Genomic DNA, 57,671 nt, shown 5'->3' on the forward strand with positions numbered 1-57,671 from the left:
GCCGGAACGTCTGCGCTGGAAACAGGCGCCCCCATGTCGCTCTCCGTGGCCGAAGGGATGCCCTGTACCGGAGCCACCGGTCATGCCGCATGCTTCCACGCCGCAAGTCAGTGAGACATTCCCTGTGAGCCGTTTCAGAGCAGAGTTTTGTCCGGCTGCCGACCCGAACGGCGCAAACGACGGACGGTAAAGATCGTCCACAGCCCCATTGCCGCCCAGATCACATTCAGTCCTGCCGATGGCATGGCACCGTTATAGCCGGAGTTGAGCACGAAGCCTGCTGCTCCGACCACATTCATCCATTGATACACCGGACCACGTGGTTCTAGTCTGCCGAGCGAGAGCAGCACATAGCTGGCGAGTATCAAGGCAGCAGCCAACCAGCCGACAATTTCGATCAACAAGGGAATATGTGCCATGGGTGCCCGATCCCAGCCGAGCGGGCGAAACAAGGCTCCGCCGACATTGGTGGGGGCCGCGCACCGCGCGAACCCCCGTTAATGCTTAAGCCGCGAGCTTGCGCAGCACGTAATGCAGGATGCCGCCGTTGAGGAAATATTCCAGTTCATTGGCGGTATCGATGCGGCACAGGGCCTCAAAGCTGCTGACTGAACCATCGGCCTTTGTCACGACGACCGTGACCGTCTGGCGCGGCTGAATGCCGGCAACGCCTGTGATGGTGAAGCTGTCATCTCCACTCAGGCCCAGCGTTTCGCGGGTCTGGCCTTCGAGGAACTGCAACGGCAGCACGCCCATGCCGACCAGGTTTGAACGGTGGATACGCTCGAAACTTTCAACGATGACGGCGCGGACGCCGAGCAGGTTGGTGCCCTTGGCCGCCCAGTCGCGCGACGATCCGGTGCCATATTCCTTGCCGGCGATGACCACCATTGGCGTGCCGTCAGCCTTGTGGCGCATGGCGACGTCATAGATCGGCATGACCTCGCTGCCATAGCGCGACATGCCGCCTTCGATGCCCGGAACCATCTCGTTCTTGATGCGGATGTTGGCGAAGGTGCCGCGCATCATGACTTCGTGGTGACCACGGCGAGCGCCATAGCTGTTGAAGTCCGACTTGCTGACCTGATGCTCCATCAGCCACTTACCCGCCGGGCTGTCGGCCTTGATCGAGCCGGCCGGCGAAATGTGGTCGGTGGTGATCGAATCGCCGAGGATGGCGAGCGGCTTGGCGCCAACGATATCGCCTACCGGCGACGGCGTCATGGTCATGCCTTCGAAATAGGGCGGGTTGGCGACATAGGTCGAACCGGCGCGCCAGCTGTAGGTTTCCGAACCTTCCACATTGATCGCCTGCCAATGGGCATCGCCCTTGTAGACATTGGCATAGCGCGCCTGGAACATGGCGCGGTCCATGCAGCCGGCCATGGTCGTGGCGACTTCCATGTTGGTGGGCCAGATGTCCTTGAGGAACACATCCTGGCCGTCCTTGCCGGTGCCGATCGGGGTGGTGGTGAAATCCTCGACCACCGTGCCCTTGAGCGCATAGGCGACAACCAGCGGCGGCGAGGCCAGGAAGTTGGCGCGCACGTCAGGGCTGACGCGGCCTTCGAAGTTGCGGTTGCCCGAGATGACGGCGGCGGCAACGAGGCCGTTTTCGTTGATCGCCTTGCTGAACGGTTCAGCTAGCGGGCCCGAGTTGCCGATGCAGGTTGTGCAGCCATAGCCGACCAGGTTGAAACCGATATTGTCGAGGTGCGACTGGAGGCCGGCCTTTTCGAGATAGTCGGTGACCACCTGCGAGCCGGGAGCGAGGCTGGTCTTGACCCAGGGCTTGGGCTTGAGGCCGAACTCGTCAGCCTTTTTGGCGACGAGGCCGGCCGCGACGAGCACGCCAGGGTTCGACGTGTTGGTGCAGCTGGTGATCGCGGCGATCATCACGTCGCCGTCGCCGATTGTGAAATCGGAACCATCAACCGCTACACGGGCATTGGTCTTCTTATAGGTCTCGGCCATGTCCTTGGCGAAGACGTCATCAACCTGGGTCAGGTCAACGCGGTCCTGCGGACGCTTGGGGCCGGCGAGCGACGGCACGACGGTCGACATGTCGAGTTCGAGCGTCGAGGTGAACACCGGCTCAACCGCGCCGGGCTCGATCCAGAAACCCTGTTCCTTGGCATAGGCTTCGACCAGGGCGATCTGGTCTTCCTCACGGCCGGTGAGGCGCAGATAGTCGAGCGTCTTGTCATCAATGCCAAAGAAGCCGCAGGTCGCGCCATATTCGGGTGCCATGTTGGCGAGCGTCGCACGGTCAGCCAGGCTGAGCGAGGCGAGACCCGGACCGAAATATTCGACAAAGCGGCCAACCACGCCATGCTTGCGCAGCATGTTGGTGCAGGTCAGCACGAGGTCAGTAGCGGTCACGCCTTCCCTGAGCTCTCCGGTCAGGCGGAAACCGACAACTTCTGGAATGAGCATCGAGACGGGCTGGCCGAGCATTGCGGCTTCGGCTTCGATGCCGCCGACGCCCCAACCGAGGACGCCGAGCCCGTTGATCATCGTCGTGTGGCTGTCGGTGCCGACGCAAGTGTCGGGATAGGCGATGGTTTCGCCATCCGGCCCTGTCGAAGTCCAGACCGCCTGTGCGATATGTTCCAGATTGACCTGGTGGCAGATGCCGGTGCCCGGAGGAACCGCCTTGAAGTTGTCGAGGCTCTTCGACCCCCACTTCAGGAAGTCATAGCGCTCGCCGTTGCGGTAATATTCGATTTCGACATTCTGTTCGAACGCCTTGGGGTGGCCGAATTCGTCGACCATGACCGAATGGTCGATGACAAGATGGACAGGGACCAGCGGGTTGATCTTGCTGGTGTCGCCACCAAGCTTGGCGATGGCGTCGCGCATCGCGGCAAGGTCAACCACGCAGGGAACACCGGTGAAGTCCTGGAGAAGGACGCGGGCCGGGCGGTACTGGATTTCGCGCGTCGAGCTGGGGTCCTTTTGCCAGTCAACCAGTGCCTGGATGTCGCCAGTCGAGACAGTGAAGCCATCATCTTCGAATCGCAGGAGATTTTCGAGCAGCACCTTCATCGAGAAGGGCAGGCGCGACACGTCGCCGAGCTTGGCGGCGGCCTTTTTCAGGCTGAAATAGGTGTAGCTCTTGCCGCCGACGTCGAGCGTCGAGCGCACGCCAAGCTTGTCCTGTCCGATGGCTGTCATGGGCGCATTCCCCCTTTGGGTTGGTCCGTTCGGCAACCGGTCGGGGGAACCGCAAAAACCCGCGAGGGAATCAGCGTATCAGCCGGATCGGAACGGTGGTGGCTGTGAATGGGGGCGCCTTAGCGCAGCGATGTGTCGAGGGAAAGGGGCGAAACGGCTGGCAGTGCAGCCGTAATGGACCAGCGGAACTGACGGCCGCCGACCGCGCCCGCCATGACGACGAGCGATAATTGGACGCATGGGAAACTCAGCCGTTAGCCATACCCTGCCAGAAAGCCATGGCCAGCCCGAAGCCACGCACATCGCCCGTCGTCGTGCCGACCATACGGTTCATGACGTAGGAAATGCTCGTCCGTGCCTTCATGTCGATGAGGATCACGGACCCGCCATAGCCGCCCCAATAGCAGCATTCATCATTGGGCAGCGGCACCATTCCGCCGGAAAGGCCAAAACCAAGACCAAAGCGGACCGGGATGCCGAGGATCTTGTCGGTTCCTTCGACCTGTACCTCCAGCGCCTTGCGGCAACCGGCTTCGGAGAGGATGCGCTTGCCATGCGCTTCGCCACCATTGGCCAGAAGCTTGTGGATTTCGGCTACCGAACGGGCGTTGCCCGTGCCGCCCGCGGCTGGGATTTCGGCGCCGCGCCAAGCGCGGGTGCGGGTCGCCAACACGTCAATGCCGGGATTGGTCGCCATGTTGCGGACGAGATCATCCATTTCCCCCGCATTGATGCCGGCATCACCCTCGATCGGAATGAGATCGGCGACGCGGTGATCCTCGGACGCCGGCAGGCCGATGTGGAAATCGGCGCCGAGCGGTTCGGCGATTTCGGTGCGGAAAACGGTGCCGAGCGACTGGCCGGTGACACGGCGGACGACTTCGCCGACGAGATAGCCCTGGGTCAGCGCGTGATAGCCGGGCGCGCTGCCCGGTTGCCAAAAGGGAGCCTGTGCGGCCAGCAGTCCGGTCGCCTTGTCCCAGTCATAAAGGTCTTCGGTGGTGATCGGCTCGGCCCAGCCCGAGAGGCCGGCGCTGTGGCTCATCAAATGGGCAACGGTGACATCCGCCTTGCCGTTGGTGGCGAACTCAGGCCAATAATGCGCCACCGGCCTGTCGAAATCCAACTCACCCCGGTCGGCGACCAGCAGTGCGGTCAGCGCGGTCATCGTCTTGGTCGTCGAATAGACGTTGATGATCGTGTCGCGCTCCCAAGCGCGCGTTTTCGCGCCATCGGCATGGCCAGCCCAGAGATCGACGACGGTCTCGCCTTCGACGGTGGCGCAGACCGAAGCGCCGACATCGGCACCGCTCGCCACATTGGCGTCGAGCAGGTCGGCGACGGCGGCGAAGCGCGGCTGCGCGGTGCCCTGTGCCATGATCAGGCGTCTATCGACGTGCCGAGTGCGGCATGAACGAGCCCGCCATCAACGGTCAGCGTCTCACCGATGACATAGTCACCAGCGCGGCTGCACAGATAGATGGCGGCCGCCGCCATGTCCTCGGGCGTACCGATCCGGCGGGCCGGTATGCCCTTGGCAACTTCGTCACCGTGGTCACGTGCAGCCCGGTTCATGTCACTTTCGAAGGCTCCGGGAGCGATGGCGGTGACGATGATATTGTCCTTGATCAGTCGGGCGGCCATCCGCTTCGTCAGATAGAGGATCGAGGATTTGGAGGCGTGGTAGCTCCAGGTATCCCACGGATTGAGTCGCAGCCCGTCGATCGAACCGACATTGACCACCTTGGCCGGACGGTCCGCCGTACCCGCCGCCTTGAGCAAGGGGTAAAGCGCCTGCGTCAGGAAGAAGGGGCCCTTGACGTTGACGTCCATCACCTTGTCCCAGCCGCTTTCGGGGAACTCCTCAAACGGCGCACCCCAAGCCGCACCGGCATTGTTGATCAAGATATCCAGCTTGTCCTCACGCTTGGCGATTTCGGCGGCCAGCGCCTTGCAGCCTTCGACCGTCGATACGTCACCGGGAATGCCGATCACCCGATCACCAAATTTGTCGACCGCCGCCGCGATCTGTGGCCCCTTGCGCGCGCTGATGTAAATGCGCTCGCAACCGGCAGCGAGGAAGCCTTCGACAAACATCGCGCCAATGCCGCGCGACCCGCCAGTGATCAGGGCGACCTTGCCCTGAAGGCCGAAAAGTTGGGTGATATCCATTCTGGTACTCCCTGCACCCTCCCCGCCGGGAAGGGGTGGACAAAGATCAGTAGCCGTTGAGACGGGCCACGCGGTCGGTGTGATAGCTGACATCGCCCATGAACTCGGCCAGCGCACGGTCGCGCTTCGTGTAGAGGCCGATGTCATATTCGTCAGTCATGCCGATGCCGCCATGCATCTGCACGCCTTCACGCACCGCAAGGTTGGTGGCGGCGCCCGCCTTGGCCTTGGCGACCGACACCATCAGTTCGGCTCCCTCATTGCCCTCGTCGAGCAGTTGCTGGGCCTTCATCACCGTGGCGCGGGCGATTTCCATTTCGGAATAGAGGTGAGCGGCGCGATGCTGCAGCGCCTGGAACTCGCCGATCAGCTGCCCGAATTGCTTGCGCTGCTTGAGGTAGGTCATGGTCATATCCATCGCGCCCTGCCCGACGCCGAGCAGTTCGGCCGAGGCACCAGCGCGGGCAGCGGCCAGCAGCGGTGCCATCGCCGACCAGCCGCCATCGACTTCACCGATAACGGCATCAGCAGTGACTTCAACACCGTCCAGCGTCAGTTTCGAAGCGAGCGAGCTGTCGACAAGACGGCGCGGATCGGCGGTGAGGCCAGCAGCATCGCGCGGCACGGCGAACAGGGTCAGGCCGTCAGTCTCGCCCGGAGCGCCGGCAGTGCGGGCGGCAACGAGCAGCATGTCGGCGACATGACCGCTGATGACAAAAGTCTTGGTGCCCGAAAGCTTGAAGCCATTGCCCGAACGCTCAGCCTTGAGCGCCGTGCGCTCGGGGCGGTGACGGGCGCTTTCGTCGATGGCCGGCGCGATGATCGCGTCACCAGCCGCGATACGCGGCAGCCATTCGTCAGCCACCGCACCGCCCGCTGCCTTGAGCGCCGATGCCGCCGCAACGGATGTCGCGAGAAAGGGCGAAGGCGTCAGGTTGCGGCCAATCTCTTCAAGGATGATGCCAGCTTCGGCATGGCCGAGGCCAAGGCCGCCTTTGTCCTCCGGCACCAAAACGCCGCTGAAACCCATTTCAGCAAACTGCTTCCAGAGGTCGCGGGAGAATCCGGTTTCATCCTTGCTGTCGCGCAGCTTGCGCAAATGGCTGACCGGGGCGGCGTCGGCAATGAACGGCGCAACGCTGTCCTTGAGCATCGCCTGGTCTTCGCTGTGGTACAGGGGCATTGTCTAACTCCCAAAATCGTCCGTCATTCTGACGAAGGCGGGAATCCGTCTCCCGCGCTGGCTGATGAGGTTGTGTCAGGTGAGGCATCCCCGCTTTCGCGGGGATGCCGTGTCTCGGTCAACCGCCCGGCAGCTCGAGGATGCGCTTCGAAATCACGTTGAGCATGACTTCGCTGGTGCCGCCCTCGATCGAGTTGGCTTTGGTCCTGAGCCAAGTGCGGGCCGATGCGCCGTTGCGCGATTCGTCGCTTTCCCATTCGAGCCCTTCGGAGCCGGAACCCGACATGACCAGTTCATAGCGCCGCTTGTTGAGCTCGGTGCCCGAATATTTCATCATGTTCGAGCTGGCGGGATGCGCGCGGCCGGTCTTCCACATGTCCATGAAGCGTTCGCCCATGGCGCGGAAAGCAAAGACGTCGACGTCGAACTCGGCCATCTTGGCGCGCAGGATCGGGTCATCCAGTTCGCCATTGGCATTCTTGCCCAACGACTTCGCATAGAGCGCGCCCGCTGACACCATGTCGGCACCGGCGCCACCCGCCGAGATCATCTCGCGTTCGTGGCCGAGCAGATATTTTGCGACATCCCAGCCCCGATTGACCGTGCCGACAAACTGGTCCTTGGGCACCTTCACATTGTCGAAGAAGGTTTCGCAGAAGGGACTGTTGCCCGAAATCAGAAGGATCGGTTTGGTCGAGACACCTGGGCTCTCCATGTCGAACAGCATGAAGGTAATGCCCTGATACTTGTTCGTCTTGTCGGTACGGACGAGGCAGAAAATCCAGTCGGCCTTGTCGGCGTAGCTGGTCCAGATCTTTTGCCCGTTGACCACCCAATGGTCACCCTTGTCCTCGCCAAAGGTCTGCAAGCTGACTAGGTCGGAGCCCGAACCCGGCTCGGAATAGCCCTGGCACCAGCGGATTTCGCCGCGGGCAATCTGGTTCAGATAATGCACTTTCTGGTCTTCGGTACCGAACTGGAGCAGCGCCGGTCCGAGCATCCAGATGCCAAAGGAGGAGAGCGGCGAGCGGGCGTTGATCCGGGCCATCTCCTCCCGCAAAACCTTGGTTTCCGCTGCGGACAGGCCGGCACCGCCATAGGCCTTGGGCCAGTCGGGCACAGTATAGCCCTTGTCGCGGCAGGCCTCGAACCAGGCCTTTTGCGCCTCGCTCTTGAACACGGCCTTGCGGCCGCCCCAATAGGTGTCATCCTCGCTTTTCATCGGCTCGCGCATTTCGGCCGGGCAATTGGCTTCGAGCCATGCCCGGATCTCGCTGCGGAACGCTTCCAGATTCTCGCTCATGCGCGACACTCCCTCAATGCAATTGACGTTTACGTAAAGCGAATCGCCCGCTTGGTGCAAGGGCCCATTTATCTTTGTCGAATGCCGTAGCGGCGGCGCATGCGCCTTGACGGCGGGCCATGTTCAAAAGCATGGTATGGACAGACGGCAGCAAAGCCGCGCAGGAGAGAGAAGATTCGCCCACCCCCCGAAGCCGTGGCGGAGCCAGAAGGCCCTGTGCCGCAATCAGTGCGCTTCGCCTATGCCACAGGCGCCATTGCCTATGGCATCAAGGACAATGGTTTTTCGGTCTTCCTGTTGCTGTTCTACAACCAGATCATCGGCCTTGATGCCGGCATGGTCGGGCTTATGCTGTTCTTCGCGCTGGTTGCTGATGCCATCATTGACCCCAGCGTCGGCCATCTGACCGACCGCACACGCAGCCGCTGGGGGCGGCGCCATCCTTGGCTCTATGCCTCCGCCTTGCCAATCGCCGGCTTCTGGATCCTGTTGTGGATGCCGCCCGAAGCCAGCGACACGGTCCAATATGCCTGGCTGTTTTTCTTTGCCATGCTGGTTCGGATGAGCCTGTCGCTGAATGAAGTGCCATCGGTTGCGCTGGCTCCCGAAATGACACCCGATTATCATGAGCGAACCGCGCTGCTCGGGTTGCGGTCACTGCTCGGATGGACCGGCGGGTTGATCATTCTCGCCGCGGCATTCGGCCTGTTCCGCCTGGCGGACCCGGAACATGCCAGTCGCGACGACTTTTTCGCCTATGCGGTGACAGGCGCGGCCATCATGTTCATCACGGTCATGACTTCCGCGCTGGGCACCCACCGGCGGTTCGCACGTCCGGTTTCCGGCGAAGTGCACCACCCCGGCCTGCGCGACATGCTTGAGGTGGCGCGCTTCCGCCCTTACCAAATCCTGCTGCTCGCCTTTTTCTTTGCCTTCGCCAATCAGGGCGTCACCTTCGCGCTTTCGAGCTATTTGCTGGCGTTTGTCTGGAAACTGGGCCCGACCGAACAGGTCATCTATTCGCTGGTGCTGTTCCTGGGCGTCGGCACCGCACTGGTGCTGGCGCGCAAGGCCGGTCTGGTCTGGGGCAAGCGGATCACCGCGATGCGGCTGGTGGTGGCGGGCAACCTGATCGGAGTCCTGCCCTATGCACTGGTGGTGCTGGGGTGGTTTCCGACCACCGGCACGACCACGGCAATCGCACTCTATTTCGGGCTGGTCGTCCTTTCGACCGGGGCAGGGATCGCCGTCATGATCACCGCCCTGTCGATGATGGCCGATGTCACCACCGCCTATCAGCAGGAATCGGGCAAGGCACAGGAAGGGACCTTTTTTGCCGGCTATTTCTTCACCCAGAAATGCGTGACCGGCGTCGGCATCCTGCTTTCGGGGCAGGTACTCCGCCTGATCGACTTTCCCGCCAATGCCCGGCCCGACACGGTCGCGCCGACAGTGATCGATTCGTTGGCCCTGCTCTATGTCATCCTGACGCTGAGCTTTGGATTGGCAACGGCCTGGGCGCTGTCGCGTTTCCCCATCGACCGCAAACCCGATGCCGCCCATGTGGAGATTGTCCGTTGAACATGCAGCCATTGACGCCGATCAACGACAACAGCCTGTCGCACCTGACAGTCGGACGGGTGCGAGCAATTTCCGGGCTGGCAATCGTCGGCAAATGATTCCACAGTTGACGCAAACGTAAAGTGCGGGGCCCGGCCCCGGCAGATGACAGGAGAGGCACAATGGATTTTCAGTTGAGCGATCGGCAGCAATATTGGCAGGGCCGGGTGCGCGAGTTCATCGATGCCCACTGCCGTCCGGCCATTGCCACCTATCATGAGCAGGACAAGTCGGGTGACCGGTGGAAGGTGATCCCGGTGGTCGAGGAGCTGAAGGCCAAGGCCAAGGCGGCCGGCATCTGGAACCTGTTCATGCCTCCGCGCCAGGCGCATCACCACCATGTTGACGAGACCTTCGAATTTGAAGGGCCGGGCCTGACCAATGTCGAATATGCGCTGTGCGCCGAGGAAATGGGCCGTGTCGGCTTTTCATCCGAAGTGTTCAACTGTGCCGCGCCGGACACCGGGAACATGGAAGTGTTCCACCGCTACGGCAACCGGGCGCAAAAGGAAAAGTGGCTCAAGCCGCTGATGAACGGCGAAATCCGTTCGGCCTTCCTGATGACCGAGCCGGCCGTCGCCTCCTCTGACGCGACCAACATTGAATGCCGCATCGACCGCGACGGCGATGATTATGTCATCAACGGCGTGAAATGGTGGTCTTCAGGCGCGGGTGATCCGCGGTGCAAGGTCGCCATCGTCATGGGCAAGACCAGCTTCGAAGGTTCGCGCCACAGCCAGCAGTCGATGCTCGCAGTGCCGATGGATACGCCCGGCATCAACATCAAGCGCCATCTGCCGGTCTTTGGCTATGATGACGCACCGCATGGCCATATGGAAATCGAACTCAAGGACGTGCGCGTCAATGCCGAAGAAGCCATGCTGCTCGGTGAGGGCCGCGGTTTCGAGATCGCCCAGGGTCGCCTCGGGCCGGGCCGCATCCACCACTGCATGCGCACCATCGGCGTCGCCGAAGAAGCGCTGGAGCGGATGTGCAAGCGCCTGCTCAGCCGCGTCGCCTTTGGCAAGGCAGTGGCCGAGTATAGCGTGTGGGAAGAGCGCGTCGCCCGCGCCCGTATCGACATTGAGATGACCCGCCTGCTCTGCCTCAAAGCCGCCGACATGATGGATCGTGCCGGCAACAAGACGGCGCAGAACGAGATCGCCATGATCAAGGTGCAGGCACCCAACATGGCGCTCAAGATCATCGACGACGCCATCCAGGCGCACGGCGGCGGCGGCGTTTCGGAGGACTTTGGCCTTGCCAAAATGTATGCCGGTCAACGTACACTGCGCATCGCCGACGGTCCCGATGAGGTCCATGCCCGTTCGATCGCCCGCAACGAGTTCGGCAAATATGGCGGCCGTGACGCGATGAAGGCCGCCAAGGACAGCTTCAGCTCGGGCGATCTGGGAGTGACACGATGAAGGCCGCCGTCCTTTATCAGGCGAAGACGCCGCTGGTTGTCGAAGAGGTCAACATCGACAAGCCGGGCCCGCATGAAGTGCTGATCCGCACGGCTGCCTGTGGTCTGTGCCATTCGGACCTGCACTTCATTGATGGCGCCTATCCTCATGCCATGCCGTGTATCGGCGGGCATGAGGCGGCCGGCATCGTCGAGGCCGTGGGCAGCGAAGTCCGTACGGTCAAGGTGGGCGACGCGGTCGTCACCTGCCTGTCAGCCTTCTGCGGGCATTGCGAGTTCTGCGTTACCGGTCGCATGTCGCTTTGCCTGGGCGGCGACACCCGCCGGGCACCGGGATCGTCCCCGCGTCTGAGCAAACCCGATGGCACGCCGGTCAACCAGATGCTCAATCTCTCGGCCTTTGCAGAAATGATGCTGATCCACGAGCATGCCTGTGTCGCAATTGACCCCGAGATGCCGCTCGATCGCGCAGCCGTGATCGGCTGTGCCGTGACAACAGGTGCGGGCACCATCTTCAACGCCTGCAAGGTGACACCGGGTGAAACCGTCGCCGTCGTCGGCTGCGGCGGCGTGGGTCTCGCCACCATCAATGCCGCGAAGATCGCGGGTGCGGGGCGGATCATTGCCGCCGACCCGATGCCGGAGAAGCGCGAACTCGCCATGAAGCTGGGCGCCACCGACACCGTCGATGCGCTGGCTGATGGTGCGGCAGCGCAGATTGTCGAGATGACCAAGGGCGGCGTCGATCATGCCATTGAGGCTGTCGGGCGTCCGGCATCTGCACAGCTGGCGGTCAACGTGCTGCGGCGCGGCGGCACAGCGACCATCCTCGGCATGATGCCGCTCGCCGAAAAGGTCGGCCTTGGCGCCATGGACCTTTTGTCAGGCAAAAAACTGCAAGGCGCGATCATGGGCGGCAACCGCTTCCCGGTCGATATTCCGCGTCTGGTCGATTTCTACATGCGCGGCCTGCTCGACCTTGACACCATCATTGCCGAACGCATCCCGCTGGAGGCGATCAACGAAGGCTTTGACAAGATGAAGCGTGGTGACAGCGCGCGCAGCGTGATCGTGTTCGACCAATGAGCGAGACGACCACCCCGATCGACGCCGAAGCCCTGTTCAACCGGACAATCGCGCCGGAGGGCAGCGACAGGCTGGACGAGGCGAAGCTGACGGCTTGGATGGAAACCCATGTCGAAGGTTTTGTTGGCCCGCTGACCCAGAGCAAGTTTGCCGGCGGCCAGTCGAACCCAACCTACCGGATCGACGCGCCGTCGGGCAGCTATGTGTTGCGACGCAAGCCGTTCGGCCCGCTGCTCCCTTCGGCCCATGCGGTTGACCGTGAGTATAAGGCGATCGCCGGCCTCTACCCGACCGGCTTTCCCGTCGCCCGCCCCTTTGGCTTGTGCACCGATGACAGCGTGCTGGGTGCATGGTTCTATGTCATGGGCATGGTCAATGGCCGGACGATCTGGGATGGGTCGCTGCCTGGTTCAACGCCGGACCAGCGCCGCGCCATCTATAATGAGATGATCGACACGCTGGCGGCGCTGCACAATGTCGATGTCGAAAAGGCCGGCCTGTCGGAATTCGGCAAACCCGGCAACTATTTCGGACGGCAGGTCGATCGCTGGACCAAGCAATATCGCCTTTCGGAAACCGAAACCATGGATTCGATGGAAAAGCTGATCAATTGGCTGCCGGCCACACTGCCCGAGCAGACCCGGACCAGCGTTGTCCATGGCGATTACCGCATCGACAACATGATCTTTGCCAAGGATGATGCCAAGGTGCTGGCGGTTCTTGACTGGGAATTGTCGACGCTGGGCGATCCGCTCGCGGACTTCACCTATGTCGCCATGGCGTGGGTGACCGACAATGGCGGCCGTTCGGGTGTCGCCGACCTTGACCGCAAGGCGCTGGGCATTCCCGAACTGGATGAAATGGTTGAACGCTATTGCGCCGCGACCAACCGCGACAGCCTGCCCGATATGAACTGGTATTTTGCTTACAACTTCTTCCGGCTCGCCGGGATCATGCAGGGAATCAAGAAGCGGGTCATCGACGGCACCGCCAATTCGGCGCAGGCCAAGGACATGTCGGACCGGGTCCAACCGCTGGCCGACCGGGCCTGGGCCTTTGCCGTTGCCGCCGGAGCCGAATGATGGGGCATGATCTGGACGGCCGCATTGCCATCGTCACCGGTGCCGGCAGCGGGATCGGTCAGGCGACCAGCCTGTTGTTCGCTGACCATGGCGCGCATGTCATCGCCGTCGATGTCACCGACGGTGTCGATCATACCGCCCGCCTTGGCGGCGGCCGTATCGAAGTCGCCCGCTGTGACGCTGGTGACGAGCAGTCAGTCGCGCAACTGGTCGAGGATGTTGTCGCCCGTCATGGACGGATCGACGCCTTTTACGCCAACGCCGGGATTTCGGGCGGATGGAAGGGCCTGTTCGATCAGGACGCCAGCGACTGGGCAGAGATTTTGCGCGTCAATCTGATCGGGCCGTTCCTGGCAATCAAATATGCCGGCCGGGTGATGGCGGAGGCCAAGCGCGGCAGTATCATCTGCACCGCCAGCGTCGCCGGCCTTCGTTCCGGTGCAGGTGGCCCTGCCTATTCGGCGTCCAAGGCCGGTGTGATCAATCTCGTCCAAACTTCGGCGCAGATGCTTTCGACCAGCGGCGTACGGGTCAATGCCATTTGTCCCGGCCTGATTGAAACCGGCATGACCAAGCCGATTTATGACATGGTTCGTGAGCGCGGGCGCGAAGACCGGATAGGCCAGCTCAATCCCCTGCGGCGGGGTGGCCAACCTAACGAAATTGCCGAGGCCGCGTTATTCCTGGCTTCGGACCGGTCCTCTTATGTCAACGGCCATGCGCTGGTGGTGGATGGCGGCCTGTCCAGTTCGCATCCGGTAAGCAAACAGGAATTTGGCCGCCCGGCCAGTTGAACCGGATCGCGGCAAACGCACCCGATTGAGGAGATTTCGCCCATGACGCTTTCCATTGGCGATCCGGCCGAATTGGGATTTTTGCCCGACCGGCTGGAACGCATACCCGCCTTTCTCAAGAGCAAATATCTCGACAGCGGACGTTTTCCGCATGCGGCCCTGCTGATCGGCCGGGGAGACGAGATTGCCCATCTGTCGCTGCAGGGTGAAGCCCGGCAGGGACAGCCACTGGCCGAGGATACCATCTATCGCATCGCCAGCATGACCAAGCCGATCACATCGGTGACCTTCATGCAGCTGGTGGAGGAGGGCAAGGTCGCCCTGTCGCACAGCGTGGCCAGCTTCCTGCCCGAATTTGCCGAAACCGGCGTGTTCCAGGCCGGTGGCGGCAATGTCCCCTTTGTCACACGCCGTCCCGCGAGCGAGATGAAGATGATCGACCTGCTGCGCCACACCAGCGGCCTGACCTATGGCTTTCAGGAACGCAGTCCGGTCGACGCCGCCTATCGCAAGCACAAGATCGACGATTTCCAGAGCCCCCGCAGCCTGGATGAATTTATCGCCGAACTGGCGAAGATCCCGCTTGAATTCGATCCGGGCACGTCATGGAACTATGGTGTATCGACCGATGTGCTCGGCGCGGTGATCCAGCGGATTGAGGGCAAGCCGCTCGGCGATGTGTTCAAGGAGCGCATTTTTGACCCGCTGGGCATGACCGACACATTTTTTCAGGTGCCGCAGGACAAGCTGCACCGCATGGCCGACGCCTATGCCTTTCACCCGGTGCACAAGATGCAGCCGTTCGACAGTGGCGCCGAAAGCCGCTGGGCCAAGGATGGCAAGATGCAGTCGGGCGGTGGCGGACTCGCCTCCACCATAGGGGATTACCACCGGTTCTGCCGAATGCTGGTCAATGGTGGCGCGCTGGACGGCATCCAGATCCTCAGCCCCAAGACGCTCGAACTGATGACTGCCAACCATCTGCCCGGCAATGCCGACCTGACGCAAATGTCGAAATCCCTGTTCAGCGAGGCGGAGAATGCCGGTGTCGGCTTCGGGCTCGGCTTTGCCTGCAACATGGCCCCGCACCTGACCATGATTCCCGGCAGTGCGGGCGAATTTTACTGGGGCGGCATGTTCTCGACCGCCTTTTTCGTCGATCCGGTCGAGGACATCACCATGGTGTTCATGACCCAGCTGATGCCCTCCTCAACCTATCCCGTCCGTCGCGAGATCAAGACGATGATCTACGCAGCGCTGGCCGCCTGATCCCCTTTGCGCCCGCGTCAGCGGGCCTTTTCCTTCAAGGAGTCCACCATGTCCGATATGCCGCAAAGCGTCACCTCTGCCCGCGATGGCGAAGTCTATGTCGTCATCGTCAACAATCCGCCGGTCAATGCCCTGTCCTGGCATGTCCGTCAGGGTCTGTCAGACAAGTTCGCCGAAGCACTGGCCGACGATAGCGTAAAGGCGATCGTGCTGCGCTGCGACGGGGCGACCTTCATCGCCGGCGCAGACATCACCGAATTTGGCAAGGCACCGCAAGGCCCCGATTTCAACGCGGTGCTCAACAGCATCGAACAGGCGACCAAGCCGGTGGTCGCCGCTATCCACGGCACGGCGCTGGGCGGCGGTCTCGAAACCGCGCTGGTCTGTCATTATCGCGTTGCCGTGCCCTCGGCCAAGCTCGGCGTGCCCGAAGTCAAGCTGGGCCTGCTGCCCGGAGCCGGTGGCACCCAGCGCCTGCCGCGCATCGTCGGCGTCGAAATGGCGGCCGAGATGGTGTCAGGTGGTGAACCGCTGTCGGCCAAGAAGGCCGCCGAAGTGGGCTTGGTTGATCGTCTGGCAGGCGAGGACAGCCTGGCTGCCGATGCCATTGCCTTTGCCCGTGAAGCCATCGCCATGGGTCCGCGGCCGACTCGCGACCGGCCGGTTACCGGCGACGTGGCCGTTATCGAGAAACTGAAATCCGCCAATGCCCGCAAGTGGAAGGGCTTTGACGCGCCCTATGCCAACCTCGCCTGCGTCGAGGCGGCGACCCGCCTGCCGTTTGACGAAGGCCTCAAGTTTGAGCGCACCGAGTTCACCAAGCTGATGAGCGGAAGCCAGTCAGCGGCGCAGCGCTACATGTTCTTTGCCGAGCGTCAGGCTGCCAAGATCGACGGCCTGCCCAAGGATGTGCAACTGCGCGGCATCAGCAAGGTCGGCGTGATCGGTGCGGGCACGATGGGCGGCGGCATCACCATGAATTTCCTCCAAAAGGGCATTCCGGTGACCATCATCGAAATGGTCCAGGAAAATCTCGACCGTGGCGTCGGCGTCATCCGCAAGAATTACGAGGCGAGCGCCGCCAAGGGCCGGTTCAAACCCGAACAGGTGGAGGCGATGATGGGCCTGCTCACCCCGTCGCTCAGCCTCGAAGACCTTGCTGACTGCGACCTGATCATCGAAGCCGTCTATGAGAATATGGACGTCAAGAAGGAACTGTTCGGCAAGCTGGACGCCATTGCAAAGCCCGGTGCGATCCTGGCCAGCAACACCAGCTATCTCGACGTCAACGAGATTGCATCGGCCACCAAACGGCCGGCCGATGTGCTCGGCATGCACTTTTTCTCGCCCGCCAACGTCATGAAATTGCTCGAAGTTGTCCGTGGCGATGCCACCGCGCCCGACGTGCTCGCGACCGCGATGGCGATCGGCAAGAAGATCGGCAAGGTCGCCGTGGTCGCGGGTGTCTGCCATGGATTCATCGGCAACCGCATGCTCAGCCAGCGGCAGATACCGGCCAATGCCCTCCTCATGGAAGGTGCCCTGCCCGACCAGATTGACCAGGTCCATCTCGATTTCGGCATGCCGATGGGTCCGTTCCAGATGTCCGACCTCGCCGGGCTCGACATTGGCTGGCACCGTGACCCGAGCAGGATCGAAACGCTGCGTGATGCCTTTTGCGCCGCTGGCCGCTTTGGCCAGAAGAATGGCAAAGGGTTTTACGACTATGACGAAAGACGCAACCGCACCGTCAGCGCCGAAGCCAATGCCATCATCGAGGACTTCCGCTCCAAATCAAACCTCGCCAAGCGCGAGGTGACGACGCAGGAAATCATTGAGCGCACCATCTATCCGATGGTCAATGAAGGCGCGAAAATCCTCGAGGAAGGCAAGGCACAGCGGGCCAGCGACATCGATGTCGTGTGGATCTATGGCTATGGCTGGCCGGTCTATCGCGGCGGCCCGATGTTCTGGGCGGGGCTCGAAGGGCTTGGCAAGATCGTCGCTTCGCTTGACGCGCAAGGCATCGAGGTTTCGCCCCTGCTTCGTGCCAAGGCAGAAAAAGGCGAAAGCTTCTGATCCAAGGCATCGATCAGGAAAACGGAGGCGGCGGTGATTTGAATTCCGCCGCCTCGGTCCTTTGACAGATTGACGGATCAAAGTGGCTGCGCACTCGCGCCGCCACCCTGCCTGTGATCAACGCGCAGGCGTTGCAAGCTTGGCGCTTTCGACCCAGCCCCACCGGCACGGTCCCTGATATTCGCGCGGACTGTTCACAGTGCGGCCCACGGCACACTCGTCCATGTCCTGTCCCGCTGCGGGAAAGACAATACCTGTCCAGTCACCGTCGGTTTCACAGGCGGCCACGTCACCGCTGACCCTCGTCTTGACAGGACCCTCGGCGCTGTTGCTCCAACGCACTTCGAGCGCACCATTCATAGTTGTGAGGGGAGCACACGCCGGCTGGTTCCTGCCTTCGAGGCCGATACGCACCGCACGTGCGGCGATGGGAACCATCCCTTCTTCGCTCTCCACACCTTTAAGCGCTACATCGCTCGCTTCCAGCACCGCTGGATCCTCCCCTCCTGAACAAGCGGCGAGCATGAGCCCAAAGGCAAGAGGGGCGAAGGCAAGGCGAACTGGATAAGTCAAAGTCATATCGCCGAGGGTAGTGCCTTGCCGCGCGTCCCGCAAGGCCACAGCGCGGACGGCCTCATGATGGACCTCTGGCTTTTCGCTTGGGTTTTCGGCACCGATTCCCTATAGGCTGGAGCATGAACGACACCCCTGAAAACAGCAATGACACCTCCGGGAACGGCGCCACTGGCAATGCCAGCTATGGCGCGGATTCGATCAAGGTTCTCAAAGGCCTGGATGCCGTCCGCAAGCGTCCAGGGATGTATATCGGCGACACGGACGATGGTTCGGGCCTGCACCATATGGTGTTCGAGGTATCGGACAATTCGATTGACGAGGCCCTGGCCGGCCATGCAGACCGCGTCCTGATCCAGCTGAACCCCGACGGATCGGTCTCGGTCGAAGACAATGGTCGCGGCATTCCGGTCGACATGCATGCCGAAGAAGGCGTGTCGGCGGCAGAAGTGATCATGACCCAGCTGCACGCAGGCGGGAAGTTCGAGAACACCACCGAAGGCAATGCCTACAAGGTCTCCGGCGGCTTGCACGGCGTTGGCGTATCGGTGGTCAACGCCTTGTCGGAATGGCTCGAGCTGACCGTCTGGCGCAACGGCCGGGAATATTGGATGCGTTTCCGGCATGGTGATGCCGAAGCCCCGCTGATCGAACGCGGCGAAGCACCAGTCGTAGATGGCGCACCCAAGCGCGGAACCCGCGTGACCTTCCTTGCATCGACCGAGACGTTCAAGAACGTCACCGAATTTGATTTTGACAAGCTCGAGCATCGCTATCGCGAACTCGCCTTCCTCAATTCGGGCGTCCGCGTGATCCTTGCCGACGCCCGGCACGAGGAGCGCAAGGAAGTAGACATGTATTACGAAGGCGGGATCGCCGCCTTCGTCAAATGGCTCGACCGCAACAAGACCCCGCTGTTGCAGGACCCCATCGCCATTTCGGCGATGCGCGATGGCGTCGGCATCGACGTCGCGCTCGAATGGAATGACAGCTATTACGAGAATGTCCTCGCGTTCACCAACAACATCCCCCAGCGCGACGGGGGCACCCACCTCGCCGCCTTCCGGGCCGCCCTGACGCGGACGCTCAACAATTATGCCGAACGGTCGGGCCTGCTCAAGAAGGAGAAGGTCAGCCTGTCGGGCGAGGACATGCGCGAGGGCCTGACCGCAATCGTGTCGGTCAAGCTCGCGGACCCCAAGTTCAGCAGCCAGACCAAGGACAAGCTGGTCAGCAGCGAAGTGCGCCAGCCGCTCGAAAGCCTGATGAGCGACAAGCTTGACCAGTGGCTTGAGGAAAACCCCCAGTTGGCCCGGCAGGTGGTCGGCAAGGTGATAGACGCCGCCGCGGCCCGCGAGGCGGCGCGCAAGGCCCGTGAACTGACCCGGCGCAAGGGGGCGATGGACATCGCCAGCCTGCCCGGCAAGCTGCACGACTGTGCCGAGAAGGACCCGGCCAAGTCAGAACTCTTCCTTGTCGAAGGTGATTCCGCTGGCGGTTCAGCCAAGCAGGGTCGCGACAGCCATTATCAGGCTATCTTGCCGCTCAAAGGCAAGATCCTCAACGTCGAGCGCGCACGCTTTGACCGTATCATCGGATCCAAGGAAGTGGGCACGCTCATTCAGGCGCTGGGGACCGGCATTCGCGACGAGTTCAGCATCGACAAGCTGCGCTATCACAAGATTGTCATCATGACCGATGCTGATGTCGATGGCGCGCATATCCGCACGCTTTTGCTCACTTTCTTCTACCGGCAAATGCCGCAGATCATCGAAGGCGGCTATCTCTACATTGCCCAGCCGCCACTCTACAAGGTGAGCAAGGGCCGCTCCGAAGTCTATCTCAAGGATGATGCCGCGCTTGACCAATATCTGGTCGATGCCGGCATTGATGCGCTGCGCTTTGACAGCGGTGAGGGACCGCGCAGCGGCAACGACCTGCGCAATCTTGTCGACCATGCCCGGCGGATGCGGACGCTGATGCGCTATGTGCCGCGCCGTTATGATCCGGCGCTGGTCGAAGCACTGGCGCTCAATGGCGCATTGGCTGCCGACCTTACGCCCGATGCACGCGCACAGGCAGCTGCCCGCGCCGCGCAATGGCTCGAAGCGGGCGAAGCCTCAGCCGGCGATGATGGCCGCTGGACGGTCGACGTGACCGAAGAAGGCGGTTTCCACATTCAGCGGCGCTGGCGCGGCGTGACCGACCATCATGTCATCGAACCCGGTTTTGCCGCCTCTGCCGAGGCGCGCAAGCTGGCGGCGCTGATGGCGGAAGTGGGTGACACCTATGCCCGTCCGGGACGGCTGGTGGCATTGAATGCCGTCGCCGCCGTCGAAGAGCCGGTCAGCGACGAAGGTGACGAGGATGCAAACGCCGCTGCGCCCGCGCCCGCCTCAACCAAGGATGGCAGCAGCATCACCCGGCCGATCGAACTGCTCGACGCCATTCTCGCCTTTGGTCGCAAGGGGTTGTCGATCAGCCGCTACAAGGGGCTGGGCGAAATGAACGCCGAACAATTGTGGGAAACGACGCTCGACCCGGCCAATCGCTCGCTCTTGCAGGTTGAATCCGAAACAGCCGATCTCACAGATGAGGTGTTCAGTCGCCTGATGGGCGATGATGTCGAGCCACGGCGCGACTTCATCCAGGAAAATGCGCTGAACGTCGCCAATCTCGACGTCTGAAGCGGTGATTGTGCGTCCGGCACAATCGGCAGATATGGCCCGGGTCACAGCCATCTATCGGCACCATGTGCTGCATGGTACGGCTACCTTTGACATAGAACCGCCCGACGAAGCCTATCTATCAGGGAAATTTGCCGCGCTGCAGCGCCAGGGTTTTCCGGTAATGGTTGCCGAACGGGATGCCTTGATCATCGGCTATGCCTATGCCGCTCCGTTTCGTGAGCGTGCCGCTTACGCGGGCACGTGCGAAGACAGCATATATGTCGATCCGGCCCATCATCGGCGCGGGGCCGGCCGGGCTTTGTTGGGTGCAGTCATCGACCAGAGCCGCAGCCAGGGGCTCCACGAAATGATCGCCGTTATCGGGGGCGCTGAGCCCGCTTCCATTGCGCTTCACGCCTCCCTTGGTTTTCGCCATGCCGGACGACTGCACCGCGTCGGTCATAAATTCGGTCGCTGGCTTGACATTGTCATGATGCAGCGCGCCTTGGCCACTCCGTGAATCTGCGCACCGCCGCCTACACCCTTGCCCATAGTCTGCGCCTGCTGTGGTGGCGCGTGCGGCGACCCAATGTGTATGGGACAAAGGCCATTATCCTTAATGACCGGCGCGAAGTCCTCCTTGTGCGGCACACCTATGCCATGCGTGACCTCTATATGCTGCCAGGGGGCGGCTATCAGCTCCATGAGGACCCTGCCTTGGCAGCGGCACGGGAGGTGGTCGAAGAAACCGGAGTTGAGCTGGCCGGCCCGCTTTGCCTTCATGGCGCCTTTGTCGATGCGGCCCATGGCGCGCGCAATCATATTCACGTCTATGTGGGCAGGGCAGCAGCTGGTGCCCGCCCTGTGGCTGACGGGCGGGAAATTGCCGAAGCAGCATGGTTTCCCTTGGACGATCTGCCGGCCAATCTGTCTGGCCCTTCTGCCCGGCGCATCATCGAAGTGCGTGATGGGCAACAGACATCTGGCGTCGATTGGAGGACATAAGGTCTGCTGGCCTGACGTGTCAGCCCAGCATACGGGCCATGATGCCATCCTTCAGGATGAAATGATGGCGCAGGGCAGCCGCGATATGCAGCACCAAGAGGGCGATCATCATGAACGCCAATATTTCATGCCCCTCATGGCTGATCCCGGCAATCAGGTCTTCCTTGGTCACGGCAAATTTGGGTACGTCAAACAGGCCGAAGAAGCTGATTGGCCGATCGCTGGCAGACGACATGATCCAGCCCGACAGGGGAATCAGCACCATCAAACCATAGAGCATGGCATGGGTTAAAGACGACAGACGTCGCGCGCCAGCTGACAGGCTGTCCGGCCAGTCGGGACCCTTGTGCGTCAGCCGCCAGCCAATGCGGACAATGGCAAGGGCCAACAGCAGGATACCATTAGCCTTGTGCAGCGGCATGATCTGTTGCGGGGCAATATCGTGCAACAATCCGCCAGCCAGATTGCCGATAATCAAAAGGGCCATGCCCCAGTGCAGCCAGCGGGCAACCCGCGAATATTGTCCACTTTCCACGTTTCCCGACCCCTTTGCAGCGAATTCTACGAGAGTTTACGCCCTGATTGTCGCAAGACTGTGTCGTAACAAACGCAATCAGTCGAGGGCCCAGCGCAATGCGAGCCACAGGGTGCGAGGGGTACCAAGATCAATCGAACCCGCAGCGTTGCGGGTAACCACCTTCTCGTCAAACAGGTTTTCGCCTCGCAAACTGAGCGTCAGGCCTTGGCGGATCGGCACCCGGACAAGCGCGTCAACAGTGGTCGCGGCTGGCAAAATGTCGCTGTTGCGATCATCCTCAAACTGGGCTCCGACATGTCGAATCCCGATCTGGGCACGCCAGCCGCCGGTGGACCAGGCGATACTGAGCGATCCTGAATGAGCAGGGCTTTGTGCGGGCCTCAGGCCGTCGAGCGGCAGTGCCGACACATCTCCCTGGGCGATCCGCACCCGGCTATGGCTCCAGGCCCAACCGCCGTCTATCGAAACCGGTCCATGCTCCACATGCAGCGTCGCTTCAACTCCACGCGCCCGGATCGCTTGGACATTGCGTCGCTGCCGCAGATTGTTGCCAATGGTGACATTGGCGATGGCATCGCCCAGCCGGTTGTCAAAAGCGGTTACTCCGAAGCGCAGTGCATCAGACGGTGACCACTCGAATCCGCTTTCCCAACCACGCAACCGTTCAGGGGACAAGGCGGCATTGGCCCGGGTTGTTACCGGAAAGACGGTAAAGCCGCGATAGAGTTCATTGAGTGTCGGGAGACGAAAGCCGGTATAGCCAGACGCCCGCACGCGGAGTCCAGACGCGAGCGTCCACGCGATGGCGCCGCGGCCGCTGGCGATGGTCCCGCGGCGCCCGGCAAAGCGGCTGTCCGCCTGGAAAGTGCCGTCCGGCCGCACTTCTTGGGCATAACCACTATCCAACCGCCAATGGTCGATCCGGCCACCCCCCGTCACCGCAAGCGCGCCAAGGACAAGATCGCCCTCGACAAAAGCCCCTGCCAGCAGGGACTGCCCACCCGCACGCCGACTCAGCGTGCGCACGCCGCTTGCCGCCAGAACATCTTCGGCAGCATAGCCATCGGCACCGCGGACATCCGCACCAAAGCGCACCAGGCGGCCAGGGCCCACCGGCGGTCGCAACTCTATCTTGCCACCCCACCCTGTCGTTGGCGTTGCCCGCTGGTTGAGCGTCGGCCTGAAGCTGGTCGCACTCACCACGATACTCGAGAAATCCCGTGCCTGCAGCCAGGTCAGCGCCTCGAGCTGCCAGCGCCCGCGAGCAAGGAGGCGCAGCGAAGCATCGACCCCTTCAGCACCATTGTCCGCGCCGGCAAAACGCAAGGTACGGTCATCACGGAACATCGCAACCCGCGGCAGCAGGTCGACTCCATCACTCACCGGAACGTGCGCCGACAAGGTCAGACTGTCGCCCCGGTAACGGGCTGGCACAGTCGCGGCGACACGCTGGGACACCGGCGTCGTCATAAATCCGTCGCCGGCTTCATGGTTGAGGTCGACGGCAACATGGCCTTGGCCCAAAGGAAAGGCCGCAGACAGCGCCAGCATTCGGGCGTCCTGGCTGCCCCCCGTAGCTGAGAGGCTGAAGGCCGGCCGCTCGGCTGGCGCAACTGCGGACAGTTCAATCACCCCGGCAACGGCTCCAGCACCAAAGGGACCGATACCGCTGCCTTTCGTCACCCGGGCCGATGCGATACTGTCCGCCGGCAGCAAACTGAACGGGATGAAACCGAAAAAGGCATCGGCCTGGGGTACGCCATCAAGCAACAGCAAGGTACGACTCGCTGCGTTGCCGCCTATGGCGCGCAAGCTGATCCCTTGTGCCGAGACATTGGCCGACCTGCTGTCCGACCGACGGAATTGCTGAAATCCAGGCACGCGGGCCAAAGCTTCCTCCAGGCGCCCCGAAGCCGTGTCGCTGATTGCGCTGCGGTCGACAATTGTGCCGCCATAGGCGCCCGCCGCTGGCGGAGGCGGCAGGGCGGTGACGATGATCACCTCATCATCGTCGCTTGCATCCGCATCCTGCCCTTGGGCAAGGACCGGTACGGAAACTGAAAAGGCGCTTACGGCCAACACAAGCGAAAGGGGGGATTTGGTCAGCATGGCGTCCCCATAGCAGGCTGTACCCAGCTTGCGAGAGGGCAAAGCTTGGCTGGTTGCGGGTTTCCCGGCACTATCAGCTGTGGCATGGCCACTTCCATGCCTCCCCAGACCTCTGCTTCATCCGAGCAAACCACCAGCCCGACCCAGCCATCACGCGAATTTGTCGCCATGATGGCGGCCATCATGGCGCTCAACGCGCTGGCAATCGACACGATGCTGCCTGCCTTGCCGGAGATGGCACGGGAACTGGGCGCACAGGGAGCCAACGCCCAGCAATATGTCATCTCGCTGTACTTCGCAGGACTGGCTCTCGGTTCGCTGGTGCATGGACCGCTGGCTGACCGCTATGGTCGCAAACGGGTCATCATGGTCTGCCTGCTCGGATATATCATCGCTGGGCTGGCATCTGGCCTGGCGACGAGCTGGGCCATGCTGCTGACCACCCGTTTCATCCATGGCCTGTTCGGGGCCGCCATGGGTGTGGTCAGCCAGGCGATCATCCGTGACCGGACATCGGGCGATGCCATGGCCAAGCTGATGTCGATGATCTTCCTGATCTTCATGATAGTGCCGATTATCGCCCCGACCATTGGTCAAGGCATCCTGCTTGTCGTCGATTGGCGGTGGATATTCCTGATGCTTGCGGGCGGTGGCGTGGCCATGGCCGTGTGGGTCGGGCTGCGGCTGGAGGAAACCCTCGACCCGGCCGATGTCGCACCAATTGCTCCGGCCTCACTCGCACGGACATGGGTGGCTGTCGCCACGCACCGTAGCGCCATGGCCTATATGCTGGGCAGTTCCATCGCCGCCGGCGCCAATTTCGGCTTTCTCAACAGCAGCCAGCAGATTTTCAGTGAGACATTCGGGCGTGCTGACATTTTTCCGCTCGCCTTTGCCAGTGTGGCGGGAACGATGGCGATCGCCAATTTCTCGAACAGCCGGATCGTTCTCAAATTCGGCGCCCGCCGCGTGTCGCAGACCGCGCTGGTCGCCTTCATCCTCCTGTCCTTCCTGCAATGGCTGGCGGCGGGCGCGGGTGAACCGATGATGCTGTTCATCCTGCTCATCGCGCTCAACATGAGTATGATCGGTTTCATCGGGGCCAATTTCAGCAGCATCGCCATGGAACCCTTCGGCCATGTCGCAGGCAGCGCTTCAAGTTTTCAGAACAGCGCCCGCACCTTCGTTGCGGCTGGCATCGGGGCATGGATAGGGCAAATGTATGATGGAACCACCGAGCCATTGGCTATCGGCTTTGCCATTTGCGGCCTTGCCGCGCTGATGCTGGTCCTCTGGGGTGAACAGGGCCGCCTGTTCACCCGGCCCAATCCGCCCCGCCTGCCGACACCGCGAGTCTGAGTCTCCCAACCCCAAATGAATAGGGCGAGGCATCCCTGCCTCGCCCTATTCATTCACCTCATCGCGCCACCTGGATCAGGATGCTCCGGGGAAGGTCCGCCCCGTCCCCTCATCATCGCTGGCATCTGTCAGGCCAAGGCCGACATGGCTGCGCTTGCGGCTGTACAGGAAATAGACAACCAGACCAATCACCGCCCAGCCGAGGAACATCAGTTCAGTATAGCCGGAAAGTTGGAAGAACAGGAACACGCATCCAACCGCCGCCAGCGGGCAGATCAGCCAGTACAGCGGAGTACGGAACGGACGATGACGATCCGGCGCGGTGCGGCGCAGGATCATGACGCCGACAGCCACTGTGAAGAAGGCGAACAAAGTCCCCGAATTGGAGATGTCAGCAAGGCTGGCGACCGGAAACAGCGCCGCAAAGAGCGCGACAAAGATACCGGTGCACATTGTCACCACATGCGGCGTGCCATATTTGGGGTGCAATTTCGAGAATATGTCGGGAAGCAGGCCATCGCGAGCCATCACGAAAAAGATGCGCGTCTGGCCAAACATCATCATCAGGATGACTGACGGCAGGGCAATACCCGCAGCAATGGCGACCAGATCGCCAGCCCAACCATGACCGATTTCACGCAGCACAAAGGCCAGCGCATCATCAGATTGCGACAACGGTCCCCCGGGCTGCGCGCCCAACGAACCGATCGCGCCAGCGGCAACCAGCAGATAGATGATGGTGCAAATGGCAAGCGAACCGATCAGTCCGATGGGAATGTTGCGCTGCGGATTGATTGTCTCTTCTGCCGCCGTCGAGACAGCGTCAAAACCGACATAGGCAAAGAAGATCGATGCAGCCGCCGCCGCGACGCCGACTGTCACCATATTATTGGTGATCGGGTCCATGACTTCCTTGGCAAAGAATCCATTGGGGCTGAACGGCTCGAAATTGGCGGCATCGATGGCCGGCAGCGCCAGTGCCATGAACAGGACCAGCGCACTGACCTTGATCGCCACCAGCACCGCATTGAAGCGGGCGCTTTCCTTGGTCCCGACAATCAAAAGGGCCATGCAGACCAGACCGATGAGCATTGCGGGAATGTTGATGAGGCCCGGCGTTTCCCCAGGAGCGACCGCGTCGAACGGTCCTTTCACAAAGGTGTTGGGGATATCTATCCTGAATATCTCCTCGACCAGCGCGACCATATAGCCGGACCAGCCCACCGAAACGGCCGAGGCGGCGATGGCATATTCCAGCACCAACGCCCAGCCGACGATCCAGGCGGTAATCTCGCCGAATGTCGCGTAGCTATAGGTATAGGCGGAACCCGAAACCGGGACCATCGACGCAAGTTCGGAGTAGCAAAGAGCGGCAAGGCCGCAGACCACCGCCGCAATGACAAAGCTGATCATCATGGCGGGGCCGGCCTTGTCGGCCGCAGCGGCGGTCAGCACGAAAATGCCCGTGCCAATAATCGCGCCGATACCCAGCATGGTCAGTTGGGTCGCACCCAATGTGCGTGTGAGAGACTTCTTTTCCGCAGTCGCCAAAATGGCGTCGAGCGGTTTGACACGACCGAAAATCATCAAAAACCTCCCTGGCCGGCGTCTCCCCCCAGACGGGCGTGCGCCTGCTATGAAGCGGCTGAACCTAGCGCCGCAGCAGAGGAGCGCAACATTATAATGCGAACCAACTGCGCCTAATTAACGATGGTGTAACGAACAGCACGGTAACACGCACACCCATGGCCTATCGCGGCAGCATGGCGCCCAACTGACGACCGCCAAATATGTGCACATGCAAATGTGGCACTTCCTGATGGCCGTGCTGGCCAATGTTCGCCAGCAGGCGGTAACCTGGTTCAACCAACCCTTGTTGGCGCGCGACATCGCCAACCGCACGAACGAACCCGGCTATTTCCTCGGCACTGGCATTGGCAGAAAAATCAGCCCAGCTGACATAGGGACCGGTCGGGATCACCAATATGTGCAGCGGCGCCTGCGGGTTGATGTCATGAAAGGCCAGCGCCCAATCATCGCGATAGACTTCGCGGCAGGGAATTTCCCCACGCAGAATCTTGGCAAAGATATTGCCGGGATCATAGGGCTGGGTGGCATCAATCGGCATGGTTCAATCCCCTTCCTGTCACTCGGCGGGCCGCGCGGCCTTTTCCTCAAGCCCTGAGGTGCCTTCCCGGCGGGCCAGTTCGGCGCTGACATCATCGAGAGACAGGCCCCGCAGTCTCAACAGCAAGGTCAGATGGAACAACAAATCGGCAGCTTCGCCTACCAGCTTGTCATCGGCCTCCTGCAGTGCGGCAATGACCGTTTCCACGGCTTCCTCACCCACTTTTTGCGCGACCTTGGGCAAACCCTTGGCAGCCAGTTTGGCAACATAGCTGGAGCCGGCATCAGCGGCGGCAAGGCGATCGGCAATCACCTGTTCGAGTGGAGCGAAACGATCAGTCATAGGGCCACTCTCAGACCGCGACCGGCGCACTGTCAACCGGGGTCCGAACCGGCAGACCGGCCGCCGCCAGCGCCCTGTGCGCATCGGCGATACTGTGCTGGCCGAAATGGAAAATCGACGCCGCCAGAACGGCGCTGGCATGGCCCTGTGTCACGCCTTCGACCAGATGGCCAAGGTCACCCACGCCGCCAGAGGCGATCACCGGCACGGTGACGGCATCCGCAATGCGGCGGATCAGCGACAGATCATAACCATCGCGCGTCCCATCACGGTCCATCGAGGTGACGAGCAATTCGCCCGCTCCCAGTTGGGCGAGCTTCATTGCGTGTTCCAGCGCATCAATGCCGGTTGCCTTGCGTCCGCCATGGGTGAAGATTTCCCATCGGCCCGGGCCTACGGAGCGGGCATCAATGCTGGCGACGGCGCATTGGCTGCCAAAGCGGTCGGCAATGTCGGCGACAATCTCCGGATGCGCGACAGCTGCACTGTTGATCGCCACCTTGTCCGCTCCGGCAAGGAGCAGCGCCCGGGCGTCTTCAACCGTTCGCACACCGCCGCCGACAGTCAGCGGCATGAAGCAAACGTCCGCGGTTCGGGCGACGATGTCGAGCAAGGTGCCGCGCCCCTCATGACTGGCGGTTATGTCGAGAAAGCACAATTCATCGGCGCCGGCAGCATCATAAGCCCGCGCCGCCTCAACCGGATCGCCCGCATCGCGAAGGTCGACAAAGTTGACGCCCTTGACCACCCGGCCATCGGCGACATCGAGACAGGGGATAACGCGGACCCGGACGGTCATGCGCGTGCCACCCGCATGGCCTCGGCGAGATCAAGGCGTCCATCGTAAAGCGCCCGACCGGTAATCACCCCTTCGATACCATCTGCGACATGAGGCCGCAGCGCATGGACATCGTGAATATCCGCGACCCCGCCCGAGGCAATGACCGGGATCGAGACGGCGCGGGCCAGTTCTGCCGTTGCTTCGACATTGCAACCTTTCAGCAAGCCGTCCCTGCCCACATCGGTAAACAGCAACGCGGCAACACCGGCATCCTCGAACCGTTTGGCGAGGTCAACAACGCTGACGTCCGAAACATCAGCCCAGCCTTCGGTGGCGACCATGCCGTCGCGCGCATCGACGCCGACAATGATGTGTCCGGGCAGGTCACGCGCCGCGCGCCTGACAAACTCGGGATCCTTGAGTGCTGCCGTGCCAATAATCACCCTGTCCACACCCAAGTCCAGCCAGCGGTCGACCGTCGCCCGATTGCGTATGCCACCGCCCACCTGCACCTTGCCCGGAAATGCCGCAATGATGCCTTCGACCGCCGCGCCATTGACGCTCCCGCCGGCAAAGGCACCGTCGAGGTCGACGACGTGCAAATGGGTCGCGCCGGCTTCGGCGAACAGCCGCGCCTGTGCCGCCGGGTCATTACCATAGACGGTGGCCCGGTCCATATCCCCTTCGGCCAGCCGGACAACCTGACCACCCTTCAGGTCGATCGCCGGATATATGGTGAGCGCGGGCATCACGGTCGCCATGCGAGGAACCTTTCAATCGTGGCTATGCCATAGGCTTGGCTCTTTTCGGGGTGATATTGCACTCCGGCGACATTGTTCCGCGCAACCGCCGCAACAATGGGTCCACCATGGTCGCTGATGGCGATCACGTCGGCTGGATCGGCAGCCTCCATGTGGAAACTGTGCAGGAAATAGGCTTCGCCCGGGACGATCAACGGATGCGGATTGACAGGGCGCACATCATTCCATCCCATATGCGGTACCTTGGCCTCCGGATCGGCCGGCCGCATCATCCGAACCGTGCCGGGAATCCACCCAAGCCCTTGATGTTGGCCATGTTCTTCGCCAACATCCGCGAGCAGCTGCATGCCCACACAAATACCCAGAAACGGCACCCCATCCCGGCGGACCCGCTGATTTAGTGCCTCTACCAGACCTTCCACTTGTGCCAGCGCATCACGACAGTGTGCGAATGCACCCACGCCCGGCAGAACAATCCGGTCGGCCGCCGCAACGATTGCCGGATTGGAAGTCACAATCACTCCGGCGGCTCCTGCCGCCCGCAACGCATTGGCCACTGACCGCAGGTTACCGGCACCATAGTCGATCAGCGCAATGCGTTCGCCCACTTCAATCGCTTTCGCTATCGCCCTCAGCCAGCGAACCGCCAGCGAGAATGCCCTTGGTCGAAGGCACTGCATTGGCCACCCGCGGATCGATAGCAATCGCAGACCGCAGAGCGCGCGCTAGCGCCTTGAACAGGCTCTCAGCTATATGATGGTTGTTCTCTCCATAGAGAGTCTCGAGATGCAGGGTGATTCCCGCCGCCTGAGCAAAGCTGCCGAACCAGTGGCTAAACAATTCGGTGTCCATTTCACCAAGGCGCGGCTGGCTGAATCCGGACTTCCAAACGAAATGCGGCCGGCCAGAAATGTCGAGCGCACAGCGGCTCAAGGTTTCATCCATCGGCGCATAGGCATGACCGTAGCGGACGATGCCACGGCGCTCTCCCATCGCTTTTGACACGGCCTCGCCAAAGGCGATGGCCGAATCCTCGACTGTGTGGTGCTGGTCGACATGCAAGTCGCCCTTCACATCCAGAGTGAGGTCAATCAGCGAATGGCGGCTCACCTGCTCGATCATATGATCAAGAAAGCCTATACCCGTCGACACTGTATAGGCACCCGTTCCGTCAAGATTGACGGTTACGCGGATGCGGGTTTCCCGCGTGTCCCGGGCTATTGTGGCGGTACGCATGGCGCGCCTGTTAGACGTCCCGCGCCGGGCAGGCAATGATGCAAAAGCTGTCGGCCTGACAATAGACACTTGACCCCATACCACCGCCCGGTCCACCTACGCGGCATGACCGACGCCCTGCCCCCAGATAGCCTGATCCCCTATGACGAAATCGTGCAGGAAGCGCTTAGGGCGGTTGTCGGGCGGGTCCTTGGTGAGATTGAAGCCGCAGGCGGACAATTGCCGGGCGGCCATCATTTCTACATCACGTTCAAGACGCAGGCGCCCGGTGTCGACATCCCGGCACACCTGATCGCCCGTTTTCCTGATGAAATGACCATTGTCTTGGAAAACCGTTTCTGGGACCTGTCCGTGCGGCCAGACGGCTTTTCTGTTGGCCTGTCATTCAATCAGGTCGGGTCGATGCTGCATATCCCCTTTGCAGCTATCACCGCTTTTGTTGATCCGTCGGTCGATTTCGGGCTGCAATTTCAGGTCGACGATGTCGAACAAGCTCCGGCGCCCCACGAAGAGGCGGAAAATGACCCGCCGCTGACTCGCGACCCCGATGATGGATCGAATGTCGTCACTGTGGATTTCGGCCGCAAGAAATGACCGGAGCGGCGACCCGGACCGAGAGCGATTCGCTTGGCCCGGTCGAGGTTCCTGCTGATAGCTATTGGGGTGCGCAGACCCAGCGCAGCATTACCAATTTCCCGTTTGGCGACCGCGAATGCATGCCGGTTGAGATCATTCGCGCGTTGGCGATGGTCAAGCTCGCAGCGGCTCGGGTCAATCGGCGGCACGGGCTTGATGCACGGCTGGCCGACGCGATCGAGATGGCAGCGGGCGAGATAGTAGAGGGCAAACTAGAGCGGCAATTTCCCCTATCCATATGGCAGACCGGTAGCGGCACCCAAACTAACATGAATGTCAATGAGGTGATCGCCGGGCGTGCCAATGAGTTGCTGACCGGGCAGCGCGGGGGCAAGGTCCCTGTACACCCCAACGACCATGTCAACCAGAGTCAGTCGTCCAACGACGCCTTTCCCACCGCGATGCATGTCGCCACAGCATTGGCGATGCACCGGCAGTTTATGCCCGCGCTGAGCAGGCTGGAGGCAGCACTATTAGCCAAGGCCGAGGCGTGGAGCGCCATCGTCAAGATCGGGCGGACACATTTGCAGGATGCCACCCCGCTGACGCTAGGTCAGGAATTTTCTGGCTATTACAGCCAGATACGCCAGTGTCGCGTGCGCACCGAACCGATGGTCGAGCATGCCATCACAAGGCTCGCGCTGGGCGGCACGGCGGTTGGCACCGGCCTCAACGCCCCCGCCCAATTTGGTGAGGATGTCGCCGCCGAACTGTCAGCCCTCACAGGCCTGTCCTTTGTCAGCGCGCCCAACAAGTTCGAAGCGCTGGCCAGCCATGATGTGCTGGTTGACCTGTCTGGACGGCTCAACACATTGGCAGTTGCACTGACCAAGATCGCCAATGACATCCGCCTGCTGGGCAGCGGCCCCCGATCCGGACTGGGGGAGTTGATCCTTCCGGCCAATGAGCCGGGCAGTTCGATCATGCCCGGCAAGGTCAACCCGACGCAATGCGAGATGATAACGATGGTCGCGGCACAGGTAATCGGCAACCATCAGGCCATCACCGTCGGCGGCATGCAGGGGCATCTGGAACTCAACGTGTTCAAGCCCCTGATCGGTGCCGGCGTGATCCGGTCAATCAACTTGCTCGCCACGGGCATGAACGGGTTCGTCACCCATTGCATCGATGGACTTTTGCCCGATGAGCGGCGCATTGCCGGACTGCTCGAACGGTCGCTGATGCTGGTGACCGCTCTGGCCCCGGCCATTGGCTATGATGCCGCCGCCGCCATCGCCAAACACGCTCATGAACAGGGTCGCACCTTGCGCGAAGTGGCGCTGGAAAGCGGATTGGTCGACGCCACCCGTTTTGACCAGTTGGTGGATCCGGCAAAAATGATCTGAGGCGCCAGGTGCCGCGTCAGCAGCGGTGACGATGCCACAGCTTTTTGCTAGGAACCGGGAAACACAATTGCAGGACAAAGGGTGATGACGGGACTGGAGCCCAAAGGAGTGTCAGCGATGATCGGCAAAACCATCGGCGCCGCGCTGGGCGGCCCCATCGCCAGCAAGGCCAGCAAGGACCCGCTGACCGGCATCATTGTCGGTGCCGCATCAATGTTCATTGCCAAGAAGCTGTTGCCGGCCCGCATCGCTGGTCTGGGCGCGGCGCTGGCGGCGGGTTACGTCACGACCAAGCTGGCTCAAAGGGCCGAACGGCAGATGCAGCTGGCCGAAACAGGCGCCAAGACAGCCAAGCGCGGTGCCCACATCGCTTCCGGGCCGGTACGCAAGGTGACTGCCAAGGCGCGTGAAGCCGCCAAGACGGCCATCGGCCGGGCAAAATGAACAACCCACCCGTTTGAGCAGGATCGTCGCTGACCAAACCACCCTGTCCGCGCCGACTGGCCCCTGACCCACCGCTGTTCCGCCCGGTTACCGCCTTTGCCAATGCCGCCACCGACATTCGCCCTGTCGACACGCAACAAGAAAATTGAAAGAGAGAGACGCCCATGGCCATGACTTTCCCCTCACCCATCCATTTTGACCGCCGTCAGACCATGACAGCCCTGTTGGGCGGCACGGTTCTGGCCGGCATGGGCGGCTTTTCGTCCCTGGCTTATGCCTCAACCGGCGAGGCGGCGACCCCGGCTGGCACGGCAGCGCGTGCGCTGTATGACCGATTGTTCTGGCAAGGCCTTGAGAACAACCCGGAAGGCGCCACCTCGCTGGGCCTCGACACCGGAAATCTGGCCCGCCTGCGCGGACGGTTGAGCAGCTCCGCAGCAAGCGACCGCTTCGGTTCGGCCAAGGCTCTGGTCGATGCCAAGCCGGCCATTGACGCCCTTTCCACCGACGGCATGTCCGCGATCGAGCGCAATCAGCTCGACGTGCTCAAATGGTTCGTCGCCCGGTCGGAAGAGATTGTCCGCACGCCCTATGGAGGCTTTGACGGCTATCCCATTCCCTATACGCTGACCCAATTGACCGGCAGCTATCAAGGCGTCCCGGATTTCCTCGACAGCACCCACCCCATTGCCTCCGCCGCTGATGCTGAGGCGGCCTTGCAGCGCATGGCCCAGATGGCAGTGGAAATCGGTAATGAGGTGGATCGCAGCCGCGCTGAAGCCGCGATGGGCGTGATCCCGCCGTCATTCATCCTGACCAAGACGCTGACCCAGACCCGTGCCCTGCGCGCCCAAAGCGGCGAAGGCTCCGGCATGGCCGCCAGCCTTGCCCGGCGCACGGCGGCAGCCGGCATCGCCGGCGATTGGGGTGCCCGCGCGGCAGCGCTGGTTGACGGGCCCATTGCCGCCGCGCTCGACCGCCAGATCGCCCTGCTCGAAGAGTTGATGCCGCGCGCAACCGACGAGGCCGGGGTCAGCCGGCTGCCGGGCGGCATGGAGTTTTACGCCACCTGCCTGAGGCAGCACACATCAACCACGCTGACGCCGCAAGAGGCGCACCAGCGCGGCCTTGAGGAAGTGGCCGACTATGAAGCGCGGCTTGCCCCCTTGCTGGCGGCAGCCGGGGTGAATGAAGGCAGCACCGGTGAACGGCTGACCGCGCTGGGCCAGCGGCCCGACCAGCTGTTCCCCAACACCGACGAAGGCCGCGCCGCCATGCTGGCCTATTGCAACGAGGTGAATGACGCGATGCGCGGCCTGTTGCCGCGCATGTTCAACAATCCGCCTGTGGCGCGGCTGGAGATCCGCCGGGTGCCGCCAGCCATCGAGCTGGGTGCGCCGCGGGGCTATGCACAACGCGGCAGCCTCGACGGGACACGCCCCGGCGCCTTTTACATCAACCTGCGCGACACGGCGGTCTGGCCGCGCTTTTCGCTGCCGACCTTTGTCTATCATGAAGGCATTCCGGGCCATGTGTTCCAGGGCGCGGTGCTGCTCGGCACCGATCTGCCCTTGCTCCACCGCAGCATGGGCATCGCCGCCTATGGCGAGGGCTGGGGCCTCTATGCCGAACAGATTGCCGACGAACTGGGCGTCTATGACAGCAACCCGCTCGGCCGGATCGGCTATCTGCAAGCTGCGCTGTACCGGGCGGTGCGCGTTGTCGTCGACACCGGCATGCACGCGCTGGGCTGGAGCAAGGCGCGGGCGCTGGCCTATATGATCGACAAGAGCGGATTGGCGCCGTCGGCAGCCGAGAATGAGATTGACCGCTACATCGTCTGGCCGGGTCAGGCGACCAGTTACAAGCTGGGCCACAGCGAGATCGTGCGGGCGCGTCAGGCCGCGCAGGCAACCATGGGCGCCCGCTTTGACATCCGGGGCTTTCATGACATTGTGCTGAAGCAGGGCTCACAGCCACTTGAACTGCTGGCAAGCAACGTAGCGGCGTGGGCGGCGGGATAATCGGTCATCGGTTGGCAGGGACGGTGCCCGACTGGTCAAGACTGGTCAGGCGCCGCCCTGCCAAACCCGGATAGCGTCGATTGGCCAGAGCAGCATCACGACGTTGAGCGTCAGATTGTCGCGGATCATCCACAGGGTGAAAAGCTCGAACGCGATAGCCAGCGGCACCCAGATTTTCCAGCCAAAGCGGGCGGCAAACAGGAAGCCGGCGATCATCATGCCAATGTCCGACAGCGAATTGATCACCGCATCACCGCTGTAGCCGAATGCCATCGTCGCTTCGCGATAGCGGTCAATCACCATCGGCGTGTTTTCGGCAATTTCCCAGGCCGACTCGATCAGCGTGGCAATGGCGAGGCGGATGCCCAGCGTCAGGTCGAGCGACAGGCGCGGCAGCAACCAGCCGAGCAGCGCAAAGAAGAGGAAGCCGTGGATGATATGGCTGAAACTGTACCAGTCACTAATTTGCTGGCTGTTTTCTGCGGAATGGACGGCGCCGTGCCATAATTTTATCGTGCCACATGTGCACATCGGCGTGCGGCCCATGGCGAGCAAAATGGCGGCGGCAGCCAGTGCCACCCCCGCAACGATCAGCCATTCACGGCGCACAATCCCCATCGACACTGATTGACGCGAAAGCGAGAGCGTTGCAAGAGCGGCCATGGCCGCATCGATCGCTCCCGACCATCCCAATCATTTCAAGCGCAGGGGAATCCTGTTCGTCGTCTCGTCGCCGTCCGGCGCGGGAAAATCGACGATTTCGCGCCGCCTGCTCGATGGTGACAAGGAACTGACCATGTCAGTGTCTGCCACCACCCGCGCGCCGCGACCCGGCGAGGTGGACGGCAAGGACTATCATTTCGTTGCCCTTGAGCAGTTCCGCGAGATGGTTGCCAATCATGAGTTCCTCGAATGGGCCCATGTGTTCGGCAACCGTTACGGCACGCCGCGCGCAGCGGTCGAGGAAGCACTGGCATCGGGTCGCGATGTCTTGTTCGACATTGACTGGCAGGGCGCCCAGCAACTGTACCAGCGCGCCGGTGGCGATGTCGTCCGCGTGTTCATTTTCCCGCCGTCGATGGCCGAACTGGAGCGTCGCTTGCGCGCGCGGGCGACCGACAGCGAAGAGGTGATCCAGGGACGGATGAGCCGGGCAGCGGCGGAAATCAGCCACTGGGACGGCTATGACTATGTGCTGGTCAATGACGATGTTGACCGCTGTTACGAGGATGTGAAGACTATCCTCGCCGCCGAACGGCTGAAGCGCAGCCGTCAGACCGGGCTGATCGGCTATGTCAGGAAGCTGATGACCGAGGGGTCGGGCGACTGAGCCTGCGCTCAGCCGCCGGAGTGAACCATCATCTTTTCCAGCCCCTCGCGCAATTCGCTGCGCAGCGGCTTGGCCTGATTGTCGGTGCGGGCGACAACCACCGTGTCGCAGGTGGCGATGCAGTGGCCATTCTGGAACATGCCCTGAAGGATGGTCCAGCTTGACGTGCCGATATGGCCGATGCCCGACGCCAGCGTGACGGGATCGGGAAAATTCCCTTCCGCCAGATAGTTGATCGTCACCGCCGCGACCATCGTGCGCTCGTTCGCCGGGCGGTCGGCCCAGACCCGGACCTCCCGGTTGAGCATCACCCGCGCGCTTTCGAACAGGGCGGCAAAGGCCACATTGTTGAGGTGGCCGTTGACGTCCATGTCCTGAAAACGGGTCTGGATGTCGAGATGAACGGGGTAGCTGCCGGGGTTGAGCCGCCAGGCTTCGGGCTTGGCCATGCCGGTCAGAGTCCCGTGGGGAAGAGGTCGGCCTTGCCAATGGCAACACCGCGCATCCGCAGGATGGCGTAGGCAATCGACAAATGGAAATGGATGTTGGTGGTGGCAAAGCCCGTCACCCACTGGCCGATCGGCAGGGTCGGTTCCATCACGTTACCCAGCTTGATGGTGGCGGGGACATCTTCACGACCGGCAAACTGCTCCGGGGTCAGCGTGGCGAGAAAGGCCTTGGCATCGCTGATCGCCGCCTGAAAACCGGCGACATCCAGGTCTTCGGGCAGGGCAGCCGGCACGTCGACACCGGCGGCTCGGGCAGTGTAGCTTTTCGAGAAATTGATCACCATCGACAGCTGAAACGACAGCGGCAGCATGTCATCGGCCAGCTTCCAGCCAAGGAAATCAGCGTCCGAAACGCCCTGTGCGGCGGCATGGGCAGCACCCTTTGCAAGGATGTTGGCGGTGGCGTCGAGCGCCTTGTCGTACATGCCGACGAAGCTGAAGAAGCTGATGGGGGTCAAGGTTTCTCTCCTATTTGAAAGGCAAAGGGCGGCGGCGCAGGATCGCACCGCCGCCCCTATGTCTCGAGGCTGATCGATCAGCGCGGCGTCATGCGGATGCCGCCGTCGAGGCGGACATCTTCGCCGTTGAAATAGCCATTCTCGATCATGCACATGGCGAGGTTGGCATATTCCACCGGATTGCCAAGGCGCTTTGGATTGAGCACCGAGGCGCCCAGCGCGTCACGGACATTCTGCGGGGCACCGGCGAGCAGCGGGGTGTCAAAGATGCCGGGCAGGATGGTGTTGACGCGGATATTCTCGCTGGCGAGGTCACGCGCGATCGGCAGGGTCATACCGACAACCCCGCCCTTGGACGCCGAATAGGCCGCCTGGCCCATCTGGCCGTCTTCGGCAGCAACCGAAGCGGTGTTGACGATAGCGCCACGGTCGCCATCGGCCTGCGGTTCGAGCGTCATCATGCCGGCCGCCGACTTGGCGATGCAGCGGAAGGTGCCGACCAGGTTGATCTGGATGATCCAGTTGAAGGCATCGAGCGGGAAATGCTTGATGCTGCCGTCTTCCTTGGAACGGCTGGCGGTCTTGATCGCGTTGCCGGTGCCGGCGCAGTTGACGAGGATACGTTCCTGGCCATGCGCTTCACGGGCCTTGGCAAAAGCGGCGTCGACCGAGGCATCGTCGGTGACATTGCACTCGCAGAAGATGCCGCCGATTTCGGCAGCGACGGCGAGGCCCTTTTCTTCCTGAAGGTCGAACAGGGCCACCTTGACACCCTTGGCGGCAAGGGCGCGGGCGGTTGCGGCACCAAGGCCGGAGGCACCACCGGTGACAACGGCGGCAACAGAGGAATCGAGAATCATATGTTGGTCTCCAAAGGGAAGGGGATCAGAGGCGTTCGACGATGGTGACGTTGGCGACACCGCCGCCTTCGCACATCGTCTGCAGGCCGTACTTGCCGCCACGCGCCTTGAGCGCGTTGAGCAGGGTGGCCATCAGCTTGGTGCCCGAGGCGCCAAGCGGGTGACCAAGCGCGATGGCGCCGCCATGGACGTTCAGCTTTTCCGGATCAGCGCCGGTGTGCTTGAGCCAGGCCATCGGCACCGAAGCGAAGGCTTCGTTGACTTCATACAGGTCGATGTCACCAATCTTCATGCCGGCGCGCTGCAGCGCACGGTCGGTGGCGAACAGCGGCTCTTCGAGCATGATCACCGGGTCACCGGCGGTGACGGTCAGCGAGTGGATGCGGGCGATCGGCGTCAGGCCATGATCCTTGAGCGCCTGTTCCGAGACGATCAGCGCGGCCGAGGCACCATCACAGATCTGCGATGAGGTCGCGGCGGTCAGTGCGCCGCCTTCGGACAGGAGCTTGACCCCGGCAATGCCTTCAAGCGTCGCGTCCATGCGCACGCCTTCGTCGATGCGGTGGATCTGCTTGCCTTCGGGGGTTTCGATTTCGATGCCGACAATCTCATTGTCGAACAGGCCGGCTTCGATCGCCGCCTTGGCATTGATGTGGCTCTTGAGCGCGAAGCGGTCGAGATCATCCTTGGTGAAGCCATGCTTCTTGACGATCATTTCCGCGCCCATGAACTGCGACCAGGCGATGCCCGGATAGCGTTCCTCCAGACCCGGCGACTTATAGTTGCCGAGGCCTTCCTTCATGTGGAACATCGCGGTCGAGCCCATCGGCACGCGGGTCATGCTTTCAACACCGGCGGCGATGACCATGTCCTGCGTGCCCGACATGACGGCCTGGGCAGCGAACTGGATCGCCTGCTGCGAAGAGCCGCACTGGCGGTCGATGGTGACGGCCGGGACGCTTTCACCCAGATGCTTGGTGGCGAGCACGGCATTGCGGCCGACCTGCATGGCCTGCTGGCCACCCTGGCCAACGCAGCCCATGATCACATCCTCGACCTTCTTGCCGTCGATGCCGGTGCGCTCGACAATGGCGTCGAGTGTGGCGGCGGCGAGGTCAACCGGGTGGACACCGGCAAGGCGGCCATTGCGTTTGCCGCCGGCGGTGCGGACGGCATCAACGATATAAGCGGTAGGCATAGGGAATTCCTCTCTGCGATCAGCCTCAGAGCTTGCGGCCGATCAGTTCCTTCATGATTTCATTGGTGCCGCCGAAAATGCGGGTGACGCGCGCGGCGCGCCAGGCACGGGCGATGGGATATTCGTTCATGTACCCTGCGCCGCCATGCAGCTGCAGGCACTTGTCCATCACTTCCCACTGCAGTTCAGTGTGCCACAGCTTGGCCGCGGCGCCTTCTTCTGCGGTCAGCTCCTTCTTGAGCAGGCGGGTCAGTGCCCAATCGAGGTGGGCCCAGCCGACCTGCAGCTTGGACTTGAGGTCAGCCAGAACAAAGCGGCTGTTCTGGAAATCGAGCACCGGCTTGCCGAACGCCTTGCGGTCACGGGTGAATTCAACCGTGTCGTCAAAGGCGCGCTGGGCCGAAGCCTGCGCCGAGACGGCGATCGACAGGCGTTCTTGCGGCAGTTCGCTCATCAGATAGATGAAGCCCTTGCCCTCTTCACCAAGGCAATTGGTGATCGGCACGCGGACATCGTTGAAGAAGAGTTCCGACGTGTCGGCTTCGTCCTGACCAATCTTGTCGAGGTTGCGGCCGCGCTGGAAACCTTCGCGGTCGGCTTCGACGAGGACGATCGAAACGCCCTTCCACGCCGGCTGCACTTCGGTGTCGGTCTTGCAGCAGACGAGGATCAGGTCGGCATTCTGGCCGTTGGTGATGTAGGTCTTGCTGCCGTTGATGACATAATGGTTGCCATCCTTCTTGGCGGTGGTGCGCATCCCTTGAAGGTCCGAGCCGGTGCCCGGTTCGGTCATGGCGATAGCGGTGATCACCTCACCCGCCACCATCTTGGGCAGCCAGTGCTTCTTCTGCTCTTCCGAGCCATAGGAGACGATATAGTTGGTGACGATGTCCGACTGCAGCGAGAAGCCCGTCGTGGCGCGGCCATAATAGGCGCTCTCTTCATCGACGATGGCGTTGTAGCCAAAATCGAGGCCAAGACCGCCATATTCCTCCGGCACGGTCGGGCACAACATGCCCAGCGCGCCCGCCTTGGGCCAGATATCCTTGGGGACGATGCCTTCGTCGGCCCATTTCGCGGCGTTGGGGGCGACTTCGGCTTCGAGGAACTGGCGAACCGTGCGACGGAACGCTTCATGATCCTCGGAATAAGCAGAGCGGGAAATATTATCGAGCGACATGGGCTTCTCTCTCCTGGGGCAGAATCCGGTCGGCAGGGCCAAAAGCCCACCTGTAACCCAGACCAAAGCTTACGTTTACGTTTCCGTCAAGTAGTGAGTCGTGGCAGTTGGACCAGGCCGATATTCGTATGCGTCGGGAGGACATTCCAGTCCACTCGCGCTATGGCCCGAACATGATCAATTTGGCCAAGCTGACCGAGACACCGACCCTGCTGATCGACGCCCGCTGCTCGCTTGGCGAGGGGCCGCGCTGGCATCGCCAAGAACGCCGCCTCTATTGGGTGGACATTGACCGGAAGCTTTTGCTGCGCTGGGACGCTGCCAGCGGGGCTGTGGAACAGCGGCAGTTTGACGCACCGGTGGCCTGTTTCGCCTTTCGCAGGGACGGCGGGCTGGTGCTGGGCATGAAGGATGGCTGTGCGCTGATCGATGGGTGGGACGCACCAGTCGTGCCGTTCGGCCCGCAGGTGCTGGCGGGCAAGCCGCGCCACCGGATGAATGATGGCCGCACCGACCCCGCCGGGCGTTTCTGGGTCGGCAGCCTTAATGGCGCCAAGGATGTTGAGGATGCCACGCTCTATCGTCTGGACGCCAACGGCACTCTCACCGCCATCGAAAGCGGCATGACCACCTGCAACGGGGCAGCGTTCTTTGCTGGCCTTTCCCGTTCGCAAGCGAACGCGGCGGATTTCACTGGCCTTTCCCGTTCGCAAGCGAACGCGGCGGATTTCACTGGCCTTTCCCGTTCGCAAGCGAACGCGGCGGAGAACATCAACTGGCGTTTTTGCCACAGCGATACGCCGAGCCATGCGGTGCGCGCCTATGATGTCGATCCGGCCAGCGGCGCCCTCTCCAACCGGCGCATCCTCCACCAGTTCGAGCGCGGAGTCGGCCCGGGCCTCGGCCGCCCCGATGGCGGCAGCTTCGACGCCGAAGGTTGTTACTGGGTGGCGATGTTCGACGGCTGGCGGGTGGTGCGCCTGTCACCGAAGGGTGAGGTTTTGCGGATCGTCGAGTTGCCGGTGCAGCGCCCGACGATGATCGCCTTTGGCGGCGATGATGGCCGCACCGCATTCGTCACCAGCGCGACAACGGGGCTGGACGAGGCGGCGCTGGCGGCACAACCGGGAGCCGGCGGGGTATTTGCGTTCCGGGTTGAAGCGCCAGGCATGGACGAGAATGCCTTCGGAGGGTGAGGCCATCTGATTTCCGTTGCAACCACCCGAGAGACTGTCCTATCCTGCCAATACAGGATTTGAGAGGAACTCCCCCCTATGACGCGTCGTATTGCCCTGCTGATGGCTGGCACCGCCCTGCTGTCGGCTTGCACCCCTGCCACCACCTCCACGGAAACCATGGCCAGCACAGACACCTCCACCACGCCTGCCGCCAGTGGCAATCCGCTGACCGCTGACTGGGCCGGCCCCTATGGCGGCGTGCCCGCGTGGGACAAGCTGGACGTCGAGCACTTCCCGGCCGCGTTCGAGGAAGCTATGGCCGATTACCGCCGCGAGGTGGCCGCCATCCGCGACAATCCGGCTCCGGCGACGTTCGAAAACACCCATGTCGCAATGATGCGTTCCGGCCAGAAAATCCGCCGCCTCTATTCCTATTGGGGGGTGATGACGTCGAACCTGTCGAACCCGCGGGTCCAGCAGATTGAGGCCGAATGGGAGCCACGACTGTCGGCTTTCTTTGACGAGATCAGCCTCGACGACAAATTGTTCCAGCGGCACAAGGCGGTTTATGACGGTCGCGTCGCTGCCGGGCTGAATGCGCAACAGATGCGCATCGTCGAGCGCAGCTTTGAGAGCTATGTCCGCAACGGTGCCAATCTAGACCCCGCCGGCAAGGCGCGACTGACTGCGATCAACACCGAACTGGCCGGCCTGTTCTCGGAATTTGGCGCCAAGCTGCTGGCCGATGAAGCAACCTATATCTTTGTCACCAACGAGGCGGAGCTGGCCGGGCTGGAACCGGCGTTCAAGGCGAGCCTTGCCGCTGCTGCCGCCGCCCAAGGTCGCCCGGGTCAATGGGCGATCAAGAACACCCGCTCGGCCGCCCAGCCTGTGCTGCAGTTCGCCGAGAACCGGGCGCTGCGCGAGCGCGTGTGGCGCGCCTTCACCAGCCGTGGCGACAATGGCAATGCCAATGACACCAAGGCGACCATCGCCCGCATCCTCCAGCTGCGTCAGGATCGGGCGGCGCTGCTCGGTTTTGCAAACCATGCAGACTATCGCATGCAGGATACGATGGCCCGCACGCCCGATCGGGCAATGGACCTGATGATGCGCGTGTGGCGCCCGGCCGTCGCGCGGGTGCGCGAGGAGGTCGCCGACATGCAGGCGATTGCCAACCGGGAAGCCGCCGCCAACCGGACGGAGCGCATCACGATCGAGCCGTGGGACTATCGCTATTATGCCGAAAAGGTGCGCAAGGACCGCTATGACCTGAACGAGGCCGAGGTGAAGCCTTACCTCAAGCTCGACAATCTGGTGAACGGCATGTTCTGGGCTGCGGAACAGCTGTATGACCTGAGGTTCCGCGACACGACCGGCACCATCTCTGTGTTCGATCCGCAGGTGCGCACATTCGAAGTGACCAACGCCAGGACGGGCGCGCATGTCGGTGTCTTCTACCTCGACAATTTCGCCCGCGAAGGAAAGCGGTCGGGCGCGTGGATGACGACCTATCGCGACCAGCAGCGGCTGGCGCCGGCGTCGACCACCATCGCCTCGAACAACAACAACTTCACCCCCGGTGCCAATGGCGCGCCGACGCTGATCAGCCTTGATGACGCGTCGACGCTGTTCCACGAGTTCGGCCACGGCATCCACTATCTGTTGCAGGATGTGACCTATCCCGATCTCGCCGGGGTGCCGCGCGACTTTGTCGAATATCCGAGCCAGGTGAACGAGAATTGGCTGCTGACGCCGGAGATCCTCAACCGCTTTGCCACCCATTGGCAGACGGGTGAGCCGATGCCGGCAGCGCTGGTCGAAAAGATCCGCAATTCCGACAAGTTCAACCAGGGCTTTTCGACGGTTGAATATCTGGCGAGCGCGATTGTCGACATGAAGCTGCACAATCGTTCGACGCCGGTCACCGACATTGCCGCGTTCGAGCGCGAGACGCTGGCGGAGCTGGGTATGCCGCGCGAGATCGTCATGCGCCACCGCCTGCCGCAGTTCGGCCACCTGTTCAGCTCCGACGCCTATTCGGCGGGCTATTACAGCTATCTGTGGTCGGAAACGATGGACGCCGACACTTGGGCGGCCTTTGAGGAAGCCGGCGGGCCATGGGACCGCACGGTCGCCGACCGGTTCCGCACCGTGCTGCTCTCGACCGGCAACGAGACCGACCGGGCCGAGGCCTATCGCGTCTTCCGTGGCCGTGACCCGGATGTCCGGGCGCTGCTGGCAAAGCGGGGCTTCCCCACCGACTGATCACCGGCCACAGACAATCAATCACCCCGGCCTGCCCTCCGGCGGGTCGGGGTTTTGTCAGGGCGCTGTAACCCGACGAGAGCCAGCGGTGGTGGTGTCAGCCCCATCCATCCACAAGATAATGTGATTTTGCCACTTATTGTCGGTGATGGATGTTGCCCGCGATTCGCATCGTCGCTAAGGCCCTTGCTTAACCATGACAGTCCCACGCCCCACCCTGATCGCCCCATCCATTTTGTCCGCCGATTTTGCCCGGCTGGGTGAGGAAGTGCGGGCAATTGACGCGGCCGGGGCGGACTGGATCCATGTCGATGTGATGGACGGTCATTTTGTCCCCAACATCACCATCGGCCCGATGGTGGTGAAGGCGCTGCGCCCGCACACGACCAAGACCTTTGACGTGCATCTGATGATCTCTCCGGTCGATGCCTATCTTGAGGCCTTTGCCGAAGCGGGCGCCGATATCATCAGTTTCCACCCGGAAGCCGGACCGCACAGCCACCGCACGGTGCAGACGATCAAGGCGCTGGGGAAAAAGGCCGGCGTCGTCCTCAATCCGGCAACCCCGGCCAAGATGCTCGACTATCTGATCGAAGAGGTCGATCTGGTATTGGTGATGAGCGTCAACCCCGGCTTTGGCGGCCAGAGCTTCATCTCGAGCCAGCTGAAGAAGATCGAGGCGATCCGCAGCATGATCGACAAGCGGGGGCTCGACGTGCACCTTGAGGTCGATGGAGGCGTCGATGCGACAACCGCGCCGATGTGCATTGCTGCCGGTGCCGATGTGCTGGTTGCCGGGTCCGCGACCTTCCGCGGCGGGCCGGAGCATTATGCCGGCAACATCAAGGCCCTGCGCGGCGCATGAGACATGAGGCGGACATTGCGCCGCCTGCTCGCGGCTCAGAACTCCCCGCCGGGGAGCTTGATCGCGGCCCCACGCCTGTCCACAATGATGTCGACCGGTTCGACAGCGGGGATTCGGTCGAGACAGGCAAGCGGCTCATCCGCCTGTCCGAAGATCGAGGAGCCAGCCTCGCCGACCGCATTGCCGCCCGTTTCTATCGCCTGACCTGGCGGACCCCTCTGCACGCCCTGCGCCTGCGCGGGCGTTTTCCGCTCAAGTTGCTCGGCGTGCCCGAGGACCCGATCCCCGGCGACCCGATGGCGGGCAAGGCGCTGCGAGCGGGGCATTTCCTGTACCGCGGGCTGAAATTGCCGACGGCACGGCTCGACTTTGCCAATCTGCCGGTCCCGCCAGCCTTTGCCGACTATATTCACAGCTTTGCCTGGCTGCGCGATCTGGCCAGCGCGGGCACGCGCACCGATGTCGCACCCATCGCCGAAGCGTTGCAGCGCCGGTGGATTGAAGCCCATGACGAGACAATCGCCGAGCCCGCGTGGCGACCCGACAATGCCGGGTGGCGCATCCTCTTCTGGTTGGCCTATGCGCCGGCCCTCCTGAGCACCGACGACCATGTCCACCGCAGCCGGGTGCTGAATGGCATTGCCCGAACCGCGCGTCACCTCGACCGTACTGCAGACAGCGTCCGCCCGGGCGTGCCACAGCTTGTCGCTTGGGCCGGGATCGTCGCGGCGGGCCTGTCGCTGCCGGGCGGTGAACCACGCCGCAGCTTTGGAGAGGCTGGTCTGCGCCGGGCGTTGTTGGGCTGTTTCTATGCCGACGGAGGGACGATCAGCCGCGCGCCGGCCATGCAAGCCGACGCCATTGCCGTCCTTTCGATGCTCGTGCGGGTCTATGCCTTGCGCCGCCTGGACGCACCCGCATGGATTCACGAAACACTGGCGGTCGCGGTCCCCGCACTGACGGCGCTCACCCACGGCGATGGTGGTCTGGGCAGTTGGCAAGGCAGCGGGGCCATGCGGCCGGACGCGGTCGACGCGATCGTCAAGGCCAGCGGCATACGCGCGCGTCCCCTGAGACAAGCACGCGACTGGGGCTATCAGCGCCTGACCGCCGGTCGTTCGCTGTTGCAGGTTGATGCGGCACCGCCGCCAGTGGCGCGTGCCACAGACGCGGGCTGCGCCTCCACCCTCGCCATCGAATTTTCCGACGGGCCACACCGGTTGATTGTCAATTGCGGCGGCGCGGCGCTCGCCGGCGCGCTGATCCCGGCCGAGCTGGCAAGGGGCCTGAGGACCACAGCGGCGCATTCGACGCTGACCCTGGGTGACCAGAATTCGACCGCCATCCTGCCCGACGGCACCCTTGGCAAGGGCGTGACGCAGGTCGAGATAGACCGGCGCGAAATCAGCGGCGAGGGCGGCGGGGCGAGCCGGCTGGAACTCAGTCATGACGGCTACGTCAAACGCCACGGCTTCGCCCACAGGCGTCTGTTGATTCTGGCCAACAGCGGCAAGGAGTTGCGCGGCGAGGACATGCTGGTGCCGCAGGGGCGAAAACGCCGCGGCGACGCGCTCGAATTTGTCATCCGTTTCCATCTCGGCCCCGATATCGAGCCGAGCATGACCGCCGACGGTCAGGCCGCGCTGCTCCGCATCACCAATGGTGCCATGTGGCAATTGCGTTGCGCCGGAGCGAGCATGCGGATCGAGGAAAGCCTGTGGGTCGATGGCGATGGCCGCCCTACCCCGACCTATCAACTCGAACTGACCGGCACGACCCCCGCAGGCGGGGCAAGCGTCGGCTGGTTGTTGCGCTGCATCGGTTGATTCCGACGCACCACTGTTCAATCTGAAGGAGTTTCCCCGTGTCCGACCGCGTGACCATCCACCGCGCCCTGCTTTCCGTTTCCGACAAGACCGGCCTTGTCGAGTTGGCCACTGCTCTGGCGGCCAAGGGTGTCGACCTGGTCTCGACCGGCGGCACAGCCAAGGCGTTGCGTGATGCAGGACTCGATGTACGGGACGTCTCCGACCTTACCGGTTTTCCGGAGATGATGGACGGACGGGTCAAGACGCTCCACCCGATGGTGCATGGCGGCCTGCTCGCCGTGCGTGACGAGGCGAGCCATGTCGCAGCCATGGAAGAACATGGCATAGGCGCCATCGATCTCGCCGTCGTCAACCTCTACCCCTTTGCCGCGACCGTGGCGCGTGGCGCCGAACGCGATGACATCATCGAGAATATCGACATCGGCGGCCCGGCGATGGTGCGCAGCGCCGCCAAGAACCACGCCCATGTCGCGATTGTCACCGACCCGGCCGATTATGCCGCGATCATCGCCGGTGACGGATCGACCGACTTTGCCTTCCGCAAGATGCTGGCCGCCAAGGCCTTTGCCCATACCGCCGCCTATGACGGGATGATCGCCAGCTGGTTCGGTTTTGCCGACCAGGGCAAGATGTTCCCCGACACGCTGCCGATGACCGGCCAGCTGTCGAGCGAGCTGCGCTATGGTGAGAACCCGCACCAGAAGGCGGCATTCTATGTCCCGCACGGTCCGCACGCCAAGGGCATCGGTCAGGCCGAACAGGTGCAGGGCAAGGAGCTTTCCTACAATAACCTCAACGACGCCGATGCCGCATTGGAGCTGGTCGCCGAATTCCGGGATGCCGGCCCCGCCTGTGTCATCGTCAAGCATGCCAATCCGTGCGGCGTGGCGACCGGCGCGACGATTGCCGAGGCGTACAAGGCGGCGTTCGAGTGCGACAGCGTTTCGGCCTTCGGCGGCATCATCGCGGTCAATGGCCTGATCGACGGGCCGACGGCGGAAGCGATCACCGACATTTTCACCGAGGTCGTCGTCGCGCCCGATGCCGATGCCGATGCGCGGGCGATCTTTGCGAAGAAGAAGAATCTGCGCCTGCTCCTCACCGGCGAACTGCCCGACCCGGCGCGTGGCGGCCTGACGATGAAGACGATTGCCGGCGGCTGGCTGGTGCAAACCCGCGACAATGGCCGGATCGGCCGCGATGACCTGAAGGTCGTCACCAAGCGGCAGCCGACCGCCCAGGAACTGGACGACGCGCTGTTCGCCTGGACAATCGCCAAACATGTCAAATCCAACGCCATCGTCTATGCCAAGGATGGCGTAACGGCAGGGATCGGCGCCGGCCAGATGAACCGTCGCGACAGCGCACGGATCGCCGCCGCCAAGGCCAAGGAAGCCGCCGAGACATTCGGCTGGGCGCAGGCGCGGACGATCGGTTCAGCGGTGTCGTCGGATGCCTTCTTCCCCTTTGCCGACGGTTTGCTGGCGGCGGTTGAGGCCGGGGCGACGATGGTCATCCAGCCGGGCGGTTCGATGCGCGACGAGGAGGTGATCGCTGCGGCGGACGAGGCTGGGCTTGCCATGGTTTTCACCGGGATGCGCCACTTCCGCCACTGAGGCAGGTGATGGGAGCGGGTTGATGTGGACTTTGTTGTTCATCCCGCTGATCGGCCTGATCTTTCTGGGCATGGCGGTGGTGGCAACCATCGCCGCCTTTGTCTGGCGACCCAAGCGGCCCGTGCAATGGCTCGGGCTGGCGACCCTTCCCTTTGGCTGTGCCGCGCTGCCGGTGCTCGCCTTGATGCTTGTCTCCGGAGTTACCGCGCTCCTGCAAAAGGGAGACGCGGCCCTGTTCGAGGAAGTCTGGGGCTTTGTGCCCGACATGCGCGAAGACCAGATGCTGTCCGACGATTTCGGTATGGTGTCAGACCGCTGGATCTACATGCGGATGGAGCCCTCACCCCGTGACCGGCAAAGGGTGATGGATGTCATCCGGCCATCCGAAGTTACCCCGGTACAGTTTGATTTCATGGGTGAGGGGCGGCAGTTCAGCTGGTGGGACACCTCCTGCGAGGCACCCGTGATGCGCGAGGCCGATGGCTATCGCGGCTGGCGCCTGCTGGTGGTGCTCGATTGCCCGGGAAGGCGAGAGATGTGGTTTGTCGCCCACCGGCCCTGAATTTGCACTTTGGCAAACAGTCCTACCGCGCTGTTAACCAAAATTTAGAAACCTTCGTTCATTCCGGAAGCAGACCAAATTTGCTGAGGAAGGACCATCCCGATGACCCACAAACCGACCAGCGCCGACGTCGCCATCATTGGCGCGGGGCCGGCCGGCCTGACCGCCGCCTATCTCCTGACCAAGGAAGGCTACAAGGTCACCGTCATCGAGAAGGACGAGACCTATGTCGGCGGTATCAGCCGCACTGTGGAGCATGAGGGGTTCCGATTCGACATCGGCGGCCACCGCTTCTTTTCAAAGGCCAAGGAAGTCGTCGATCTGTGGGACGAAATTCTGCCCGACGATTTCATCCAGCGGCCGCGGATGAGCCGCATCTATTACGAAGGCAAATTCTACAGCTATCCGCTGCGCGCGTTCGAGGCGCTGTTCAACCTCGGCATCGTCCGATCAACGCTGTGCATGGCGAGCTATGCCAAGGCCAAGCTGCTGCCCAACACATCGGTCCGCAGTTTCGAGGACTGGACGGTCAACCAGTTCGGCCACAAGCTCTATTCGATCTTTTTCAAGACCTATACCGAAAAGGTATGGGGCATGCCCTGCGACGAAATGTCGGCCGACTGGGCAGCACAGCGCATCAAGGGGTTGAGCCTTGGCGCGGCGGTGATGGACGGGCTCAAACGCAGCCTCGGCCTCAACAAGGCGCCCAATGACGGGATGCAGACCAAGACGCTGCTCGAAACCTTCCGCTATCCGCGGCAGGGGCCGGGCATGATGTGGGAAGCGGCGCGCGACAAGGTCGTCGCCGGCGGCAACCATGTGCTGATGGGCCATGCCTTCAAGCAGTTGACGCAAGACCAGGGCACCGGCCGCTGGAAACTGACCGCGAGCAAGGCCGACGGTTCGACCGTGACGATCGACGCCGCCCATGTCATCTCCTCCGCGCCGATGCGCGAACTGGCAGCGCGCATCCACCCGCTGCCGGTGACGCTGCCTGAAGCAAGCGACCTCAAATATCGCGACTTCCTGACGGTCGCGCTGATGATCCGGTCGGAAGACCTGTTCCCGGACAACTGGATCTATATCCACGACAGCAAGGTGAAGGTCGGCCGCGTTCAGAATTTCCGCAGCTGGTCGCCCGAGATGGTGCCCGACCCAAGTCTCGCCTGCGTCGGCCTTGAATATTTCTGCTTCGAAGGCGATGGGCTGTGGTCGTCGAGCGACGAGGAGCTCATCAGGCTCGCCACTCAGGAGCTGGCCATTCTTGGCCTGACCAAGGCCGAGGATGTGGTCGGCGGTGTCGTGGTCCGTCAGGAAAAGGCCTACCCGGTCTATGACGATTCCTATGCCGACAATGTCGCCAAGATGCGTGACGAACTCGAAGCCCGTTATCCGACGCTGCACATGGTCGGTCGTAATGGCATGCACCGCTACAACAACCAGGACCATGCGATGATGACCGCCATGCTGACGGTGCGCAACATCATCGCCGGCGAACGCGTCTATGACATTTGGGGCGTCAATGAAGATGCCGAATATCATGAGAGTGGCAGCGAAGGCGAACAGGCGGCCCTGGCCTCTGTCCGCGACGTGCCGACCCGTGTCGCCAAGGCAGCCTGATCCGGTGACCACAGAAGGGACGGCGATGCAGCGGGGAATCATCGCGCGTTTGGTTGCACTGATGACCGCGGCCATGCGGGGTGAGGTTACCTGGCTGCGCTATCTGCTGGCGAGCATCATTGCCCTGCTGACCGACACCGGACTGTTCATGCTGCTGTTCCATATGGGGATGGCGGCGGTGATGGCATCGGCAATCGGCTATTGCACCGGCATTGCCGTGCACTGGCTCATTTCCAGCCGGACCGTATTTGCCGAAAATGCGGCAGCCCGCGGTACCGGCCAACGCAATGCACAAAAGGCGCTGTTCGTCGGATCGGCGCTGGTCGGCCTTGCCATAACCATGGCAATCGTCGGAGCGGCCGATATGGCCGGATTTGACCCGCGCCTGGCCAAGCTGGCGGCGATCATCGTCAGTTTTCAAGCTACCTACATGCTGCGACGTCATGTCGTCTTCCGTGCCTGAACCCATGGATACGGAACGCTTGTCATGGTTGACGCCATCGCGCGTAGCGCTGTTGCTGTGGCTGCTGACGGCAGGGTTGCTGCTGTTCGCCCAGTGGGGTGATATTGCCACGCTGCAAACCAACAACCCTGACGACGCATTGCGACTGGTGCAAGTTCGCGACCTGCTTGGCGGGCAAAGCTGGTGGGATGTTTCACAATATCGCATAAATCCGGCCGGCGGCGGCGGGCTGATGCATTGGTCGCGGCTGATTGATCTGCCGCTGGCAACAGGGATCGCCCTCCTCTCCCCCTTGACCGGACCCGATCTGGCTGAACGGATCATTGCCTGCCTGTGGCCACTGGCGCTGTTGGGCCTTTTGTTTGCCCTGCTTGTGCGCTGTGCCGCCAGTCTGGGTGACCAACGGCTGACCCTGCTTGTGCCCGCACTGGCGGCGACAAACTATGTCATCATTTACCAGTTCACCCCACTGCGCGTCGACCACCACAATGCGCAAGTCCTGCTGTCCTTGGCGATAGTGCATCTGATGCTGCGCCCGGCGACGGCGCTGCGGGGCATGCTGGCCGGCCTGTTTGCCGCCACGCATCTGGCCATTTCGCTGGAAGGGCTGCCTGCGGTTGCCCTGTTCGCAGCCCTTTTTGCGCTCGACTGGGCCTGGACCGACCGGCCCGGCACCGCCCTGCGGCTAAAGGCCTATATGGTGGCGTTGGCAGGGGGTGCGATCGCATTGCAAACGGCAACACGCGGTGTGTCCTCGTTGACTGAAAGCTGGTGTGATGCGCTGTCACTGCCCTGGCTCGGTGCGCTGGGCGTCGCGGCGCTGTTGCTTGCAACAGTCATGCCTTGGCTGCCGACAGGAGCGCAGGCCCGGTGGTGGCGGATCGGAATGCTGGGCGTTGCCGGTGCGGCATCTGGTGCGACGCTGCTGCTGATCGAACCCGGCTGCACGGCCGGTCCGTTTGCCGCCCTCGACCCGGTGGTCAAGGCCTATTGGTATGACCATGTCCGCGAAGGCCTGCCACTTTGGAACCCGCTCGACAGGGTCTCGGGATTTGCCATTGGCCCGACATGTGTCGGCCTGATCGGGAGCATCATGGCGTGGCGCACCGCATCGGACGAGGAATCACGGCATCGCTGGCTGATCATTTGTGCAACTTTGCTTGGCACAGGCCTGTTGTCACTGATGGTGCTGCGCACCGCGTCGACCGCCCAGATGATCGCACTGCCCGGCTGTGCCGCGCTGGGCCTGATGCTGTGGGATCGCGCCAGGGCGATGACATCCACAGTGCCACGCATCGGTGCATCACTCGCAGCTTTCATCGCGGTGCCCCCGCTAGCTGGCATGGCTGCGGCGATAATGATCAGCGCCATAGCGCCATCATCCTCGACGGCCGCGGCCGGCGGCAATGGCGGACTGGGTACCAGCTGCGTCGATCCGGTCAGCGTCGCGGCACTCAACGCAATGCCCACCACAACCATCCTTGCTCCGCTCGATATCGGTCCGGATTTGCTGCAACGTACTCCACACAGCGTGGTCGCCACTGGCCACCATCGCAACAATGCGGCCATGGCAATGACGATCAACACCTTTATCGGCCCTGCAGACCAGGCACAGGCAATGGCCCGACGCAGCGCAGCGACCCTGATCGTCATTTGTCCACATGCGCCGGAAACGGCCACCTTTCGGCGGGTGGCACCCGATGGCCTGGCCGCACGACTGAGCCGGGGAGAGGCGCTGGACGGGCTCGATCCGCTACCGCTGGGGCAGGGCGCACAGTTGCGCGCCTGGCAAATCAAGCCCTGACCATAGTCAACCGGCGCGCGTCACCTTGCCGCGATGGGCGCCAACCGGGCCCTTGCGGCGGTTGTAGTTGCGCGGACGATCCCCCTCCTCTCGCCGGTTCGCGGCCTGCCCCCTTCCGGAATGCCCGCGATTGCCGGCACGCGGGTCCCGTTCGGGACGGGCCGGAGCCGGTTTTGGCATGGCATTCACCTGTGCCACGAAATTCTCGGGCAAGGGCACAACCTCCAGCTTGATGCGGGTGAGCCGTTCGATATCGCGCAGATAGGGCTTCTCGTCCCCGGCGCAGAAACTGTAGGCGACGCCCTCCGCACCCGCGCGGGCCGTGCGACCGATGCGGTGGACATATTGGTCAGGTACATTGGGCAGCTCATAGTTGAACACATGGCTGACACCCGACACATCGATGCCCCGCGCGGCAATGTCGGTCGCCACCAGAATGCGCACGCGACCATCACGAAATGCCTGGAGCGCTGTGGTCCTTTGTGCCTGACTCTTGTTGCCATGAATGGCAACGCTGCCCAAGCCAACGGCGGCGAGCTGGCGGACCACCCGGTCAGCACCATGTTTGGTGCGCGTGAATACCAGCGCCCGGTCGATCGGTTCCTGCTTGAGGGCGATGGCGAGCAGCGCGGCTTTCTCCTTCTGGTCAACAAAAGTCACCAGCTGGCGCACGCGTTCCGCCGTGGTTGCAGCAGGGGTCACTGACACCTTGACCGGATCGGTCAGGAAGGCGCTGCCCAAATCGGCAATCGCCTTTGGCATGGTGGCCGAAAAGAACAGGGTCTGGCGCTGCTGCGGCAGCAAGCCGTGGACCTTGCGGATCGGCACGATGAAGCCGAGATCCATCATCTGATCGGCTTCATCGAGGACGAAGATTTCGACACCCTTGAGATGTACTGCGCGCTGGTCAATCAGGTCGAGCAGGCGGCCGGGCGTGGCGACGAGCACGTCGACGCCCGAAACCAGGGCGCGGATCTGCTTCTGGATGGGCACGCCGCCGAACACGCAGGCGACCGAAAGGCGCTGGAAGCGGCCATAATCACGAAAGCTCTCGGCAATCTGGGCAGCGAGTTCACGGGTCGGCGAAAGCACAAGAATTCGGGCCGAACGCTTCGGCGGCAGACCCGGATTGCGAGCGAGCCAGTCGAGGCTAGGCAAGGCAAAGGCAGCGGTCTTGCCTGTCCCGGTCTGTGCGATGCCGCAAAGGTCGCGACCTTCGAGAACCGGCGGAATGGCCTGAAGCTGGATGGGTGTCGGCGTCTCATAGCCCTTGGCGGCGAGCGCCTTGCGCAGGGGTTCGGACAGGCCGAGTGATTGGAAAGTAGTCATGGGTGTAGTCTTTCGTGGTGCACGAGCGTCCGCTCTGCACAGGCATCGCCAGCACAAATGCGGCGGGGGGCCAGACAGGGCGCACGTGCGTGCGGGTCTGAAACCGACCCGCGTGATAGGGACAATCTCTTGGATGGCGAAAACGGTGTCCGGCTGGCCTCACCCTGTCTCGGGTGGGCAATCACGCTGCCGTATCATGCCGGGCATTGGGCCCGTGCATCGTTTTCACTCCTCGCCATATAGGCGTGGCCTGTGAACAAAGCAATCAAAGTCGAGAAATAAAATTTCAGAGACAACAGCTGCTCGTCGGCGCACCTTTTACCCGGCCGCCGCCGTAGGGCGAAACGTCAGCGCAGAGCCGTTCATGCAATAACGCTTGCCGGTCGGGCGCGGCCCGTCGTCAAAGACATGGCCAAGGTGCCCGCCGCAGCGGGCGCAATGCACTTCGGTGCGGGGAAAGACAGCCGAGAAATCGCGAGATGTCTCCACACCGCGGGGCAGTGGTGCAAAAAAGCTCGGCCAGCCAGTTCCGCTGTCAAATTTCGTCGCCGAGGAGAAAAGAGGATTGGCGCAACCGGCACAGAGGTAGCGACCGGCGCGATGTTCATTGTTGAGCGGGTGGGCAAAAGGCCGTTCGGTCCCTTCCTGACGCAGAACATAATATTGCATCGGTGTCAGGCGACGACGCCATTCAGCGTCACTGAAACGCACAGGAAAGCGTGGTGCTTCCTGCGCGCAGGCGCTGGTTGCACCAATTGCCAAAGTGGCGCCCAAAATCAGTGTCCCGCCGACCAGGTCTCGACGGTTCAGACGGACGGTGACGGAGTCAATGGAATCGCTGTCTTGGGTCATGCCGGAAACAGGTCGGCCCTTGGCGCGGTTGCGTCAAGGGCCGAATGCATGTCCGCTGCCTATTCAGTCAGTAGCGCTCAAGACTGACTGGCAGGTGGCGATAGCCATGGACGAAACAGGACGGATTATAGTCCGGCTCGCCTTCGATATGGACGCGCAGGCGGCGCTTGTTCATTTCCTCGATCAGCACCTGCAACTGGAGCTCGGCGACGCGGGCGCCGACACAGCGGTGGATGCCATAACCGAAGGACAGGTGACGCCGGGCGTTCTCGCGATCAACCTTGATCGTCTCGCCATCGGGGAACACGCTCTCGTCGCGGTTGGCCGAGGCATACCACATGCCGATCTTGTCCCCAGCGCGGATCTGATGACCGTCGAGCACATAGTCGCTCAGCGCGGTACGACGCATGTGCGCCAGCGGTGTCTGCCAACGGACGATTTCCTGCACGGCATTGGCGATGATCGACGGGTCATTTTCAACCTTGTCACGCTCACCCGGGAACATGTTCATCGTGTGGGCATAGGCCGACATGCTGTGCCGGGTCGTATCATTGCCGCCGACGATGAGCAGGATCATGTTGCCGATGAATTCGCCTTCTTCCATATTGCTCATGGTCTGCGAATGCAGCATCGCGGAGGTCATGTCCTTGCCCGGTGGCTGGGTCTTCTTGCGTTCCCACAGCGCGTGGAAGGCAGCGCCCATCTCATAGGCCACGCCCAGACGGTGCTTGCGCTTTTCCTCGTCGGCAAAACTCTCGATGTCGCCGAGAATATCGGACCAGATCGCCAGGTTGCGACGGTCTTCCCACGGGAAGTCGAACAATCGTGCCAGCATCTGGGTGGTCAATTCCATCGACACCTTGTCGACCCAGTCAAATGTCTGGCCGAGCGGCAGTTCGTCGAGCACGGCGCCTGTGCGGGCAATAGCATCGGCGCGCATTTCAGCGACTGGCGACGGCCCGAGCGAAGGCGCGACGGTCTTGCGCTGTTCGCTGTGCTTGGGTTCATCCATGGCGATGAACATCGGCATTGGCACTTCGTAGGACTGGAGATTCTGAATCCCCTGGCCGGCAAGGGTGATGCCACCCAAATTGCCTTCGGACGAAAAGACGTCGGCCCGGCTTTCAATCTCGATGATCGGCTTGGCGGTGGTGATCGCCCAATAGGGGCCGAAATGCGAATCCTCGAAATAATGGATGCCGCCATCGGCACGCAATGCCGCAAAGGGTTCACGCCAGCGATCTTCACCCCACAATTCAGGCAGGGTAACGTCTTCAAACCGCTCGGAAACGGGCATTTCGGCAGGTGCAGTAGCCATGGCATTCTCTCCGGAAGCATAGGTCGGGGGGGCGCCGGCGAATCCCCGCGATACGGGCCTGCCAGTCTGTTCTTGCTGCCAAGAATGCCATTGTTGACATGATTGTCAACTATGTGGCCACCCTGTCCTCCGCGACAGGTGCCGACGCGCGATTGCCCCACGGCCACCAGCTGCCGCCCGAACGCAAAACACCGGCGCGGAATATCCTGACCGACAGCCAAATGGTGATGGCCACCCACAGCGCCTGCCAACCCAGCGCAACCACATGGGGCCACAGCGAGGCATCAGTCGCGCCACGCGCGGCCATGGCAAAGGGCGAGGACCAGGGCAGCCATTGCGCGATCGTCGCCAATTGGGTTCCGGGGGCATTGGCGGCGGCGCTGGCCAGGCCGAACATCCCGACCTGAAGGAAAGTGATGGGCAGCGAAAGCAACTGGATTTCGCGCACCGTGCCAGCCTGCGCGCCAATGCCCAGAAACACTGCACCGAGCAGCAGGAAGGCCATCAGGAAATAGAGCAGGCCCAGTATCAGGAACAGGGGCCAGCCCAAGGCAGGCGCCAGCGTCAGCGTTGCCAGCACATCGGCGGGTGCCTGCACCAGCACCAGGCCGGCACCAAGGCCGACGAGGGTAGCCCAAAAGCCGATGAACAGCAGCGCCACGCCCAGCATGCCAAGCAGCTTGCCAAAGAAGACGCTTTCCAGACGGATGGCAGCTGCCAATATCTCTATGACTTTGTTGCCTTTTTCCTCGGCCAGCATGCTGACCGTCTGGCCCGCAAGCAACAAGGTCAGCAGAAACAATGTGAACACCGCGCCATAAGCCAGCGCCGAGCGCGCTGCCTTGCCTGGCCCGCGAGCTTCCAGTTCAGTGAAACGTGGCCGGCTTGCAGCGGCGGGATCGGCCGCCCCGGTCAGGCCTTCGCGCGCAACGGCTTCTGCCAGGGTGGCGAGGTAGGTGCCAGCGGCGCCTTGCTTGTCCCGTTGGGCAATCACCGGATTGGCCGCCGTGCCCGTCAATATGGCAAGCACCGCGCCATCGTCACGCCAGCGGGCGATCGCCGCTTCACTGGTGCTGGCGACATCGCGCACCTCTACCAGTGGCGGCTTGCGCATCAGGCTGCGCAAACGGCGGTCCGTTTCGATAAAGGCGGGCCGTTCCATGGCGGGCACAATGATCATCAGCCGATCCATATCCTCGGCATTCTTGACAACTTGCCCCGCACTTACGCCGCCAATGGTCGCAAAACCGACCATCAGCAGCGGAGCCAGCAGGAACAGAAGAAACGTCG

Annotated in this window: 52 protein-coding genes (2 of these 52 cut by a window edge); 26 read left to right on the forward strand and 26 right to left on the reverse strand. The window is 62.4% G+C overall.

The genetic code is table 11. The features are described from left to right. Positions 1–114, forward strand: the 3' end of a protein-coding gene (locus GV829_RS03715) for a beta-glucosidase family protein (RefSeq protein WP_246203012.1). Its footprint begins 2,130 nt before the window's first position; only the last 114 of its 2,244 coding nucleotides appear in the window; its start codon lies beyond the left edge, outside the window; its stop codon occupies positions 112–114. Between the two features lie 20 nt (positions 115–134). Here the strand turns inward: GV829_RS03715 and GV829_RS03720 are convergent, their stop codons facing one another. From GV829_RS03720 to GV829_RS03745, 6 genes are all read right to left on the reverse strand, one after another. Beyond that, positions 135–419 (reverse strand): CBU_0592 family membrane protein, encoded by a 285-nt coding sequence (locus GV829_RS03720; RefSeq protein ID WP_169943927.1) that lies wholly within the window; start codon positions 417–419, stop codon positions 135–137. Positions 420–504: 85 nt separating this feature from the next. Continuing rightward, positions 505–3,177 carry an aconitate hydratase AcnA gene (gene acnA, locus GV829_RS03725; RefSeq protein WP_169943929.1) on the reverse strand — a complete coding sequence of 891 codons (2,673 nt, stop codon included), beginning with the start codon at positions 3,175–3,177 and terminating at the stop codon, positions 505–507. A gap of 247 nt (positions 3,178–3,424) precedes the next feature. Next, positions 3,425–4,555, reverse strand: coding sequence for a serine hydrolase domain-containing protein (locus GV829_RS03730; RefSeq protein ID WP_169943931.1), 1,131 nt, complete (start codon positions 4,553–4,555; stop codon positions 3,425–3,427). Between the two features lie 2 nt (positions 4,556–4,557). Continuing rightward, positions 4,558–5,349 (reverse strand): SDR family oxidoreductase, encoded by a 792-nt coding sequence (locus tag GV829_RS03735; RefSeq protein ID WP_169943933.1) that lies wholly within the window; start codon positions 5,347–5,349, stop codon positions 4,558–4,560. 46 nt (positions 5,350–5,395) lie between these two features. After that, on the reverse strand, positions 5,396–6,532 hold the full coding sequence (locus GV829_RS03740) for an acyl-CoA dehydrogenase family protein (RefSeq protein ID WP_169943936.1): 1,137 nt from the start codon (positions 6,530–6,532) through the stop codon (positions 5,396–5,398). Positions 6,533–6,650: 118 nt separating this feature from the next. Continuing rightward, positions 6,651–7,835 carry an acyl-CoA dehydrogenase family protein gene (locus GV829_RS03745; RefSeq protein WP_169943939.1) on the reverse strand — a complete coding sequence of 395 codons (1,185 nt, stop codon included), beginning with the start codon at positions 7,833–7,835 and terminating at the stop codon, positions 6,651–6,653. Positions 7,836–8,030: 195 nt separating this feature from the next. Between GV829_RS03745 and GV829_RS03750 the strand changes: the two genes are divergently transcribed. The 7 genes from GV829_RS03750 (at position 8,031) to GV829_RS03780 (ending at position 17,191) form a co-directional block, all read left to right on the forward strand. Continuing rightward, positions 8,031–9,416, forward strand: coding sequence for an MFS transporter (locus tag GV829_RS03750; RefSeq protein WP_169943941.1), 1,386 nt, complete (start codon positions 8,031–8,033; stop codon positions 9,414–9,416). Between the two features lie 161 nt (positions 9,417–9,577). Beyond that, entirely contained in the window at positions 9,578–10,882 is a 1,305-nt protein-coding gene (locus GV829_RS03755) for an acyl-CoA dehydrogenase family protein (protein ID WP_169943943.1), read from the forward strand. Next, complete coding sequence (locus GV829_RS03760; protein WP_169943945.1) at positions 10,879–11,967, forward strand: Zn-dependent alcohol dehydrogenase; 1,089 nt, start codon at positions 10,879–10,881, stop codon at positions 11,965–11,967. Before GV829_RS03755 ends, GV829_RS03760 begins: the two co-directional genes overlap by 4 nt. Next, positions 11,964–13,049 (forward strand): phosphotransferase family protein, encoded by a 1,086-nt coding sequence (locus GV829_RS03765; protein WP_169943947.1) that lies wholly within the window; start codon positions 11,964–11,966, stop codon positions 13,047–13,049. Before GV829_RS03760 ends, GV829_RS03765 begins: the two co-directional genes overlap by 4 nt. Next, complete coding sequence (locus tag GV829_RS03770; RefSeq protein ID WP_169947923.1) at positions 13,049–13,843, forward strand: SDR family NAD(P)-dependent oxidoreductase; 795 nt, start codon at positions 13,049–13,051, stop codon at positions 13,841–13,843. Before GV829_RS03765 ends, GV829_RS03770 begins: the two co-directional genes overlap by 1 nt. 42 nt (positions 13,844–13,885) lie before the next feature. Further along, positions 13,886–15,112: a serine hydrolase domain-containing protein gene (locus GV829_RS03775; RefSeq protein ID WP_169943949.1), complete on the forward strand. Its 1,227-nt coding sequence runs from the start codon at positions 13,886–13,888 to the stop codon at positions 15,110–15,112. A 48-nt stretch (positions 15,113–15,160) separates the two neighbouring features. Then, on the forward strand, positions 15,161–17,191 hold the full coding sequence (locus GV829_RS03780) for a 3-hydroxyacyl-CoA dehydrogenase NAD-binding domain-containing protein (RefSeq protein ID WP_169943951.1): 2,031 nt from the start codon (positions 15,161–15,163) through the stop codon (positions 17,189–17,191). 117 nt (positions 17,192–17,308) lie between these two features. Here the strand turns inward: GV829_RS03780 and GV829_RS03785 are convergent, their stop codons facing one another. Next, entirely contained in the window at positions 17,309–17,770 is a 462-nt protein-coding gene (locus GV829_RS03785; protein ID WP_169943953.1) for a hypothetical protein, read from the reverse strand. A 116-nt stretch (positions 17,771–17,886) separates the two neighbouring features. On the opposite strand from GV829_RS03785, the gene gyrB reads away from it, so the two are divergent. From gyrB to GV829_RS03800, 3 genes are read left to right on the forward strand one after another with little or no spacing between them, the layout of a single operon-like run. Next, positions 17,887–20,451, forward strand: a complete 2,565-nt coding sequence (gyrB, locus tag GV829_RS03790) for a DNA topoisomerase (ATP-hydrolyzing) subunit B (protein ID WP_169943955.1) — start codon at positions 17,887–17,889, stop codon at positions 20,449–20,451. 4 nt (positions 20,452–20,455) lie between these two features. Continuing rightward, on the forward strand, positions 20,456–20,953 hold the full coding sequence (locus GV829_RS03795) for a GNAT family N-acetyltransferase (protein WP_246203014.1): 498 nt from the start codon (positions 20,456–20,458) through the stop codon (positions 20,951–20,953). Continuing rightward, positions 20,950–21,438 carry an NUDIX domain-containing protein gene (locus GV829_RS03800; RefSeq protein WP_169943957.1) on the forward strand — a complete coding sequence of 163 codons (489 nt, stop codon included), beginning with the start codon at positions 20,950–20,952 and terminating at the stop codon, positions 21,436–21,438. The genes GV829_RS03795 and GV829_RS03800 overlap by 4 nt, the downstream gene beginning before the upstream one ends. Before the next feature lie 19 nt (positions 21,439–21,457). On the opposite strand, the gene GV829_RS03805 is transcribed toward GV829_RS03800, so the two are convergent. Together GV829_RS03805 and GV829_RS03810 are read right to left on the reverse strand one after the other, a co-directional pair. Continuing rightward, entirely contained in the window at positions 21,458–21,973 is a 516-nt protein-coding gene (locus GV829_RS03805) for a cytochrome b (protein ID WP_169943959.1), read from the reverse strand. Between the two features lie 78 nt (positions 21,974–22,051). Further along, entirely contained in the window at positions 22,052–24,085 is a 2,034-nt protein-coding gene (locus GV829_RS03810; protein ID WP_169943961.1) for a TonB-dependent receptor, read from the reverse strand. Positions 24,086–24,169: 84 nt separating this feature from the next. On the opposite strand from GV829_RS03810, the gene GV829_RS03815 reads away from it, so the two are divergent. Beyond that, positions 24,170–25,444: a multidrug effflux MFS transporter gene (locus GV829_RS03815; RefSeq protein WP_246203015.1), complete on the forward strand. Its 1,275-nt coding sequence runs from the start codon at positions 24,170–24,172 to the stop codon at positions 25,442–25,444. A 75-nt stretch (positions 25,445–25,519) separates the two neighbouring features. On the opposite strand, the gene GV829_RS03820 is transcribed toward GV829_RS03815, so the two are convergent. The 7 genes from GV829_RS03820 to hisB all read right to left on the reverse strand — a co-directional run bounded on the left by GV829_RS03820 (position 25,520) and on the right by hisB (position 30,692). Next, the gene (locus tag GV829_RS03820; protein ID WP_169943963.1) at positions 25,520–27,031 is read right to left on the reverse strand and encodes an amino acid permease; all 1,512 of its coding nucleotides are present in this window, start codon (positions 27,029–27,031) and stop codon (positions 25,520–25,522) included. 163 nt (positions 27,032–27,194) lie between these two features. Continuing rightward, entirely contained in the window at positions 27,195–27,572 is a 378-nt protein-coding gene (locus tag GV829_RS03825) for a histidine triad nucleotide-binding protein (protein WP_169943965.1), read from the reverse strand. A gap of 18 nt (positions 27,573–27,590) precedes the next feature. Continuing rightward, on the reverse strand, positions 27,591–27,914 hold the full coding sequence (locus GV829_RS03830) for a phosphoribosyl-ATP diphosphatase (RefSeq protein ID WP_169943968.1): 324 nt from the start codon (positions 27,912–27,914) through the stop codon (positions 27,591–27,593). Positions 27,915–27,924: 10 nt separating this feature from the next. Beyond that, positions 27,925–28,713 (reverse strand): imidazole glycerol phosphate synthase subunit HisF, encoded by a 789-nt coding sequence (hisF, locus tag GV829_RS03835; protein ID WP_169943980.1) that lies wholly within the window; start codon positions 28,711–28,713, stop codon positions 27,925–27,927. After that, a complete protein-coding gene (gene hisA, locus GV829_RS03840) occupies positions 28,710–29,444 on the reverse strand; it encodes a 1-(5-phosphoribosyl)-5-[(5-phosphoribosylamino)methylideneamino]imidazole-4-carboxamide isomerase (RefSeq protein WP_169947929.1) in 735 nt (244 codons plus the stop codon). Before hisA ends, hisF begins: the two co-directional genes overlap by 4 nt. Continuing rightward, on the reverse strand, positions 29,444–30,064 hold the full coding sequence (gene hisH, locus GV829_RS03845; protein ID WP_246203017.1) for an imidazole glycerol phosphate synthase subunit HisH: 621 nt from the start codon (positions 30,062–30,064) through the stop codon (positions 29,444–29,446). Before hisH ends, hisA begins: the two co-directional genes overlap by 1 nt. A 1-nt stretch (position 30,065) precedes the next feature. Next, positions 30,066–30,692, reverse strand: a complete 627-nt coding sequence (hisB, locus tag GV829_RS03850) for an imidazoleglycerol-phosphate dehydratase HisB (RefSeq protein WP_169943984.1) — start codon at positions 30,690–30,692, stop codon at positions 30,066–30,068. Positions 30,693–30,797: 105 nt separating this feature from the next. On the opposite strand from hisB, the gene GV829_RS03855 reads away from it, so the two are divergent. From GV829_RS03855 to GV829_RS03870, 4 genes are all read left to right on the forward strand, one after another. Continuing rightward, entirely contained in the window at positions 30,798–31,286 is a 489-nt protein-coding gene (locus GV829_RS03855) for an SspB family protein (RefSeq protein ID WP_169943986.1), read from the forward strand. Continuing rightward, positions 31,283–32,674: a class II fumarate hydratase gene (fumC, locus tag GV829_RS03860; RefSeq protein ID WP_169943988.1), complete on the forward strand. Its 1,392-nt coding sequence runs from the start codon at positions 31,283–31,285 to the stop codon at positions 32,672–32,674. Before GV829_RS03855 ends, fumC begins: the two co-directional genes overlap by 4 nt. A gap of 117 nt (positions 32,675–32,791) precedes the next feature. Continuing rightward, positions 32,792–33,118, forward strand: coding sequence for a hypothetical protein (locus GV829_RS03865; RefSeq protein WP_169943991.1), 327 nt, complete (start codon positions 32,792–32,794; stop codon positions 33,116–33,118). 164 nt (positions 33,119–33,282) lie between these two features. Further along, a complete protein-coding gene (locus tag GV829_RS03870; protein ID WP_169943993.1) occupies positions 33,283–35,142 on the forward strand; it encodes a DUF885 domain-containing protein in 1,860 nt (619 codons plus the stop codon). A gap of 45 nt (positions 35,143–35,187) precedes the next feature. Here the strand turns inward: GV829_RS03870 and GV829_RS03875 are convergent, their stop codons facing one another. Beyond that, on the reverse strand, positions 35,188–35,805 hold the full coding sequence (locus GV829_RS03875; protein ID WP_425505439.1) for a DUF2585 domain-containing protein: 618 nt from the start codon (positions 35,803–35,805) through the stop codon (positions 35,188–35,190). Between GV829_RS03875 and gmk the strand changes: the two genes are divergently transcribed. Then, positions 35,804–36,472: a guanylate kinase gene (gene gmk, locus GV829_RS03880; protein WP_169943995.1), complete on the forward strand. Its 669-nt coding sequence runs from the start codon at positions 35,804–35,806 to the stop codon at positions 36,470–36,472. The genes GV829_RS03875 and gmk overlap by 2 nt on opposite strands. Positions 36,473–36,480: 8 nt before the next feature. On the opposite strand, the gene GV829_RS03885 is transcribed toward gmk, so the two are convergent. The 5 genes from GV829_RS03885 to GV829_RS03905 form a co-directional block, all read right to left on the reverse strand. Next, on the reverse strand, positions 36,481–36,921 hold the full coding sequence (locus GV829_RS03885; protein ID WP_169943997.1) for an acyl-CoA thioesterase: 441 nt from the start codon (positions 36,919–36,921) through the stop codon (positions 36,481–36,483). 5 nt (positions 36,922–36,926) lie between these two features. Next, positions 36,927–37,439: a DUF1993 family protein gene (locus GV829_RS03890; protein WP_169943999.1), complete on the reverse strand. Its 513-nt coding sequence runs from the start codon at positions 37,437–37,439 to the stop codon at positions 36,927–36,929. A 77-nt stretch (positions 37,440–37,516) separates the two neighbouring features. After that, complete coding sequence (locus GV829_RS03895; protein WP_169944001.1) at positions 37,517–38,299, reverse strand: SDR family NAD(P)-dependent oxidoreductase; 783 nt, start codon at positions 38,297–38,299, stop codon at positions 37,517–37,519. 25 nt (positions 38,300–38,324) lie between these two features. After that, positions 38,325–39,497 (reverse strand): acetyl-CoA C-acetyltransferase, encoded by a 1,173-nt coding sequence (locus tag GV829_RS03900; protein ID WP_169944003.1) that lies wholly within the window; start codon positions 39,495–39,497, stop codon positions 38,325–38,327. A gap of 25 nt (positions 39,498–39,522) precedes the next feature. Further along, a complete protein-coding gene (locus tag GV829_RS03905; protein ID WP_169944005.1) occupies positions 39,523–40,677 on the reverse strand; it encodes an acyl-CoA dehydrogenase family protein in 1,155 nt (384 codons plus the stop codon). A gap of 173 nt (positions 40,678–40,850) precedes the next feature. Between GV829_RS03905 and GV829_RS03910 the strand changes: the two genes are divergently transcribed. The 9 genes from GV829_RS03910 (at position 40,851) to GV829_RS03950 (ending at position 52,882) form a co-directional block, all read left to right on the forward strand. Then, on the forward strand, positions 40,851–41,873 hold the full coding sequence (locus tag GV829_RS03910) for an SMP-30/gluconolactonase/LRE family protein (RefSeq protein WP_169944007.1): 1,023 nt from the start codon (positions 40,851–40,853) through the stop codon (positions 41,871–41,873). Between the two features lie 78 nt (positions 41,874–41,951). Continuing rightward, positions 41,952–44,123 (forward strand): M3 family metallopeptidase, encoded by a 2,172-nt coding sequence (locus GV829_RS03915; protein WP_169944009.1) that lies wholly within the window; start codon positions 41,952–41,954, stop codon positions 44,121–44,123. Positions 44,124–44,319: 196 nt separating this feature from the next. After that, positions 44,320–44,988, forward strand: coding sequence for a ribulose-phosphate 3-epimerase (gene rpe / locus GV829_RS03920; RefSeq protein WP_169944011.1), 669 nt, complete (start codon positions 44,320–44,322; stop codon positions 44,986–44,988). Then, positions 44,985–46,814, forward strand: a complete 1,830-nt coding sequence (locus GV829_RS03925) for a heparinase II/III family protein (RefSeq protein ID WP_169944013.1) — start codon at positions 44,985–44,987, stop codon at positions 46,812–46,814. The genes rpe and GV829_RS03925 overlap by 4 nt, the downstream gene beginning before the upstream one ends. Positions 46,815–46,852: 38 nt before the next feature. Continuing rightward, positions 46,853–48,433, forward strand: a complete 1,581-nt coding sequence (gene purH / locus GV829_RS03930) for a bifunctional phosphoribosylaminoimidazolecarboxamide formyltransferase/IMP cyclohydrolase (protein ID WP_169944015.1) — start codon at positions 46,853–46,855, stop codon at positions 48,431–48,433. Positions 48,434–48,455: 22 nt separating this feature from the next. Further along, the gene (locus GV829_RS03935; protein WP_169944017.1) at positions 48,456–48,995 is read left to right on the forward strand and encodes a hypothetical protein; all 540 of its coding nucleotides are present in this window, start codon (positions 48,456–48,458) and stop codon (positions 48,993–48,995) included. Positions 48,996–49,097: 102 nt separating this feature from the next. Beyond that, entirely contained in the window at positions 49,098–50,615 is a 1,518-nt protein-coding gene (locus GV829_RS03940; protein ID WP_169944019.1) for an NAD(P)/FAD-dependent oxidoreductase, read from the forward strand. Positions 50,616–50,640: 25 nt separating this feature from the next. Next, positions 50,641–51,078 (forward strand): GtrA family protein, encoded by a 438-nt coding sequence (locus GV829_RS03945; RefSeq protein WP_246203019.1) that lies wholly within the window; start codon positions 50,641–50,643, stop codon positions 51,076–51,078. A 4-nt stretch (positions 51,079–51,082) separates the two neighbouring features. Then, the gene (locus tag GV829_RS03950; RefSeq protein WP_169944020.1) at positions 51,083–52,882 is read left to right on the forward strand and encodes a hypothetical protein; all 1,800 of its coding nucleotides are present in this window, start codon (positions 51,083–51,085) and stop codon (positions 52,880–52,882) included. Between the two features lie 6 nt (positions 52,883–52,888). Here the strand turns inward: GV829_RS03950 and GV829_RS03955 are convergent, their stop codons facing one another. The 4 genes from GV829_RS03955 to GV829_RS03970 all read right to left on the reverse strand — a co-directional run. Beyond that, positions 52,889–54,211 carry a DEAD/DEAH box helicase gene (locus tag GV829_RS03955; protein WP_169944022.1) on the reverse strand — a complete coding sequence of 441 codons (1,323 nt, stop codon included), beginning with the start codon at positions 54,209–54,211 and terminating at the stop codon, positions 52,889–52,891. A gap of 318 nt (positions 54,212–54,529) precedes the next feature. Beyond that, complete coding sequence (gene msrB / locus GV829_RS03960) at positions 54,530–55,063, reverse strand: peptide-methionine (R)-S-oxide reductase MsrB (RefSeq protein WP_169944025.1); 534 nt, start codon at positions 55,061–55,063, stop codon at positions 54,530–54,532. A gap of 67 nt (positions 55,064–55,130) precedes the next feature. Further along, positions 55,131–56,381 carry a cytochrome P450 gene (locus GV829_RS03965; protein ID WP_169944027.1) on the reverse strand — a complete coding sequence of 417 codons (1,251 nt, stop codon included), beginning with the start codon at positions 56,379–56,381 and terminating at the stop codon, positions 55,131–55,133. Positions 56,382–56,490: 109 nt separating this feature from the next. Further along, positions 56,491–57,671 carry the 3' portion of an ABC transporter permease gene (locus tag GV829_RS03970; protein ID WP_169944030.1) on the reverse strand. It continues 64 nt past the right edge of the window, so 1,181 of the gene's 1,245 nt are visible here — the last part of the coding sequence; its start codon lies beyond the right edge, outside the window; its stop codon occupies positions 56,491–56,493.

This window comes from Sphingomonas lacunae, assembly GCF_012979535.1.
Classification (GTDB): domain Bacteria; phylum Pseudomonadota; class Alphaproteobacteria; order Sphingomonadales; family Sphingomonadaceae; genus Sphingopyxis; species Sphingopyxis lacunae.

Coding starts and splice junctions, on each gene's coding strand:
- GV829_RS03720 (WP_169943927.1), bottom strand. CDS start 419: ATGGCACATATTCCCTTGTTGATCGAAATTGTCGGCTGGTTGGCTGCT.
- acnA (WP_169943929.1), bottom strand. CDS start 3,177: ATGACAGCCATCGGACAGGACAAGCTTGGCGTGCGCTCGACGCTCGAC.
- GV829_RS03730 (WP_169943931.1), bottom strand. CDS start 4,555: ATGGCACAGGGCACCGCGCAGCCGCGCTTCGCCGCCGTCGCCGACCTG.
- GV829_RS03735 (WP_169943933.1), bottom strand. CDS start 5,349: ATGGATATCACCCAACTTTTCGGCCTTCAGGGCAAGGTCGCCCTGATC.
- GV829_RS03740 (WP_169943936.1), bottom strand. CDS start 6,532: ATGCCCCTGTACCACAGCGAAGACCAGGCGATGCTCAAGGACAGCGTT.
- GV829_RS03745 (WP_169943939.1), bottom strand. CDS start 7,835: ATGAGCGAGAATCTGGAAGCGTTCCGCAGCGAGATCCGGGCATGGCTC.
- GV829_RS03755 (WP_169943943.1), top strand. CDS start 9,578: ATGGATTTTCAGTTGAGCGATCGGCAGCAATATTGGCAGGGCCGGGTG.
- GV829_RS03760 (WP_169943945.1), top strand. CDS start 10,879: ATGAAGGCCGCCGTCCTTTATCAGGCGAAGACGCCGCTGGTTGTCGAA.
- GV829_RS03765 (WP_169943947.1), top strand. CDS start 11,964: ATGAGCGAGACGACCACCCCGATCGACGCCGAAGCCCTGTTCAACCGG.
- GV829_RS03770 (WP_169947923.1), top strand. CDS start 13,049: ATGGGGCATGATCTGGACGGCCGCATTGCCATCGTCACCGGTGCCGGC.
- GV829_RS03775 (WP_169943949.1), top strand. CDS start 13,886: ATGACGCTTTCCATTGGCGATCCGGCCGAATTGGGATTTTTGCCCGAC.
- GV829_RS03780 (WP_169943951.1), top strand. CDS start 15,161: ATGTCCGATATGCCGCAAAGCGTCACCTCTGCCCGCGATGGCGAAGTC.
- GV829_RS03785 (WP_169943953.1), bottom strand. CDS start 17,770: ATGACTTTGACTTATCCAGTTCGCCTTGCCTTCGCCCCTCTTGCCTTT.
- gyrB (WP_169943955.1), top strand. CDS start 17,887: ATGAACGACACCCCTGAAAACAGCAATGACACCTCCGGGAACGGCGCC.
- GV829_RS03810 (WP_169943961.1), bottom strand. CDS start 24,085: ATGCTGACCAAATCCCCCCTTTCGCTTGTGTTGGCCGTAAGCGCCTTT.
- GV829_RS03815 (WP_246203015.1), top strand. CDS start 24,170: ATGGCCACTTCCATGCCTCCCCAGACCTCTGCTTCATCCGAGCAAACC.
- GV829_RS03820 (WP_169943963.1), bottom strand. CDS start 27,031: ATGATTTTCGGTCGTGTCAAACCGCTCGACGCCATTTTGGCGACTGCG.
- GV829_RS03825 (WP_169943965.1), bottom strand. CDS start 27,572: ATGCCGATTGATGCCACCCAGCCCTATGATCCCGGCAATATCTTTGCC.
- GV829_RS03830 (WP_169943968.1), bottom strand. CDS start 27,914: ATGACTGATCGTTTCGCTCCACTCGAACAGGTGATTGCCGATCGCCTT.
- hisF (WP_169943980.1), bottom strand. CDS start 28,713: ATGACCGTCCGGGTCCGCGTTATCCCCTGTCTCGATGTCGCCGATGGC.
- hisA (WP_169947929.1), bottom strand. CDS start 29,444: ATGCCCGCGCTCACCATATATCCGGCGATCGACCTGAAGGGTGGTCAG.
- hisB (WP_169943984.1), bottom strand. CDS start 30,692: ATGCGTACCGCCACAATAGCCCGGGACACGCGGGAAACCCGCATCCGC.
- GV829_RS03855 (WP_169943986.1), top strand. CDS start 30,798: ATGACCGACGCCCTGCCCCCAGATAGCCTGATCCCCTATGACGAAATC.
- fumC (WP_169943988.1), top strand. CDS start 31,283: ATGACCGGAGCGGCGACCCGGACCGAGAGCGATTCGCTTGGCCCGGTC.
- GV829_RS03865 (WP_169943991.1), top strand. CDS start 32,792: ATGATCGGCAAAACCATCGGCGCCGCGCTGGGCGGCCCCATCGCCAGC.
- GV829_RS03870 (WP_169943993.1), top strand. CDS start 33,283: ATGGCCATGACTTTCCCCTCACCCATCCATTTTGACCGCCGTCAGACC.
- gmk (WP_169943995.1), top strand. CDS start 35,804: ATGGCCGCATCGATCGCTCCCGACCATCCCAATCATTTCAAGCGCAGG.
- GV829_RS03875 (WP_425505439.1), bottom strand. CDS start 35,805: ATGGCCGCTCTTGCAACGCTCTCGCTTTCGCGTCAATCAGTGTCGATG.
- GV829_RS03885 (WP_169943997.1), bottom strand. CDS start 36,921: ATGGCCAAGCCCGAAGCCTGGCGGCTCAACCCCGGCAGCTACCCCGTT.
- GV829_RS03895 (WP_169944001.1), bottom strand. CDS start 38,299: ATGATTCTCGATTCCTCTGTTGCCGCCGTTGTCACCGGTGGTGCCTCC.
- GV829_RS03900 (WP_169944003.1), bottom strand. CDS start 39,497: ATGCCTACCGCTTATATCGTTGATGCCGTCCGCACCGCCGGCGGCAAA.
- GV829_RS03905 (WP_169944005.1), bottom strand. CDS start 40,677: ATGTCGCTCGATAATATTTCCCGCTCTGCTTATTCCGAGGATCATGAA.
- GV829_RS03910 (WP_169944007.1), top strand. CDS start 40,851: ATGATCAATTTGGCCAAGCTGACCGAGACACCGACCCTGCTGATCGAC.
- GV829_RS03915 (WP_169944009.1), top strand. CDS start 41,952: ATGACGCGTCGTATTGCCCTGCTGATGGCTGGCACCGCCCTGCTGTCG.
- rpe (WP_169944011.1), top strand. CDS start 44,320: ATGACAGTCCCACGCCCCACCCTGATCGCCCCATCCATTTTGTCCGCC.
- GV829_RS03925 (WP_169944013.1), top strand. CDS start 44,985: ATGAGACATGAGGCGGACATTGCGCCGCCTGCTCGCGGCTCAGAACTC.
- GV829_RS03935 (WP_169944017.1), top strand. CDS start 48,456: ATGTGGACTTTGTTGTTCATCCCGCTGATCGGCCTGATCTTTCTGGGC.
- GV829_RS03940 (WP_169944019.1), top strand. CDS start 49,098: ATGACCCACAAACCGACCAGCGCCGACGTCGCCATCATTGGCGCGGGG.
- GV829_RS03945 (WP_246203019.1), top strand. CDS start 50,641: ATGCAGCGGGGAATCATCGCGCGTTTGGTTGCACTGATGACCGCGGCC.
- GV829_RS03950 (WP_169944020.1), top strand. CDS start 51,083: ATGGATACGGAACGCTTGTCATGGTTGACGCCATCGCGCGTAGCGCTG.
- GV829_RS03955 (WP_169944022.1), bottom strand. CDS start 54,211: ATGACTACTTTCCAATCACTCGGCCTGTCCGAACCCCTGCGCAAGGCG.
- msrB (WP_169944025.1), bottom strand. CDS start 55,063: ATGACCCAAGACAGCGATTCCATTGACTCCGTCACCGTCCGTCTGAAC.
- GV829_RS03965 (WP_169944027.1), bottom strand. CDS start 56,381: ATGGCTACTGCACCTGCCGAAATGCCCGTTTCCGAGCGGTTTGAAGAC.